The 57,671-nt window shown below is 66.5% G+C and carries 47 protein-coding genes and 1 rRNA gene (1 of these 48 running past the window's edge); 27 read left to right on the top strand and 21 right to left on the bottom strand.

The window, feature by feature from the left end:
- Nucleotides 1-62, bottom strand: a 16S ribosomal RNA gene (locus ATB98_RS19320); the annotation flags it as partial.
- A 650-nt stretch (nt 63-712) separates the two neighbouring features.
- Here ATB98_RS19320 and lhpI point away from each other — a divergent pair.
- From lhpI to actR, 7 genes are all read left to right on the top strand, one after another.
- Nucleotides 713-1,660, top strand: coding sequence for a bifunctional Delta(1)-pyrroline-2-carboxylate/Delta(1)-piperideine-2-carboxylate reductase (gene lhpI / locus ATB98_RS19325; RefSeq protein WP_066876406.1), 948 nt, complete (start codon nt 713-715; stop codon nt 1,658-1,660).
- A 116-nt stretch (nt 1,661-1,776) separates the two neighbouring features.
- The gene (locus ATB98_RS19330; protein ID WP_066876408.1) at nt 1,777-3,003 is read left to right on the top strand and encodes an ABC transporter substrate-binding protein; all 1,227 of its coding nucleotides are present in this window, start codon (nt 1,777-1,779) and stop codon (nt 3,001-3,003) included.
- A gap of 25 nt (nt 3,004-3,028) precedes the next feature.
- A complete protein-coding gene (locus ATB98_RS19335; RefSeq protein WP_066876645.1) occupies nt 3,029-4,708 on the top strand; it encodes an ABC transporter permease in 1,680 nt (559 codons plus the stop codon).
- Nucleotides 4,709-5,374 carry an ATP-binding cassette domain-containing protein gene (locus ATB98_RS19340; RefSeq protein WP_066876410.1) on the top strand — a complete coding sequence of 222 codons (666 nt, stop codon included), beginning with the start codon at nt 4,709-4,711 and terminating at the stop codon, nt 5,372-5,374. It begins immediately after the preceding gene.
- Nucleotides 5,374-7,833: an ATP-dependent helicase HrpB gene (gene hrpB, locus ATB98_RS19345; protein WP_066876412.1), complete on the top strand. Its 2,460-nt coding sequence runs from the start codon at nt 5,374-5,376 to the stop codon at nt 7,831-7,833. Before ATB98_RS19340 ends, hrpB begins: the two co-directional genes overlap by 1 nt.
- A gap of 380 nt (nt 7,834-8,213) precedes the next feature.
- Entirely contained in the window at nt 8,214-9,506 is a 1,293-nt protein-coding gene (locus ATB98_RS19350) for an ActS/PrrB/RegB family redox-sensitive histidine kinase (RefSeq protein WP_066876414.1), read from the top strand.
- An 88-nt stretch (nt 9,507-9,594) separates the two neighbouring features.
- Nucleotides 9,595-10,179, top strand: coding sequence for a global response regulator transcription factor ActR (gene actR, locus ATB98_RS19355; protein WP_066876416.1), 585 nt, complete (start codon nt 9,595-9,597; stop codon nt 10,177-10,179).
- Nucleotides 10,180-10,351: 172 nt separating this feature from the next.
- Here actR and ATB98_RS19360 read toward each other — a convergent pair whose 3' ends face one another.
- Nucleotides 10,352-10,876 carry an MmcB family DNA repair protein gene (locus ATB98_RS19360; RefSeq protein ID WP_066876418.1) on the bottom strand — a complete coding sequence of 175 codons (525 nt, stop codon included), beginning with the start codon at nt 10,874-10,876 and terminating at the stop codon, nt 10,352-10,354.
- A gap of 278 nt (nt 10,877-11,154) precedes the next feature.
- On the opposite strand from ATB98_RS19360, the gene ATB98_RS19365 reads away from it, so the two are divergent.
- On the top strand, nt 11,155-11,829 hold the full coding sequence (locus tag ATB98_RS19365; protein ID WP_066876420.1) for a L,D-transpeptidase: 675 nt from the start codon (nt 11,155-11,157) through the stop codon (nt 11,827-11,829).
- 187 nt (nt 11,830-12,016) lie between these two features.
- Here ATB98_RS19365 and ATB98_RS19370 read toward each other — a convergent pair whose 3' ends face one another.
- From ATB98_RS19370 to hslV, 7 genes are all read right to left on the bottom strand, one after another.
- Nucleotides 12,017-14,188 (bottom strand): malate synthase G, encoded by a 2,172-nt coding sequence (locus tag ATB98_RS19370; protein ID WP_066876422.1) that lies wholly within the window; start codon nt 14,186-14,188, stop codon nt 12,017-12,019.
- Nucleotides 14,189-14,421: 233 nt separating this feature from the next.
- Nucleotides 14,422-16,419: a hydantoinase/oxoprolinase N-terminal domain-containing protein gene (locus ATB98_RS19375; protein ID WP_066876424.1), complete on the bottom strand. Its 1,998-nt coding sequence runs from the start codon at nt 16,417-16,419 to the stop codon at nt 14,422-14,424.
- Between the two features lie 164 nt (nt 16,420-16,583).
- On the bottom strand, nt 16,584-17,978 hold the full coding sequence (locus tag ATB98_RS19380; RefSeq protein WP_066876426.1) for a cytochrome P450: 1,395 nt from the start codon (nt 17,976-17,978) through the stop codon (nt 16,584-16,586).
- Between the two features lie 115 nt (nt 17,979-18,093).
- Nucleotides 18,094-19,044, bottom strand: coding sequence for a DUF1402 family protein (locus ATB98_RS19385; protein WP_066876428.1), 951 nt, complete (start codon nt 19,042-19,044; stop codon nt 18,094-18,096).
- A gap of 185 nt (nt 19,045-19,229) precedes the next feature.
- Nucleotides 19,230-20,534 (bottom strand): ATP-dependent protease ATPase subunit HslU, encoded by a 1,305-nt coding sequence (gene hslU, locus ATB98_RS19390; RefSeq protein ID WP_066876430.1) that lies wholly within the window; start codon nt 20,532-20,534, stop codon nt 19,230-19,232.
- Nucleotides 20,534-21,049, bottom strand: a complete 516-nt coding sequence (locus tag ATB98_RS19395; RefSeq protein ID WP_066876432.1) for a GNAT family N-acetyltransferase — start codon at nt 21,047-21,049, stop codon at nt 20,534-20,536. Before ATB98_RS19395 ends, hslU begins: the two co-directional genes overlap by 1 nt.
- Nucleotides 21,039-21,596, bottom strand: coding sequence for an ATP-dependent protease subunit HslV (gene hslV, locus ATB98_RS19400; RefSeq protein WP_066876434.1), 558 nt, complete (start codon nt 21,594-21,596; stop codon nt 21,039-21,041). The genes ATB98_RS19395 and hslV overlap by 11 nt, the downstream gene beginning before the upstream one ends.
- A 267-nt stretch (nt 21,597-21,863) precedes the next feature.
- On the opposite strand from hslV, the gene hisB reads away from it, so the two are divergent.
- The 7 genes from hisB (at nt 21,864) to coaA (ending at nt 26,723) form a co-directional block, all read left to right on the top strand.
- Nucleotides 21,864-22,472: an imidazoleglycerol-phosphate dehydratase HisB gene (hisB, locus tag ATB98_RS19405; protein WP_066876436.1), complete on the top strand. Its 609-nt coding sequence runs from the start codon at nt 21,864-21,866 to the stop codon at nt 22,470-22,472.
- Between the two features lie 25 nt (nt 22,473-22,497).
- The gene (locus tag ATB98_RS19410; RefSeq protein ID WP_066876438.1) at nt 22,498-22,974 is read left to right on the top strand and encodes a DUF2628 domain-containing protein; all 477 of its coding nucleotides are present in this window, start codon (nt 22,498-22,500) and stop codon (nt 22,972-22,974) included.
- Nucleotides 22,974-23,624, top strand: a complete 651-nt coding sequence (gene hisH / locus ATB98_RS19415) for an imidazole glycerol phosphate synthase subunit HisH (RefSeq protein ID WP_066876440.1) — start codon at nt 22,974-22,976, stop codon at nt 23,622-23,624. The genes ATB98_RS19410 and hisH overlap by 1 nt, the downstream gene beginning before the upstream one ends.
- A 33-nt stretch (nt 23,625-23,657) precedes the next feature.
- A complete protein-coding gene (gene hisA / locus ATB98_RS19420) occupies nt 23,658-24,395 on the top strand; it encodes a 1-(5-phosphoribosyl)-5-[(5-phosphoribosylamino)methylideneamino]imidazole-4-carboxamide isomerase (RefSeq protein WP_066876443.1) in 738 nt (245 codons plus the stop codon).
- A 4-nt stretch (nt 24,396-24,399) separates the two neighbouring features.
- Nucleotides 24,400-25,176 carry an imidazole glycerol phosphate synthase subunit HisF gene (hisF, locus tag ATB98_RS19425; RefSeq protein ID WP_066876445.1) on the top strand — a complete coding sequence of 259 codons (777 nt, stop codon included), beginning with the start codon at nt 24,400-24,402 and terminating at the stop codon, nt 25,174-25,176.
- A gap of 231 nt (nt 25,177-25,407) precedes the next feature.
- On the top strand, nt 25,408-25,731 hold the full coding sequence (locus tag ATB98_RS19430) for a phosphoribosyl-ATP diphosphatase (RefSeq protein WP_066876448.1): 324 nt from the start codon (nt 25,408-25,410) through the stop codon (nt 25,729-25,731).
- Complete coding sequence (gene coaA / locus ATB98_RS19435; RefSeq protein ID WP_066876450.1) at nt 25,728-26,723, top strand: type I pantothenate kinase; 996 nt, start codon at nt 25,728-25,730, stop codon at nt 26,721-26,723. The genes ATB98_RS19430 and coaA overlap by 4 nt, the downstream gene beginning before the upstream one ends.
- Nucleotides 26,724-26,913: 190 nt before the next feature.
- Here coaA and ATB98_RS19440 read toward each other — a convergent pair whose 3' ends face one another.
- From ATB98_RS19440 to ATB98_RS19450, 3 genes are all read right to left on the bottom strand, one after another.
- Nucleotides 26,914-27,525, bottom strand: a complete 612-nt coding sequence (locus tag ATB98_RS19440; protein WP_066876452.1) for an alpha-ketoglutarate-dependent dioxygenase AlkB — start codon at nt 27,523-27,525, stop codon at nt 26,914-26,916.
- Nucleotides 27,526-27,816: 291 nt separating this feature from the next.
- A complete protein-coding gene (arfB, locus tag ATB98_RS19445) occupies nt 27,817-28,251 on the bottom strand; it encodes an alternative ribosome rescue aminoacyl-tRNA hydrolase ArfB (RefSeq protein WP_066876454.1) in 435 nt (144 codons plus the stop codon).
- Nucleotides 28,252-28,449: 198 nt separating this feature from the next.
- Nucleotides 28,450-30,060 carry a phosphoenolpyruvate carboxykinase gene (locus ATB98_RS19450; protein ID WP_066876456.1) on the bottom strand — a complete coding sequence of 537 codons (1,611 nt, stop codon included), beginning with the start codon at nt 30,058-30,060 and terminating at the stop codon, nt 28,450-28,452.
- 337 nt (nt 30,061-30,397) lie between these two features.
- Between ATB98_RS19450 and chvI the strand changes: the two genes are divergently transcribed.
- From chvI to trxA, 12 genes are all read left to right on the top strand, one after another.
- Nucleotides 30,398-31,120, top strand: coding sequence for a two-component system response regulator ChvI (gene chvI, locus ATB98_RS19455; protein WP_066876458.1), 723 nt, complete (start codon nt 30,398-30,400; stop codon nt 31,118-31,120).
- 357 nt (nt 31,121-31,477) lie between these two features.
- Entirely contained in the window at nt 31,478-33,211 is a 1,734-nt protein-coding gene (chvG, locus tag ATB98_RS19460) for a two-component system sensor histidine kinase ChvG (RefSeq protein ID WP_234781953.1), read from the top strand.
- Nucleotides 33,208-33,684 carry an HPr kinase/phosphorylase gene (locus ATB98_RS19465; RefSeq protein ID WP_066876460.1) on the top strand — a complete coding sequence of 159 codons (477 nt, stop codon included), beginning with the start codon at nt 33,208-33,210 and terminating at the stop codon, nt 33,682-33,684. The genes chvG and ATB98_RS19465 overlap by 4 nt, the downstream gene beginning before the upstream one ends.
- A 138-nt stretch (nt 33,685-33,822) precedes the next feature.
- Entirely contained in the window at nt 33,823-34,224 is a 402-nt protein-coding gene (locus tag ATB98_RS19470; RefSeq protein WP_066876462.1) for a PTS sugar transporter subunit IIA, read from the top strand.
- The gene (locus ATB98_RS19475) at nt 34,221-34,514 is read left to right on the top strand and encodes an HPr family phosphocarrier protein (protein ID WP_066876463.1); all 294 of its coding nucleotides are present in this window, start codon (nt 34,221-34,223) and stop codon (nt 34,512-34,514) included. Before ATB98_RS19470 ends, ATB98_RS19475 begins: the two co-directional genes overlap by 4 nt.
- Nucleotides 34,515-34,857: 343 nt before the next feature.
- Nucleotides 34,858-36,258 (top strand): adenosylhomocysteinase, encoded by a 1,401-nt coding sequence (ahcY, locus tag ATB98_RS19480; protein WP_066876465.1) that lies wholly within the window; start codon nt 34,858-34,860, stop codon nt 36,256-36,258.
- Nucleotides 36,259-36,556: 298 nt separating this feature from the next.
- A complete protein-coding gene (locus ATB98_RS19485; protein WP_066876649.1) occupies nt 36,557-39,040 on the top strand; it encodes a PAS domain-containing sensor histidine kinase in 2,484 nt (827 codons plus the stop codon).
- On the top strand, nt 39,041-40,555 hold the full coding sequence (tsaE, locus tag ATB98_RS19490; RefSeq protein WP_066876467.1) for a tRNA (adenosine(37)-N6)-threonylcarbamoyltransferase complex ATPase subunit type 1 TsaE: 1,515 nt from the start codon (nt 39,041-39,043) through the stop codon (nt 40,553-40,555).
- Between the two features lie 6 nt (nt 40,556-40,561).
- Nucleotides 40,562-41,293 carry a nucleotidyltransferase family protein gene (locus ATB98_RS19495; protein ID WP_066876469.1) on the top strand — a complete coding sequence of 244 codons (732 nt, stop codon included), beginning with the start codon at nt 40,562-40,564 and terminating at the stop codon, nt 41,291-41,293.
- Nucleotide 41,294: 1 nt separating this feature from the next.
- Nucleotides 41,295-44,474 (top strand): double-strand break repair protein AddB, encoded by a 3,180-nt coding sequence (gene addB / locus ATB98_RS19500; protein WP_066876471.1) that lies wholly within the window; start codon nt 41,295-41,297, stop codon nt 44,472-44,474.
- Complete coding sequence (addA, locus tag ATB98_RS19505) at nt 44,464-48,033, top strand: double-strand break repair helicase AddA (RefSeq protein WP_066876474.1); 3,570 nt, start codon at nt 44,464-44,466, stop codon at nt 48,031-48,033. Before addB ends, addA begins: the two co-directional genes overlap by 11 nt.
- A gap of 85 nt (nt 48,034-48,118) precedes the next feature.
- Entirely contained in the window at nt 48,119-48,442 is a 324-nt protein-coding gene (gene trxA / locus ATB98_RS19510; protein ID WP_066876651.1) for a thioredoxin, read from the top strand.
- A gap of 287 nt (nt 48,443-48,729) precedes the next feature.
- Here the strand turns inward: trxA and ATB98_RS19515 are convergent, their stop codons facing one another.
- From ATB98_RS19515 to ATB98_RS19555, 9 genes are all read right to left on the bottom strand, one after another.
- Nucleotides 48,730-50,073, bottom strand: coding sequence for a bifunctional folylpolyglutamate synthase/dihydrofolate synthase (locus tag ATB98_RS19515; RefSeq protein WP_066876476.1), 1,344 nt, complete (start codon nt 50,071-50,073; stop codon nt 48,730-48,732).
- A 303-nt stretch (nt 50,074-50,376) separates the two neighbouring features.
- Entirely contained in the window at nt 50,377-51,294 is a 918-nt protein-coding gene (gene accD / locus ATB98_RS19520) for an acetyl-CoA carboxylase, carboxyltransferase subunit beta (protein WP_066876478.1), read from the bottom strand.
- Between the two features lie 52 nt (nt 51,295-51,346).
- Nucleotides 51,347-52,186: a tryptophan synthase subunit alpha gene (gene trpA / locus ATB98_RS19525; RefSeq protein WP_066876481.1), complete on the bottom strand. Its 840-nt coding sequence runs from the start codon at nt 52,184-52,186 to the stop codon at nt 51,347-51,349.
- 3 nt (nt 52,187-52,189) lie between these two features.
- Nucleotides 52,190-53,410, bottom strand: coding sequence for a tryptophan synthase subunit beta (gene trpB / locus ATB98_RS19530; RefSeq protein ID WP_066876483.1), 1,221 nt, complete (start codon nt 53,408-53,410; stop codon nt 52,190-52,192).
- Entirely contained in the window at nt 53,407-54,081 is a 675-nt protein-coding gene (locus ATB98_RS19535; RefSeq protein WP_066876485.1) for a phosphoribosylanthranilate isomerase, read from the bottom strand. The genes trpB and ATB98_RS19535 overlap by 4 nt, the downstream gene beginning before the upstream one ends.
- A gap of 333 nt (nt 54,082-54,414) precedes the next feature.
- Nucleotides 54,415-55,170, bottom strand: a complete 756-nt coding sequence (locus ATB98_RS19540) for a M48 family metallopeptidase (protein WP_066876487.1) — start codon at nt 55,168-55,170, stop codon at nt 54,415-54,417.
- Between the two features lie 247 nt (nt 55,171-55,417).
- Entirely contained in the window at nt 55,418-55,846 is a 429-nt protein-coding gene (locus ATB98_RS19545; protein ID WP_066876489.1) for a DUF2852 domain-containing protein, read from the bottom strand.
- Between the two features lie 193 nt (nt 55,847-56,039).
- The gene (gene phaZ, locus ATB98_RS19550; protein ID WP_066876491.1) at nt 56,040-57,314 is read right to left on the bottom strand and encodes a polyhydroxyalkanoate depolymerase; all 1,275 of its coding nucleotides are present in this window, start codon (nt 57,312-57,314) and stop codon (nt 56,040-56,042) included.
- Nucleotides 57,315-57,624: 310 nt separating this feature from the next.
- Nucleotides 57,625-57,671: the 3' end of a zinc-binding alcohol dehydrogenase family protein gene (locus ATB98_RS19555; RefSeq protein ID WP_066876493.1), read on the bottom strand. It continues 976 nt past the right edge of the window; 47 of the gene's 1,023 nt are visible here — the last part of the coding sequence; the start codon falls outside the window, past its right edge — the gene reads right to left on this strand; its stop codon occupies nt 57,625-57,627.

Raw genomic sequence — 57,671 nt, forward strand, 5'->3', positions numbered from 1 at the left:
ACTTGCATGTGTTAAGCCTGCCGCCAGCGTTCGTTCTGAGCCAGGATCAAACTCTCAAGTTGAGAATTCAATCATTGGCATTACGTCACGTCTGAATCGACGAGAACTCACACCCTTCTTCAATCGGCACCGACCTAAGTCAGAACCAAGAAAAATGGTGTAGTCTCTTGTCAAAACGTGACCGCCAAAGTCTCTTTCCAAGAGGCCTGAGCCTCTCGCGAGCTCCGCCGCCCACGTTTCTCTTTCTCTATCTTCAATTGTCAAAAAACCAACGGAGAAAAACCCCGTCAACGTTCCCGCGAAAGCCAAAACTCAATCGTTCCAGCCCCGCTCAATCAGCATCCGCCAATCAGGAAACTCAAGAGCGAGAGACATCGTCGCCAGCAGCGCCGCCGCCCTCGTCAGTGATCGGGCTTATAGACCCGCTCCCTTTCCCCAGTCAACATCCATTTTCAAAAAAATCTGAGAAAATCGTAAGTCGCTGAAAATACGAGGGGAATTTCGAGAACGTTGCAGAACGCGGCAGGATTTCCACCGGAACGGGTCCGGTTCGCCTGCTTCCTGCGCTTCCGGGATGCCATCTCATATGGTTAACGACATTCTCCGCTTCAAGACCCCTTCTGGATGCGCTCTTCGGCCTCGAAGGCGCTTCTCCATCGTGGCCAAGGGCTGCTAAGGTCCGGCCGGTCTTTATTCGCGGGAGAACTCGAAAATGCTGGTACTCGATGCAGCCGAGACGCGCTCGGCCCTGCCCTGGGACGGGCTCGTCAAGGCGCTCGGCGACATGTTCGCCAAAGGGTGCGTCATGCCGGTGCGCCATCACCACGAGGTCGAGGTCCCCGGCGAGGCAGACGCGACGCTGCTCCTGATGCCGGCGTGGCAGCCCGGCGCCTATATCGGCGTCAAGATGGTGTCGGTGTTTCCCGGCAACCAGACACGCGGCCTGCCGGCGATCCATGGCAGCTACCTGCTCTCCTCCGGCAAGACCGGCGAACTGCTGGCGATCGTCGATGGCGGCGAGCTCACCGCCCGGCGCACCGCCGCCGCTTCCGCGCTCGCGGCGCGCTATCTCGCGCGGCCGGACGCGCGCTCGATGCTGATGGTCGGGACGGGAAGGCTTTCCGCCAACGTCATCGAGGCGCATGCCTCGGTGCGCCCGATCCGCGAAGTCGCGGTCTGGGGGCGCGATCCCAGGAAGGCGGAAGCGACCGCCAGGGAGCTCGACCTCAAGGGCGTTTCGGTTTCCGTCGCGACCGATCTCGAAACGGCCGCGCGCGAGGCGGACATCATCTCCTGCGCGACGCTTTCTTCCGAGCCGCTGATTTGCGGCGACTGGCTGAAGCCCGGCGCGCATCTCGACCTCATCGGCGCCTTCAAGCCGACCATGCGCGAATCGGACGACCGGGCCGTCGCCCGGGCGAGCCTCTTCGTCGACACGCGCGACGGTGCACTGAAAGAAGGCGGAGACATCGTCCAGCCGCTCCGCGCCGGCGTCATCACCGAGGCGTCGATCCGCGCCGACCTCTTCGAGCTTGCCCGCGGCACCCACCCCGGCCGCACGGCGCCCGACGAGATCACCCTGTTCAAATCGGTGGGGGCCGCGCTCGAAGACCTCGCCGGCGCGGTGCTCGCCTTCGAGGCAAGCGGAGGCAGAAGCTAAGCCGTTTCACCGAAACGTGACGGCGGCACAGGGCAGCCTGCATTGACGCCGCCAGGCCTTGCCTTACCCTTCGGCCACGACTGGACGGCCAGCGATCGGGGGAGTTAGCGGACATCATGATCAGGCAAGCAGCACGATGGATCGCGGCGACCATGCTGGTGCTCGGCCTTGCCGGACGCGCCGCCGCAACCGACGTCAACGACTGGGATTCGGTCGTCGCCGAAGCGAAGGGCCAGACGGTCTATTTCAACGCCTGGGGCGGCTCGGAGAACATCAACGCCTATATCCGCTGGGCCGGCGAAGAGATGAAGGCGCGCTACGGCGTCACCGTCGTCCATGTGAAGCTCGACGACACGGCGAAGGCGATCGCAACCGTGCTTGCCGAAAAATCGGCAGGACAGAACGAGGGCGGCTCGGTCGATCTCGTCTGGATCAACGGCGAGAACTTCGCCGCGATGAAGCGTGAAGGCCTGCTTTACGGGCCCGACTGGGCGACGAAGTTGCCGAACTGGCGCTATGTCGACCGCGAGAACATGCCGACGGTGCTCAAGGATTTCACCATTCCGACCGACGGGCTGGAGAGCCCCTGGGGCGGGGCAAAGCTGGTGTTCTTCTACGATTCGGCGCGCACCGAGGCGAGCGAGCTGCCCCGATCGGCGGCGGATCTCCTGAAATGGGCCGGGGCCCATCCGGGGCGCTTCTCCTATCCGCAGCCGCCCGATTTCACCGGCTCCTCCTTCCTGAAGCAGGTGCTGATCGAGCTCACGGCCGACAAGGCCAGGCTGCAACGGCCGGCCGACGACGCGACCTTCGAAGCCGCCGTCGCGCCGCTCATCGCCTATCTCGACAGGCTGACGCCCTTGCTCTGGCGCAAGGGCAAGGCCTATCCGCAGAACTATCCGGACATGAAGCAGAAGCTCGCCGACGGCGAGCTCGACATAATCTTCGCCTTCAATCCGGCGGAAGCCTCCTCCGCGATCGCCAATGGCGAGCTGCCGGACACGGTGCGCTCCTTCGTCTTTCCGGGCGGCACGCTCGGCAACACGCATTTCGTCGCCATCCCCTACAACGCCCAGGCCAAGGCCGGCGCGCTGCTTCTCGCCGATTTCCTTCTTTCGCCCGAGGCGCAATTGCGCAAACAGGATCCGAAAATCTGGGGCGACCCGACCGTGCTCTCGCTCGCCAAGCTCGCCGCCGCCGATCGCGATGCCTTCGCGCGCCTCGACCTCGGCGTCGCGACGCTTGCGCCCGAGGCGCTCGGGCCCATGCTCGACGAACCGCACCCGGACTGGATGACGCGGATCGAAACCGAATGGATCCGGCGCTATGGGGCTGCAAACTGAGAGCCCGGGCCCGGTGCCGTTCGGCATGCCGTTGCGGCGCCTCCTCAGCGGCAACGCGCTGCTCGTCGTCATTCTCGGGCTGCCGGTCCTTGCCGGCGTCGCCGGCGCCATCCTGCCGGCCTTCGGCTACCTGCCGGCGCTCGGCGGGCGCGACCTGACGCTCGTTCACCTTGTCGAGCTTGCCCGCCAGCCGCACGTTCTTCGCTCCGCGCTCACCGGTCTTGCGGCAGGGCTGATCACCACCTTCGCCGCCCTGGCGATCGTCGGCACTTTCGTCGCGGGCTTTGCCGGCACATGGGCCTTTACCCGGATTCAGCACCTCGTTTCTCCCCTGCTTGCCGTTCCGCATGCGGCGGCGGCCTTCGCCCTTGCCTTCCTCGTCGCCCCGTCGGGCTTTCTCCTGCGGCTCGCCTCGCCCGAACTCACGGGCTTCACGCGCCCGCCCGATTGGCTCGTGCCGAACGACCCCTACGCGCTTTCGATGATTGCCGGGCTCATCAGCAAGGAGGTTCCCTTCCTCTTCCTGGTGGCTCTCGCAGCCCTGCCGCAGCTCGCCGTTGCAAGGGCGGCACGACTGACGGCGGCGCTCGGCTACGGCCGGGTTCTCGGCTTCGGCGTCAGCCTCTGGCCGGCGCTCTACCGGCAGATCCGGCTGCCGGTCTTCGCCGTGCTCGCCTATTCCGTCTCGGTCGTCGACGTCGCCATCATCATCGGGCCGCAACTGCCGCCGACATTGCCGGTGCGCATCGCCCAATGGGCAGCCTATCCCGACCTCGATGCGCGCTTTCTCGCCTCGGCCGGCGCGCTGGTGCAGCTTGCCACCGTCCTCGCCGCAATGGCGATCTGGAACGTGGCCGAACGGTTCGGCAGGATCGCGCTCGCCCGGCTCACCTCTTCGGGGCGGCGCCTCGCCGAGGACGGCGCCCTCCGCGTTGCAGCCGCCCTTTTGATGACGGGCTGCGCCGTCACGATTTTCGCGGGGCTCGGGCTCCTCTCCCTCTGGTCGGCCGCCGGCCTCTGGCCCTTTCCGGACGCGCTGCCGGAAAGCCTGACGACGAGGACGTGGTTGCGAACGTTGCCGCAACTCCGGGTACCGCTCGGCACCACGATTGCCCTCGCGCTCTCTGCGGCATTGCTGGCGCTGCTCGTCGCGATCCTGCTTCTCTACCGCAACGGCGGAAGGAAGAACGGCGCCGGCTACCGGCTGCTCTATCTGCCCCTGCTGGTGCCCGAGATCAGCTTCGTCTTCGGCCTGCAGATCCTGTTGTTCTCGGCCGGGGTCTCGCCGGCCTTCGCGAGCGTGCTGGCGGTGCATTTCCTGTTCGTGCTTCCCTACGTGCTCCTGTCGCTCTCGGCCCCCTGGCGCGAGCTCGACCCGCGCTTCGAAAGGATCGCCGCCGGACTCGGCAAATCGCCGCTCGAAATCCTGTTCAAGGTCCGGTTGCCGCTGCTTTTCCGCGCCTGCCTGACGGCGCTTGCCGTCGGCTTCTCGGTCTCGGTCAGTCTATACCTGCCGACGCTGCTCGTCGGCTCGGGGCGGCTGACGACGATCACCACCGAGGCGGTCGCGCTCGCCTCGGGCGGCGACCGCCGGGTCATCGGCGTCCATGCGCTCGTCCAGTCGCTCCTGCCCTTCCTCGCATTTCTCGTTGCGTCGCTCGGGCCGCAGTTGCTATTCCGCAACCGGCGGGCAATGAGGACGTGAATGCAGGAAATCGCCGAGGCAAAATCCCTGACGCTGGCGGACGTTGCGATCCGGCTCACGGGCCGGACGCTGCTTGCCGTTTCGGCGACCATCCTGCCGGGCGAGGTGCTGACGATCATGGGACCGTCGGGCTCCGGCAAGTCGACGCTGCTCGCCTTTGCCGGCGGCTTTCTCGATCCGGCCTTCGAGGTGAGCGGGCGCATCCTGGTCGGCGCCGAGGACCTGACGCAAGTTCCGGCCAATCGGCGCCATGCCGGCATCCTGTTTCAGGACCCGATGCTCTTTCCCCACCTTTCGGTCGGCGGCAACATCGCCTTCGCCATACCGCCGGCCGTCAAGGGCCACAAGGCGCGCCGGGCGCTGGCCGAGGCAGCGCTCGAGGAGGTCGGCCTCGGCGGCTTCTTCGATCGCGACCCGGAGACGCTTTCAGGCGGCCAGAAGGCGCGTGTGGCGCTGCAGCGGCTGCTCGTATCGGCGCCGCGGTTCCTGCTCCTCGACGAACCCTTCTCGAAGCTCGATGCGGCGCTTCGGCAGCAGACGCGCGAGCTCGTCTTTTCAAAGGCGAAGGCGGCGGGCCTGCCGACCATTCTCGTCACCCACGACAGCGCCGACGCGCAGGCCGCCGGCGGCCGCGTGATCGAGGTCGGGAGCGAGGAGGAGGCCTGATGCGCGCGCTCCCGCCCCTGCCGGTCCGCGAGATCCTGCCCACGCTCGCCGAGGCGCTCGCCGCTTCGCGCTCCGTCGTGTTGTCGGCGCCGCCGGGCGCCGGCAAGACGACGCTCGTGCCGCTGTTCCTGCTCGATCAGCCCTGGCGCGGCGACGGCAAGATCATCCTGCTCGAACCGCGGCGGCTCGCCGCGCGCGCCGCGGCCTGGCGCATGGCCGAGCTGCTCGGCGAGAAGGCCGGCGAGACCGTCGGCTACCGCATGCGGCTCGACAACCGCATCTCGGCGAAGACGCGGATCGAGGTCGTGACCGAGGGCGTCTTTAGCCGGATGATCCTCGACGATCCCGAGCTCTCCGGCGTCTCTGCCGTCCTCTTCGACGAGTTCCACGAGCGCTCGCTCGATGCCGATTTCGGACTGGCGCTGGCGGTCGACGTGCAGTCGGCGCTGCGCGACGACCTGAAGATCATCGTCATGTCGGCGACGCTCGACGTCGAGCGCATCGCCAGGCTCCTCGACGATGCGCCGGTTTTGACGAGCGAGGGCCGCAGCTTCCCGGTCGACATCCGCCATGAGAACAGGAACGCCGGCGAAAGCGTCGAGGACGCCATGGTCCGGACGATCGCGGAGGCGCATCGATCCGAAGCGGGGTCGATCCTCGCCTTCCTGCCCGGCCAGGCCGAGATCGCCCGCACCGCCGAGCGCCTCGCCGGACGCTTGGGCGAGGCGACCGCGATCGTGCCGCTCTACGGCAATCTCGGCCAGAAGGAACAGGACGCGGCGATCCGCCCGGCAGCGAAAGGCACGCGCAAGATCGTGCTTGCGACCTCGATCGCCGAGACTTCGATCACCATCGACGGCGTCCGGATCGTCGTCGACAGCGGACTGCAGCGGCTGCCGGTGTTCGAGGCCTCGACCGGGATCACCCGGCTCGAAACCGTGCGCGTCTCGAGGGCCTCGGCCGACCAGCGCGCCGGCCGCGCCGGGCGAACCGAGCCCGGTATCGCGATCCGGCTCTGGCATGCGGGCCAGACGGCGGCGCTTGCCGCCTTCACGCCGCCGCAGATCCTTGCAAGCGACCTTTCCGGCCTGCTGCTCGACCTCGCCCATTGGGGCGTTTCCGACCCGTCATCGCTGAAGTTCCTCGATCAGCCGCCGGAGGCGACGCTGCGCGAGGCCCGCAACCTGCTCGTCGACCTCGGGGCGCTCGATGCCGTTGGGGCGCTGACCGCGAGAGGCCGCCAGATCCGCGACCTGGCGCTGCCGGTGCGGCTCGCCGCAATGGCGGTTTCGGCTGCCGAAGAGGGGCAGGCGCGGGAGGCCTGCCTCATCGCGGTGCTGCTCACCGAGCAAGGGCTCGGCGGCAACGCTATCGACATCGAGGAACGGCTGCGCCGGTTCCGCAGCGACCGGGGCGACCGGGCGGAAGCGGCACGCGGACTTGCCAGGCGCATGGCCGCAGATCTCGGCGCGCCAAAGACGGATGGCGAGCGCTCGTCGCCCGGACCGCTGCTGATGCACGCCTTTCCGGATCGCATCGCCCTGCAGCGCGGCGGGCGCGGCCGCTTCGTGATGGCGAACGGACGCGGCGCGGAAGTGCCGGAGACCGAGCGGCTGGCCGCGGCCGAGATGCTGGTCATCGCCGACCTGACCGGACGCGCCGGCGCGCAGCGGGTCCTGGCGGCGGCGGAAATCACCAGGGGCGACGTCGAGGCGCATATGCCGGAGGCGATCGTTACCGAGGAGCAGAGCTTCTTCGACCGGGCAAGCCGGCAGGTGCGTGCCCGCCGGGTGACGCGGCTCGGAGCGATCACCTTCGAGGAAAAACCGCTCCCCCGCCCGAGCGGCGAGGCGGCGGCGCGGGCGCTCGCCGATGGCGTTCGCCAGCTCAGCCTCGCCGCCGTGCCCTTTCCGAAGGACGTGGCGCAACTGCGCGACCGCATCGGCTTCCTGCACCGCTCGATCGGCGCGCCCTGGCCCGACATGGCGGATGACGCCTTGCTCTGCCGCCTCGACGAATGGTTCGTTCCTTTCCAGCACGAGGCCGGCGGCCTCGACGGGATAAAGGGGCGCGATCTGGCCGAGGGGCTCCTGTCGCTCGTTCCCTACGGCCTCCAGCGCGATCTCGCCAGGCTGGCGCCAACCCATTTCGAGGCGCCGACGGGCCAGCGCCACCCGATCCACTACGATGGCGACGAGCCGCTCCTGTCGATCCGCGTGCAGGAGCTGTTCGGCCTGAAGGCGCATCCGACCATCGGCGACGGCCGGCTGCCGCTGCTGCTCGAACTGGTCTCGCCCGGCCACCGCCCGATCCAGACCACCCGCGACCTGCCGGGCTTCTGGGCCGGCTCGTGGAAGGATGTGCGGGCCGACATGCGCGGCCGCTATCCGAAGCATCCCTGGCCGGAAGACCCGGCCAATGCCGTGCCGACGACACGGGCGAAACCGCGCGGGAGCTAGACGTTGAGCCGGATTCCGATCCGCAGGCAAGACCCTCCCGAAAGACCCCTCCCCAACCCCTCCCGAAAGAACCCCTCCCCAACCCCTCCCCACAAGGGGGAGGGGCTTTTTGGGGCGCAGCGGCTCCGCCTTGATTTCGGCGTTGAGGCCAGACGCAAGGGCCGAAAATGGCACGGCGATCGCAGCGGGCTCTGAAGCCCCTCCCCCTTGTGGGGAGTGGTCTTTTCCAAGCAGCACAATCGCGCCGGTCGCAGTTGCTGGCCCGCACCAGCGCATCCAAGCTGCATAAACGGTGCTTTGCGGCGGGCACTGGATCGGACTAGACTCCTCTGAATACACCCGCTCTCCCGAAGAGGGCACAGGCGGACACGGAAGGCAACATGGCGGCGGCGGCACTTCACAACGACCTCAACAGCAATCGCAGCCTCAGGCTGCAAACGCTCGTGCGCCTGCGCTGGCTGGCGGTCGGCGGGCAGTCGATCGCCGTCGTCATCACGGCCCTGTGGCTGCAGTTCCCGCTGCCGCTCATCTCCTGTTCGGTGCTGATCGCGAGCCTCGCGCTCCTCAACGTCATCCTCACCGTCCGCTACCCGCCGACGCAGCGGCTGACGCCGCCGGCGGCCTTCGTGCTGCTCGGCCTCGACCTCGCACAGCTGACCGCGCTGCTCTTCATCACCGGCGGGCTTTCCAACCCCTTTGCGCCGCTGCTTTGCGTGCCGGTCATCATCTCGTCGGCGTCGCAGCCGAAGCCGCACAGCATCGTGCTTGCCGGTCTCGCCGTGATCGGCATCACCGCACTCGCCTTCTCGCCCTTTCCGCTGCCCTGGTATCCCGGCACGGTCCTGTTGATTCCACGAGTGCTGACGGTCGGCATATGGTTCGCGATCGTCTCGATGACGGCCTTTGCCGCCTTCTACACCTATCGGGTCTCGCTCGAGGCGAGCGAGCTTTCCGAGGCGCTGACAGCGACGGAACTGGTGCTCCAGCGCGAAAAGCACCTGTCGCAGCTCGACGGCCTCGCCGCCGCCGCGGCCCACGAGCTCGGCACGCCGCTCGCGACGATCAGCGTCGTCGCCAAGGAGATGGAGCGGGAGCTCGGTGACGACCCGCGCTTCGGCGAGGATGTTCACCTCCTGCGCAGCCAGAGCGAGCGCTGCCGCGATATCCTGAAGCGGCTGACGACGCTCTCGTCCGAAAGCGAGGAGCACATGCGGCTGCTGCCGCTCTCGTCGCTGATCGAGGAGGTGATGGCGCCGCATCGCGAATTCGGGATCGAGATCGAGCTCAGGGAGAAAGGCGGCCGCGCCTCCGAGCCCGTCGGCATCCGCAATGCCGGCATCCTCTACGGGCTCGGCAACCTTCTCGAAAACGCTGTCGACTATGCCCGCAGGAAGGTGACGGTCACCACCGAGCACACGGCCGAGCGCGTCCGGGTGACGATCGAGGACGACGGCGACGGATTTGCGCCGGACATCCTCGCGAGAATCGGCGAACCCTACGTCACGCGGCGGCAGAAGGACGACAGCGCCGGCGGGCTCGGCCTCGGCCTCTTCATTGCCAAGACGCTGCTCGAGCGCTCCGGCGCGCGGCTCCGATTCGAAAACGGCAATCCCGGCGCCCGGGTCAGCGTCGAATGGCCGCGCGCGCTGATGGATGCCAAGCTGGCGAAATGACTTTTGGCAGATTATTGAAGACAGGCGTGAGGAAACTCAGATAGTTTTCAGTAGAACCGTCGGGTTTTTGCTGAGGGATTGAAGAAAAATGATCGAAAAATCGACGGCTGCACCAAGCGCCCACTCCGCGGATGCCGACCTGATCGGGCCCGACAAGAGCCTGCTGATCGTCGACGATGACGGGCCGTTCCTGCGCCGCCTGGCGCGGGCCATGGAGGCGCGCGGTTTTGCGGTCGAGATCGCCGAGTCCGTCGCCGAAGGGATCGCCAAGGCGAAGACCCGCCCGCCGAAGCATGCGGTCGTCGATCTCCGGCTCGGCGACGGCAGCGGCCTCGACGTGATCGAGGCGATCCGCGGGCGCCGCGACGACACGCGGATCATCGTGCTGACCGGCTACGGCAACATCGCCACCGCCGTCAACGCGGTGAAGCTCGGCGCGGTCGACTACCTCGCCAAACCCGCCGATGCCGACGACATTCTTGCGGCGCTCATCCAGCGTCCGGGCGAGCGGGTGGAGCCGCCGGAAAATCCGATGTCGGCCGACCGGGTGCGCTGGGAACACATCCAGCGCGTCTATGAGATGTGCGACCGGAACGTTTCCGAAACCGCACGTCGCCTCAACATGCACCGCCGCACGCTGCAGCGCATCCTGGCAAAGCGCGCGCCGAAATAGGCGGCGGGTTACAGACTTCTGCCCGCTGGCTCGCCCCCGGCCTGCCGGCCACCTTCTCCCCGCAGGCGGGGCGAAGGGGACTCGCGGCACTTGCCCAAGTCCCCTCTCGCCGTCAAAACGGGGCTAGGGTGAGGGGCAAGCCCGAGGAGAGGGGCAAACCTCGCCTAGCTCCCTAATCCCGCACGCCGCCCAGGATATCGCGAATCGATTCGCCGAGTTCGCCGTTGCGCTCGGCGGCCCATTCGGCGAGCATCAGGCGCTGTGCCGCGGCGCGGGCGAAGGCCTGTGTCACCGATTTCCGCGTGGCCGGGGGCAGGCGATGCTCGGGGGCTTCGCGCAGCATATGCGCCTCGTAGCCGTCGGAGAGCATGAGGCCGCATTCCTCCGGAAAGATGTCGAGCGGCAGCTCCGCATGGGTCGCGAAGAACAGGCGGTCGCAGTGGAGCCGGTACTCCGGCCATTTGCGGTCGACTCGGAAGTCCTCGATCGAGGTCTTGATCTCCACGATCCAGATCTCGCCCTTGGCCGAAAGCGAGATCAGATCCGCCCGCCTGCCGCTTGCAAGCGTCAGCTCCGGCAGCACGGCGTGGCGCAGCTCGGCGAGCAGCCGCTGCACGCCGCGGCGCACCTTCAGCGCCCGTTCGGACTGACGCCCGTCGACGAGCGGGTTGTCGCCATGGATCGATAGTATCGTCATTCCCGGGCTCCGGCTGGCATCGTTCTCGGTGTCAAAGTCTCGGTCCGCTCCTGTTCCCGAAATCGGCAGCGGCCGCCGCCACGCTCGAGCGCCTGGAAGAGCGCGGCGCTCCCCGCCCCCTTGTTGCAAAAAAGCAATCGTCGCGGAATTTACACTTTTTAGCCACATTGCGGCGGCGCGGTCCCTTGCGCGGCGCAGTGCAATCGAAAATAAGCTTCTGTCGCTGACGGCCGGACACCCTCCCCCGTATCCTCCTGACTTTCTATTACGAGACCCCCATGCGCTTCCGCAACGCTCTCCTTTTGTGCAGCCTGGCGGCCACGATCGCCCTTGCCGGCTGCTCGCAAACCACGACCACGGCCGGCCCCGCTCCCCAAGGCGAAAAAGTCGCGACGAATCAGATCTTCTCCGGCAATTATGGCCCTGTTGAGGACCATGGATATGCGCTGCCGGCCATCCCGATCAACCGCGTCGACCAGCGATTCCATCGCCAGATCGTCGACTATCCGACGAAGGAACGCCCCGGCACCATCGTCGTCAACACGCCGAGCCGCTTCCTCTACTACGTGCTGCCGGGCGGCAAGGCCGTGCGCTACGGCATCGGCGTCGGCAAGCAGGGTTTCGCCTGGGAAGGTGAGGCCTATGTCGCCTGGAAGCAGGAATGGCCGACCTGGCATCCGCCAAAGGAAATGGCCGAGCGCAAGCCGGAAGTCGCCAAATACGTCGAAGAAGGCATGGGCCCGGGCATCAACAATCCGCTCGGCGCGCGCGCCCTCTATCTCTTCAACAAGGAAGGCAAGGACACGCTCTTCCGCCTGCACGGCACGCCGGAATGGTCCTCGATCGGCACCGCCGCCTCGTCCGGCTGCATCCGGCTGATGAACCAGGACATCATCGACCTCTATTCGCGCGTCCGCCCCGGCCGCAACACCCGCGTCGTCGTGCAGCAGTAGTTGTCTGCAGCTTGAAATGCGAAGGGCCGCCGGTCGAATGCCGGCGGCCCTTTCGTTTGCCATCAACAGTGCGCCTTCGGCTGCCCCTTACCCTAGCCCTCTCCCCGCAGGCGGGGAGAGGGGACTTGGGCGGCGGTCGCGGCAGCGGGATGAGGGGCCGATGCCGGCGGCGACCGCCGTCACTTTCTCAAACCACCTGCTTCGCCTTCAACTCCCGCCGGCGGCGGTGCAGCACCGGCTCGGTGTAGCCGTTCGGCTGCTCGCGGCCCTTGAGCACCAGATCGAGGGCCGCCTGGAAGGCAATCGATTCGTCGAAGCGGCCGGCCATGGGCGTGTAGTTCGGATCGCCGGCATTCTGCCGGTCGACGATCGCCGCCATCTTCTTCATCGTCTCGACGATCTGCCGTTCGCTGACGATGCCGTGGTGCAGCCAGTTCGCCATGTGCTGCGAGGAGATGCGCAGCGTCGCGCGGTCCTCCATCAGCCCGACATCGTTGATGTCGGGAACCTTCGAGCAGCCGACGCCGTGATCGACCCAGCGCACGACATAGCCGAGAATCCCCTGCGCATTGTTGTCGAGCTCGCGCTGGATGTCCTCCTCCGTCCAGTTCGGCCGCGGCACGACCGGGACTGACAGGATGTCGGCGAGCCTGGCGCGGCCCCTGCTCTTCAGGCGCGCCTGGACCTCGGCGACATTGACGCGGTGGTAGTGCGTGGCGTGCAGGGTCGCGGCGGTCGGCGAGGGAACCCAGGCGGTGTTGGCGCCCGCCTTCGGATGGGCGATCTTCTGCTCCAGCATCGCCGCCATCAGGTCCGGCATCGCCCACATGCCCTTGCCGATCTGGGCATGGCCGGCAAGCCCGCATTCGAGGCCGATATCGACGTTCCAGGTCTCGTAGGCCGAGATCCAGGCCGCCTGCTTCATGTCGCCCTTGCGGATCATCGGGCCGGCTTCCATCGAGGTGTGGATCTCGTCGCCGGTGCGGTCGAGGAAGCCGGTATTGATGAAGACGACGCGTTCGCGGGCGGCGCGGATGCATTCCTTGAGGTTGACGGTCGTGCGCCGCTCCTCGTCCATGATGCCCATCTTCACGGTGTTCGGCGCCATGCCGAGCGCCGCCTCGACACGGGCGAAGATCTCGCAGGCGAAGGCGACCTCCTCCGGACCATGCATCTTCGGCTTGACGACATACATCGAACCGGCGCGCGAATTCGCCCGGCGTCCGTTCGGGCCGATGTCGTGCAGTGCGATCAGCGCCGTCACCATGGCGTCCATGATGCCTTCCGGAACCTCGTTCCCTTGTCCGTCGAGGATCGCCGGATTGGTCATCAGGTGGCCGACATTGCGCACCAGCATCAGCGACCGGCCGGGAAGCGTCAGCGTGGTGCCGCCCGCGGCCGAATAGACGCGGTCGGTATTGAGCCGGCGCGTGAACGTCCTGCCGCCCTTCGCCACCGTTTCCTCGAGATCGCCCTTCATGAGCCCGAGCCAGTTGCGATAGACGACCACCTTGTCCTCGGCATCGACGGCGGCGACAGAATCCTCGCAATCCATGATCGTCGTGACCGCCGATTCGAGGATGACGTCGGAAATGCCGGCCGCGTCGGCCATGCCGATCGGCGTCGTCGCGTCGCGGACGATGACGATGTGGAGGCCGTTCCGGCGAAGAACGATCTCGGACGGCGCCGTGGCGTCGCCGGCATAGCCGGCGAAATCAGCGGGATTGCCGGGAGCGACCTTCGCGCCGTTTGCGAGCGTGACGGAGAGCGCCGAGCCTTCGACCGCAAAGGATTTTGCGTCGCTCCAGCGGGCGCCCTCGAGCGGCACGGTCGCATCGAGGAAATCGCGCGCCCAGGCGATGACCCGCGCTCCGCGCACCGGGTTGTAGGCCTTGCCGCGCTCGGCGCCGTCGGCCTCGGCAATCGCGTCGGTGCCGTAGAGCGCGTCGTAGAGCGAGCCCCAGCGCGCATTGGCGGCGTTCAAGGCATAGCGTGCGTTCATGACCGGTACGACCAGCTGCGGCCCGGCGATCGTCGCGATCTCCGGATCGACATTCGCGGTCGAGACGGAGAAAGCGGGGCCTTCCGGCAGGAGATAGCCGATCTCCCTCAGGAAGGCTTCGTAGGCCGCGATATCGACCGGTTGCCCGTGCTCGCGATACCAGGCATCGAGCTTCTCCTGGAGCTCGTCGCGCCTGGCGAGAAGGGCCCGGTTCTTCGGTGCGAGATCGTGGACGATCTGCGAGAGGGCGGCAAGGAAGTGCTCGGGATCGACGCCCGTGCCCGGCATCGCCTCTTCGACCAGGAAGCGGTGGAGCCCCGCATCGATCTTCAAATCATATTTCTCAACGCGGTCCATGCGGCAGCTCCTGAAATCTCGGTTTTCGGTATTCCAATAGGTAGGAGCGGGACGCCCGCGGAAAAGCGCTTCGCACTCTTCCGCGGGCGTCCCGCCTCGTGCGGCAGTTTCTCACCAATTCATTGCCTGTCAATTCCGCAAGGATGCGAAGAATTGTTTCCGAAATGGAAAAGATTGCGGCCATATGAGACGTGGGGTGCAGGCGAATACCGCACCCCCTTTCGCTCACCCCTCTATTGGGCGATCCGCGGCCTGCCGCTCGCCGCGGCGATGAAGCGGGCCTCGATCAGCTTGCGGCGGCCTTCCACCTCCGGCGCATCGACTTCCTCCCGCATCGTTGCGGCCGGCTCCTCGGCGCCGTTCGCGCGCGCGGTCTCGAGCGCCATCGTCTCGGCGCGCCGGCGGGCGACCTCGAAGGCTTCGCCCTCATCCAGAAAGCGCTCGCTCACCCCGGCGCCGTTGACGATGAAGATGCCCTCCTCCGGCGTCGTCACGAAGACGGTGACGGACGCCCGCACCTGGCCGACCACGGCGCCGACGGCGTTGGCGACGTCCGCCTCCGCCGGAATGGCCGCCTCGGTGGCGAGCATCGTCGCGATCGCCGGGTAATAGACCGGTGCCGAGGCGCCGAGGCCGACAAGGGGCCGGTCGAGGCCGATCGAAAAGCGGACGATGCCGGGTTCGCGCTTCAGCGCCCGGTCGACGGCGTGCGAGGCGGCGGGATCGATGGCTGCGCCATCCTCGTTGAGGCAGGCCTGCAGGATCACTTCCGAGGACTGTCGCGTCACCCGGTCGACGATCATCTGCGCCAGGGCTTTGGCCGACGGCGCGATCGGCTGGCCGGAACCGTCCCTTGTGCGGGCGGCGATCTCGAGCCCGAGGCGCGCCGCCGCGGCATTCCACTGCGCCTGGCCGCCCAAGACGTGCATCGCGTCGGAAGGGGTGAGGCCGCAGATGTGCACGAGCCCCCTTCCCACGAGCCGGTCGAGCGTCGCGCGCTGCGGCGTGCTGACAAGCAACTCGGCGAGCGCCACGGGCACCATGCCGATGCGGTCGTAAAGCGCCTGCTCCTGCGGCTGGAGGCCGCTTGCGAGATGGTCGGGCAGGCCGGTGCGGACGGCAAAGCGGCCGTCGTGGCGGCCGGCATGGGTCGCGCGCAGCTGCTTCTCGAGCACCGAGAGCACGGCGTCGCCGTGGAGCGCCGCCGCGAGGCTCAGGGGCAGGAAGCGGCGCGGACCGAGGTCGAGCCTGGCCTTGAGGCCGCGGTCATTGATCTTCACCTCCGAATCGCCGCCGAGGCCATAGGTGCGCATGGCGACCGCCTCGACCATGGTGCGGAAGCCGCCGACGACCGCCCCTTCCGCATCGAGCCGCGGGCGCCCCGCTTCGAGCACGGCGACATCCGTGGTCGTGCCGCCGATGTCCGAGACGACGGCGTTTTCGAGGCCCGTCAGATAACGGGCGCCGACGAGGCTCGCCGCCGGGCCGGACAGGATGGTCTCGATCGGCCTCAGCCGCGCCTCGGCCGCCGAGATCAGCGCGCCGTCGCCGCGCACCACCATCATCGGCACGTCGATGCCGCGCGCTTTGAGGAAATCCTCGCAGGAGCCGATCAGCCGGTCGATCATCGACACCAGCCGGGCGTTCAGAAGCGTCGTCAGCGCCCGGCGCGGGCCCCCGAGCCTGGTGGAAAGCTCGTGGCTGCAGGTCACCGGCAGGTGCGAGATCTCGCGGATGCGCTCGCGCACGCGCTTCTCGTGGTCCGCATTGCGCACGGCGAAATAGCCGGCGATGGCGAAGGAGGAGACTTCCTCTGCGAGCCTCGGCAGCGCCTCGTCGAGCGCGCTCATGTCGAGCGGCGTCTCGCCGCCATGGACGTTGTGGCCGCCGGGCAGGAAGAGCACCGGATCGGACCCCAGCGCCTCCTGAAGCCCGTCCCGCTTCAGGTCCTGCGGACCGAAGCCGATCATCACCAGACCGGCGCGGCCGCCCTGCCCTTCGACAAGCGCGTTGGTGGCAAGCGTCGTCGAGAGCGAGACGAGGCTGATCGCCGAGACCGGAATCCCGGCCTTCTCCAGGACGGCTTCGACAGCGCCCGAGATGCCTTCGGCAAGGTCGTGACGGGTGGTCAGCGCCTTGGCCTTGGCAACGACGCCGGTCGCTTCGCTGAAGAGGACGGCATCGGTGTAGGTGCCGCCGGTGTCGATGCCGAGAAGAAGATGCGAGGTCAATTTCTGCTTAGGTCCGTAGTGAGGATCGGGAGAAGGGGATCGTCCCGGTGATAGGGCATATTTTCGGGAAAAACCATCGCGTGGGAGCGACCTTTGCGCGCGCAAATGCAGCGAACCGGCGGGTGCGGCGTAGAGGCCTGCCGCACCCGGAGAGCGCGACAACGCTACCGCAGCGACACCCGCATCGGCAAGCCACCCCGGGGCTGCGTCGTCAGCCTTTGCACCGGCCAGGGATGGGTCTCGTCCGTCAGGTCGAAGCGGTAGCGGTGCATGAGAACGGCGAGGGCGATCACCGCCTCCTGGAGCGCGAAGGTCGCGCCGATGCAGACGCGCGGGCCGGCGCCGAAGGGCAGATACTGGAAGCGGTTGATCTTCTCGCGGTTTTCCGGAAGGAAGCGTTTCGGCATGAATGCCCTGGGCTTCTGCCAGTAGAGGGCGTGGCGGTGCAGCGTCCACGGCATGATCAGCACCGAAATGCCCTTGCGGATCGGCACCCGCTCGCCCTCGGGCGACGTCCATTCGTCCGCCTCGATCGCCGCGCGATTGATCGACGGCGCCGGCGGATAGAGCCGCAGCGCCTCCTCGAAGGCGGCGAGCACGTGCGGCATGCGGCCGAGCCAGTCGACGGGATCGGCGCCGGTCGAGAGAACTTCGTCGATCTCGCGCTCCATGACTTCACGATAGGCGGGCGTATTGGCGACGCAGTAGAGACACCAGGCAAGGGCGCGCGCCGTCGTCTCGTGGCCGGCGCCGATGAAGGTCAGGATATTGTCCTCGATCTCGGAGGTCGAAAGCCCTTCCGGCCCCTCGAGCTGGAGGAGCAGGGTGAGGAAGTCGTTCGGGACTTTGGCGGGCTCTGCCGCCATCCGCCGCCGACGCTCGGCCATCGTTTCGGAGACGACCCCGCGGAAGCGGTCGAGCACCTTGCGGCCGCCGATGCGGGTGAGCCGCGGCACCCAGCGCGGCGCCACGAGCAGGTCCATCGGATCGACGCGGCCCATGCGCTGCAGCAATTCTTCGACATTGGCGGCGAAACCCTGCTTCTCGACGGCGATCTCGCCGGAAAACAGCGTCTCCGCCAGGATTTCGAAGGTGAGCTCCGTCATGTCGACGGCGATATTGGCGACGGAGGGCCCGGAGGCGGCGCGTGCGTAGCGCCCCGCGAACGCCTCGGAGACGCGGAGCATCTGGCCGGCGAAGCCTCTCGAATGGCGGGGCGTGAAGACCGGCGCCATCGCCTTGCGCGATCGCTTCCAGACCTCGCCCTCCGCCGTCAATAGGCCATCCCGAAGAATCGGCCGCAGGATCAGCCGCCGCACGTTCAACATCTCGTAGTTGGCGGCGTTCTCGACGAGAATATGGCGGATCAAGCCCGGATCGTTGACGATGAGCGTGCGCTGGTTGATGAACTTCGTCTCGATCCAGGGGAGCGTATAGGAGGGCTCGCCCCAGAGCTCGAGCGGATTGCGCAGCACGGTGCGAATGATCTCGAGCCGCGTCGGAATGTGGGTGCGCGGGACGGGCGCGGGCGGCTCGAACGGCTCCGGTCGCGTGTCCATGGTGGTGCCTTTCCTGACCCCCTACCGTTTCAGTTTTTCAGGGCGCAATCAAGAAAATGCTTCACAGGAATGACGAGGCAAGGCCGGAACGATGACGGCCTCCCCGTAAGAGCGCTCACAGCAGGGCTTCGAGCTCGGCGAGCTTGTTGTTGACGAGCCAGCCGTAGTAGTTCTCCTCCGGCCAGTGAACCTCGCCGCCCTGGTTCTTCGCCGCGAGGGCGGCGGCGCGCGCCTCCGGATTGCCGACATTGTAGAGGGTCGCGGTCAAGCCCGGATTGTTGGCGATGTCCATGCCGGCAATCGAGCGGTAGGCGTCGATCGAATGGCGGATCGAGGCCGCCATATAGGCGAGCGACACGTCCGGATCCATGATCGCCTCGTAGACGCTCGCGGCATCGTTCGCGTCGAGGCGCGGATACCCGGAGACGCGCGACACCTTGTCCGTCAGCATCAGCGCGGTCAGCGGATTGATCTGGCCGAGCCCGAAGGTCTGGCCGGCAAAGAACGGCTGGAAGAAGACGGCGCTGAAGCGGTTGTTCGGGAAGGTCCTGCCGCCGAGCGTGCGGCCGCGGAACTCGCTGTCCCACACCCGCTCGCGGCAGCTCCAGAGCGCGTAGGAGCCCTTCTTGCCGGCGCAAGCGGCAAATTGCGGCCGCTCGACGAATTCGGCGACGGTCTCCCCGTCATAGCCGAACTGGAAACTGTTGCCGGCATAGGCGGCGGCCTTGACGTAATAGGCCTGGAGCCGGTCATAGGCGTCGACATTATAGGTATGCTCGCCGACGATCGCGCCGATCATGTGGATGGGTGCGATGCCGTAGGCGCTGGCGATCGCCTTGATCTTGCCGACGAGCGCGCGGTCGCTGGCGAGGAGATCGCGCACCTTCTCGTATTTCGCGTCGAACGAGGTCCGGCCCGCCTTGGTGCGGCGGACGGAAGCGCCGGGGATGCCCGGCTGCTCGGCATGGCGGTTGCCCGGCGGGACGACCTGGAGTCCGGTCGCGGCCGAGGGGCCGGCGGAGAGGCAAAGCGTGACGATCACGAGCAGGCAGGCGGTGAGACGCAAGTTCTGTTTTCCTGTGAAATTCTTCGGATCGAATCCGTTCGGGCGCGGCCCCTACGGCAGAATCATGTCGGAATCATGCCTTATTTCTTAACGGCCCGCTCATCGATCTACAAAAAAATGGGGGCGCCTGTCGAGTGACAGGCGCCCCCACGTTTCCGTGATCATCGATCCGCCGAGCGCGGGTGTCACAGGATATAGCGCGACAGGTCGGTATTGGCGGCAAGGTCGCCGACATGCTTGCGGACATAGGCCGCATCGATCGTCACGGCCTGGCCGCCGCTGTCGGGGGCGGTGAAGGAAATTTCGTCGAGGACCCGTTCCATCACCGTCTGCAGCCGGCGTGCGCCGATGTTCTCGACATTGGCGTTGAGCTGGACGGCGACCTCGGCCAGCGCATCGATGGCATCCTCGGTGAAATCGAGCGCCACGCCCTCGGTTTCGAGCAGCGCCCTGTACTGGCGGATGAGGCTCGCCTCCGTCTCTGTCAGGATGCGGCGGAAATCCTCCTTGGTCAGCGCGCGCAGCTCGACCCGGATCGGCAGGCGGCCCTGCAGCTCGGGCAGAAGGTCCGACGGTTTCGACACATGGAACGCGCCCGAGGCGATGAAGAGGATGTGGTCGGTCTTCACCGGCCCGTATTTCGTCGCCACCGTCGTGCCCTCGACGAGCGGCAGGAGGTCGCGCTGGACGCCCTCGCGCGAAACGCCGGCACCGATGCCGCCGTCGCGAGCGGCGATCTTGTCGATCTCGTCGAGGAAGACGATGCCGTCGTTCTCGGCCGCCGCGACCGCCTCGCGCTGGATCTGCTCGTTGTCGAGCAGCTTGTCGGACTCGTCGTTGACCAGGAGCTCATAGGAATCCTTGACGGTCGTCTTGACCTTCCTGGTCCTGCCGCCGAGCGCCTTGCCGAACATTTCGGAGAGGTTCAGCACGCCGATATTGGCGCCCGGCATACCCGGAATCTCGAAGGTGCCCGGCGTGCCGGTTTCGGCGATATCAATCTCGATTTCCTTTTCGTCGAGCTCGTTGGCGCGCAACTTCTTGCGAAAAGAATCGCGCGTCGCCGGCGAAGCGGTCGTGCCGACCAGCGCGTCGAGCACCCGCTCCTCCGCATTCTGATGGGCCTTGGCCTTCACCTCGCTGCGCTTCTTCTCACGCACGAGCGTGATTCCGACCTCGACGAGGTCGCGCACGATCTGCTCGACGTCGCGGCCGACATAGCCGACCTCGGTGAACTTGGTGGCCTCGACCTTGACGAAGGGCGCGCCGGCGAGCTTGGCGAGGCGGCGGGAAATCTCGGTCTTGCCGACACCGGTCGGGCCGATCATCAGGATGTTTTTCGGCATGACCTCGTCGCGCAGCTCGTCATCGAGCTGCTTGCGCCGCCAGCGGTTGCGCAGCGCGATCGCCACGGCACGCTTCGCGTCCTTCTGGCCGATGATGTAACGGTCGAGCTCCGACACGATTTCCCGGGGTGAAAAGTTGGTCATCAAGTCCTCTCAAATTCCGTCCGCGTCAGCTCCATGAGCAGGGTTCGACCGGACTCGTCTATCCATTCGCCGAAGGGCACGAAGCCAGCCTTCGCATAGGCCCTGACCGCCCGGCGGTTGCCCGCGTCGGGGTCGATGACGATGCGGGCGGCGCCGTCGTCAAACAGCCTGCCGGCAAAGGCCCTGAGCGCGAGCGCCGCAACGCCCCTGCCGGTCATTTCGGGCGGGCCGATGAAGATGTCGACGCCCGGTGTGTCGGAGGGCAGGTCCCGGGCCCAGGGCTCGTCGTAGCGCGACGGCGTCCAGGACTGGATGTAGCCGGCCGGCTCGCCCTTCACGTGGAAGACGAAGCCGTCGACCTCGCCATTCGCACAACCGTCGACGATCTCGCCGAGTTCCACGTCCGGATCGCCCCACCATTGCCGGACATGCGGCTCGGAAAGCCAGGCAAGGAGCATCGGCCGGTGGCGCTCGGCCACGCGCTCGAAGCTCACATCCGCCGGCTCAATCCGCATCCAGCGTCTCCATGACGACATTATGGTTGGTGTAGACGCAGATATCCCCGGCGATCTCGAGCGCGCGCCGGGCGATTTCCTCGGCCGACTTGTCGCTGTCCATGAGCGCCCGCGCCGCGGCGAGCGCGTAGTTGCCGCCGGAACCGATGGCGATCGTGCCATGTTCCGGCTCGAGCACGTCGCCATTGCCGGTGATCGCGAGCGTCACCGACCGGTCGGCGACCAGCATCATGGCCTCGAGGTTGCGCAGATATTTATTGGTGCGCCAATCCTTGGCAAGCTCGACGGCCGCGCGCATCAGTTGCTCGGGATATTGCTCCAGCTTCGCCTCGAGCCTTTCGAGCAGGGTGAAGGCGTCGGCGGTCGCGCCGGCGAAGCCGGCGATGACGTCGCCCTTCGACAGGCGCCGGACCTTGCGGGCATTGCTCTTCATCACCGTCTGGCCAAGGCTCACCTGGCCGTCGCCGGCCATCACCACCTTGCCGCCCTTGCGCACCGTGATGATGGTCGTCGCGTGCATCGTTCCGTAGGGATTGTGTTCGCTCATGAAAATACCTGTCGGCCCCGGCAGCGGGACGTTGCGGCTCACGGAGCCTGGTTGCTTGAGGCCTATGTAAGTCTCGGCGGCGCGATTGCAAATATCCGGGGTCGCCCCGGCGCGCCTTTCCGCTTCAACCCGCCGGCGTGACCGAATCTCTTCTGCGGTTCTGGATATTTCACGCCTCCCCTGATATGGAGCGGCTCTGTGGCGAAGTCCGGAAAGGAAAGGCGGCGCGGCGCCCCTTCCGACCGCTTGAATTGGTAGGAGAGCCTGATGGCAGATGTGACGCAGAACCGCACCGGCCAAGTTTCGCGCAAGACGAATGAAACCGCCGTCAGCGTCTCCGTCAATATCGACGGGACCGGCGCGTCGAAGATCTCGACCGGCGTCGGCTTCTTCGACCATATGCTCGACCAGCTCTCCCGCCATTCGCTGATCGACATGGACATCAAGGCGGAGGGCGACCTCCATGTCGACGACCACCACACCGTCGAGGACACCGGCATTGCGATCGGCCAGGCGATCGCCCGGGCGCTCGGCGACCGCCGCGGCATCACCCGCTACGCCTCGATCGATCTCGCCATGGACGAGACGATGACGCGCGCCGCCGTCGATGTCTCGGGCCGGCCCTTCCTCGTCTGGAACGTCGCCTTCACCTCGCCGAAGATCGGCACCTTCGATACCGAGCTCGTGCGCGAATTCTTCCAGGCGCTTGCCCAGCATGCCGGCATCACGCTGCATGTGCAGAATATCTACGGCGCCAACAACCATCATATCGCCGAGACCTGCTTCAAGTCCGTCGCCCGCGTGCTGCGCACCGCAACCGAAATCGACCCGCGCCAGGCTGGACGCGTTCCCTCGACCAAGGGGACGCTCGCCTGAGCCGGCCCATATCTGGCTGAAGACCATGGCCTCCTATCTGATCATGACCCCGCCCGGCGCACCGGCAGACGACGAGAGGGCGCAGTTCATCGCCGACGGCTTTTCCTGGGCCGCGTTCTTCTTCCCCGCGCTCTGGCTCATGGCCAAGCGCGCCTGGCTCCTCGGGCTCCTCATTGCCGTTCTGCAGATTTCGTTGATCCTTCTGTCGACGGTCCCCGGCGGCTTCACAGCCGCACTGGTGATGCAGGTGGCGCTCAGCCTTCTCGTATCGCTCGAAGGGCCGCTTCTCGTCGCCCATCGTCTCTCAGCACGGGACTGGACCCTTCGTTCGATCATTCCGGCGGACGATCTCGAAACGGCCGAGGTGATCTACTTCGCGAACACGAAGACGGCGGCGCATGACGGCAAAGCGGCTCCGTTGGCGTCGATCGAATGGTCGAAGACGAAACGGCCGGGCGGCACGGCCGGACTCGGCTTCTTTGAACCCTATGGAGAGCGCTGATGCGGGTCGCCATCATTGACTACGGATCGGGCAACCTGCGCTCGGCCACCAAGGCCTTCGAGCGGGCGGCGCGCGAGGCGGGCATTGCTGCCGAAATCGAGCTCACGGACGAGCCGGACCGCGTGGCCTCGGCCGACCGGATCGTGCTGCCGGGCGTCGGCGCCTATGCCGATTGCCGGCGGGGCCTCGCCGCCGTCAGCGGCATGGAGGAGGCGCTGGCGGAGGCCGTCGAGACGGCCGGCCGGCCGTTCCTCGGCATCTGCGTCGGCATGCAGCTCATGTCGTCCCGCGGGCTCGAAAAGACCGTGACCAGGGGATTCGGCTGGATTCCGGGCGATGTCGTCGAGATGAAGCCCGGCGACCGGTCGCTCAAGATCCCGCAGATCGGCTGGAACACGCTGCGGCTCAGTCGCCCGCATGCGCTCTTCGAAGGCATTTCGACCGGCGCGAACGGGCTGCACGCCTATTTCGTCCATTCCTACCACCTCGCGGCGGCGAATGCCGGGGACGTGGTCGCCGAGACGGACTACGGCGGACCGGTGACCGCCTTCGTCGCGCGCGACAACAAGGCGGGCGCGCAGTTCCACCCGGAAAAGAGCCAGACGCTCGGCCTCGCTCTCATCTCGAATTTCCTGCGGTGGAAGCCGTGAGGCTTCCCGCACCCTGTTGATCGGACGAACCAGATGATCCTCTTTCCCGCAATCGACCTCAAGGACGGGCAATGCGTGCGCCTGAAGCTCGGCGACATGGAGCAGGCGACCGTCTACAATCCCGATCCGGCCGCCCAGGCCCGGGCCTTCGAGGAACAGGGCTTCGAGTGGCTGCATGTCGTCGACCTCAACGGCGCCTTCGCCGGCGAGACGGTGAACGGTGCGGCGGTCGACGCCATCCTCAAGGCGACGAAGAACCCCGTGCAGCTCGGCGGCGGCATCCGCACGCTCGAGCATATCGAGAACTGGCTTTCGCGCGGGCTCGCGCGCGTCATCCTCGGCACCGTCGCCGTGCGCGATCCGGCGCTGGTGATCGAGGCCTGCCGCAAATTCCCGGGCCGGGTCGCGGTCGGCATCGACGCCAAGGGCGGCAAGGTGGCGGTCGAGGGCTGGGCGGAGGCCTCGGAGCTCGGCGTGATCGAGCTTGCGAAGAAATTCGAGGGTGCCGGCGTCGCGGCGATCATCTATACGGATATCGACCGCGACGGCATCCTGACCGGGATCAACTGGGCCTCGACGCTGGAGCTCGCCGATGCGGTGACGATCCCGGTGATCGCCTCGGGCGGGCTCGCCTCGATCGACGATATCCGGCGGATGACGGAACCGGATGCAGCGAAGCTCGAAGGAGCGATTTCCGGCCGGGCGCTCTATGACGGACGGATCGATCCGAGGCAGGCCCTGGCGCTGCTCAACGCAGCGAGAAAGCGATAGACCGATGACGCTCAAAGCCCGCGTGATCCCCTGCCTCGACGTCAAGGACGGCCGTGTCGTCAAGGGCGTCAATTTCGTCGACCTGATCGATGCCGGCGACCCGGTGGAGGCGGCGCGCGCCTATGACGCCGCCGGCGCCGACGAGCTGTGCTTCCTCGACATCACCGCCTCCTCCGACAACCGCGAGACGATCTTCGACGTCGTCGCCCGCACCGCCGAGCAATGCTTCATGCCGCTCACCGTCGGCGGCGGCGTGCGGCAGGTATCGGACATCCGCAAGCTGCTGCTGGCCGGCGCCGACAAGGTGTCGATCAACACCGCGGCGGTGAAGAACCCGGACTTCGTGGCGGAGGCCGCCGACAAGTTCGGCGACCAGTGCATCGTCGTCGCCATCGACGCCAAGAAGGTCTCGGGCGACGGCGAGGCCGAGCGCTGGGAGATCTTCACCCATGGCGGCCGCCAGCCGACGGGGATCGATGCCGTCGAATTCGCGGGCAAGGTCGTCGATCTCGGCGCCGGCGAGATCCTGCTCACCTCTATGGACCGCGACGGCACGAAGAGCGGCTACGACATCGCGCTGACGCGGGCGATCGCCGATGCGGTGCGCGCGCCGGTCATCGCTTCCGGCGGCGTCGGCACGCTCGACCACCTGGTGGAAGGCGTCCGCGACGGCCATGCCAACGCGGTGCTCGCGGCCTCGATATTCCACTTCGGGACTTACAGCATCGGCGAGGCGAAGCGCTACATGGCCGAGCGCGGCATCCCGATGCGGCTCGACTGAGGCAGAGACAATGCGGGCGCGGTGCTACCCCCTCTGGCCTGTCGGCCATCTCCCCCACAAGGGGGGAGAATATGTGCGGCACGCTCAGCACGTCCGCCTGTGCGCTCCGCTTGCGGCAGCGTATCGTTCGGACGGGGGCAGCCGCTTGTCTTCTCCCCCCTTGTGGGGGAGATGGCCGGCAGGCCGGAGGGGGTCGACCGGGATACCGCACAAGACCCAAGGGAGCCAAACGTGACCGAGTTTACTCTTTCCGACCTCGAACAGATCGTCGCGACCCGCGCCAAGGCAGCGCCGGAGGACTCCTGGACAGCCAAGCTGGTTGCGGCCGGTCAGCCGAAGGCAGCCAAGAAACTCGGCGAGGAAGCGGTCGAAACGGTGATCGCGGCGGTCAGTGGCGACCGCAAGAATCTGGTCGATGAGAGTGCCGATCTCCTCTATCATCTTATGGTCGTATTGAACATCGCCGCCGTCCCGTTGCAGGATGTCATGAGCGAACTGGCCAGGCGGACCAGCCAGTCCGGCCTGCAGGAAAAGGCAAACCGGCAGAATCCATGAGCATCGCCGCGGAAGACATCGAACCGGCCGACATTCCCGGCAATCTCACGGGGGGCGAATATTCGCCCTACCACGTCTTCTCCGCCGAGGAATGGTCGCGCTTTCGCGCCGACACGCCGCTGACCTTGACGGCCGACGAGGTGCAGCGGCTGCGCTCGCTCAACGACCCGGTCGACCTCGACGAGGTGCGGCGGATCTATCTCTCGCTGTCGCGGCTCCTGTCGGCCCATGTCGAGGCGTCGCAGATCCTCTTCCAGCAGCGCAAGCGATTCCTCAGCATGTCGGACGAGACGAAGACCCCGTTCGTCATCGGCATCGCCGGTTCGGTCGCCGTCGGCAAGTCGACGACGGCGCGCATTCTTGCCGAGCTGCTCGCGCGCTGGCCGTCGAGCCCGAAGGTCGACCTCGTCACCACCGACGGTTTCCTCTACCCGAACGCGATCCTGCAGCGGGAAAACCTGATGGACCGCAAGGGCTTCCCCGAGAGCTACGACATCGGCGCGCTCCTGCGCTTCCTCTCGGCGATCAAGGCGGGCCGGCCGAACGTCAAGGCGCCGACCTATTCGCACCTGACCTATGACGTCATCCCCGACCATTTCCAGGTGATCGACCGGCCGGACATCCTGATCTTCGAGGGGATCAACGTCCTGCAGTCACGCGATCTGCCCGCCCACGGCAAGATCGTGCCGATGGTTTCCGATTTCTTCGACTTCTCGATCTATATCGACGCCGAGGAAAGCCTCATCCATAGCTGGTACGTCAGCCGCTTCATGCGGCTGCGCGAAACGGCGTTCCAGAACCCGCAATCCTTCTTCCATCGCTATTCGACGATCAGCGAGGACGCGGCGCGGGCGATCGCCGAGGGCCTCTGGCACAACATCAACCTGAAAAACCTGCACCAGAACATCCTGCCGACGCGACCGCGCGCCGACCTCATCCTGCAGAAGGGTCAGAACCACCTGACCGAGACGGTGGCGCTGAGAAAGCTTTGAAGGTTAGGGTTCTCTTTTGGAAAAAAGCCCCTCCCCACAGGTGGGAGGGGCTCGCGATGACGCGCCTGCTCCTTCTTTTTTCAGCCATTCCGAAAGCTCAGACCGTTAAAACTGGCAACTGCGCCCGCCGCGGTCGCAGAGGCCCCTCCCACCTGTGGCGACGGGTTGGGGAGGAGTCTTTTGGAAAGCCTCAAAGATTGACCCGCCTCAGCGTCAGATTGAGCCGCCCGCCGTTCTTCAGGAGCGTCGAGGTGTTCGGGTAGATGCGGTCGACGCCGTGGAAGGCGAGACGGCCCTCGCCGCCGAGCACCACCACGTCGCCGCTTTCGAGCCTGAACGACACGGTCTGCGCGCCGCGGCTGCGGCCGCCGACGCGGAAGAGGCAGCTGTCGCCGAGCGAGATCGAGACGACGGCCGTTTCGAGGTCGCGCTCGTCCCGGTCCTGGTGCAGTCCCATGCGGGCCTCGGCGGAGTAGAAATTGATGAGACAGGCCTCGGGCGTCTTGTCGCTGCCGGAGACGGCGCGCCAGATATCGATGAGTATGTCCGGCATCGGCGGCCAGGGCCTGCCGCTAACCGGATGCTCCGGCTGGTAGCGATAACCAAGCTCGCGGTCGGTCACCCAGCCGAGCGCGCCGCAATTCGTCATACGCACCGACATCGGCTTGCCGGTCTTCGGCATCTCCGGCACGTAGAGCGGCGCTTCGGCGACGACATGGCGGACGGCCTCGACGAGCGCCTCCTGTCGCGAGCGGTCGAGGAAACCGGGAATATGTCTCACCCCTTTCGGCAGCACCAGCATGGACGTCGTCCCGTCATTCACTATCGATCGAAAGGGATGTAGCGCTTGCCGCGGCCGCCGGCGACCCGGAAATCGTCTTGGCGGGAACGGGGGACTCGCCCGTCATCCGGCTGCCGGCCACCTTCTCCCCGCAAGCGACCGCAAGCGGGGCGAAGGGGACAAGCGGCTTGCTCCGAGCGCCCTCGGCCGGCTGGCCGCTATCAAGGCGGCGTGGCCGGCGTTGAATGGAAGGCGCGGCCGGGCGGCAAGTCCCTTCTCCCCGCGGGCAGATACAATGGGCTTGCCTGGACTTCACTCGCCCTCAGGCCGCCCGCGCAGCTTCTTGATCTCGCCCCGGCCGGATTTCTCCTTCAGCCGCCGCTCGATGGAACCGCGGGTCGGCTTCGTTTTCCGGCGCGGCGGGGGTGGCGGCTCTGCGGCCTTCAGGATCAGCTCCTTCAGCCGCTCGCGGGCGTCCTCGCGGTTGCGCTCCTGGCTGCGGAAGCGGCTGGCCTCGATCATCAGCACGCCGTCCTTGGAGGCGCGGCGACCTGCCAGTTTCAGCGCATTGGCCTTGACCCGCTCCGGCAGCGCCGGCGACGCCTGGATATTGAAGAAGAGCTGGACCGCGGTCGAGACCTTGTTGACGTTCTGCCCGCCCGGACCGCCGGCCAGCACGAATTGCTCCGTCAGCTCCCAGCCGGCGATCACGATGCCGTCGTTGATGTAAAGCGGTTCGCTCGCCATGATTCACTCCTACTGCATGTCTCCTTAAATCGATCTCGATTCAGGGACAAAGACATGCAGCATTTCACGCGCCTGATAAGACGCGCGGCGCCACAGGGACGTTCTATCGCACAGCGCCGCGCAGTTGGAAACGGCCCGGCTAGAACGCAGAAACCCGGCCGCAGGCGACCGGGTTTCACGTGAATCATGTCTTGGCGATTATTCGGCGGCGACCTTGGCGCCCGGGGCGGCGTCGCGCACGCTGCCGTCGACATGGCTCTCGAACTTGGCGAAGTTGGCGATGAACATGTCGACGAGGCGCCGGGCCTGGACGTCATAGGCTGCACCATCCGCCCAGGTCGAGCGCGGGTCGAGGATGCGATCCTCGACGCCCGGCACCGACACCGGCACCGCGAAGCCGAAATTCGCGTCGGTGCGGAAGGAGGCACTGTTCAGCGAGCCGTCGAGCGCCGCCGAAAGCAGGGCGCGCGTCACCTTGATCGGCATGCGGCTTCCCGTGCCGTAGGCGCCGCCGGTCCAGCCGGTGTTGACGAGCCAGCAGGTGACGCCGTTGCGGGCGATCAGATCCTTGAGCAGGTTGCCGTATTCCGACGGATGGCGCGGCATGAACGGGGCGCCGAAGCAGGTCGAGAAGGTCGCTTCCGGTTCCGTCACGCCCTTTTCCGTGCCGGCGACCTTGGCGGTGTAGCCGGAGAGGAAGTGGTACATCGCCTGTTCCGGCGTCAGCTTGGCGATCGGCGGCATCACGCCGAAGGCGTCCGCCGTCAGCATGATGATGGTGCGCGGCTGCGGCGCCGTGCCGGTCTTGCTGGCGTTCGGAATGAAGTGCAGCGGGTAGGCGACACGGGTGTTTTCGGTGAGCGAACCGTCGTCGAAATCGGGGACGCGGCGGGCGTCGAGCACGACGTTTTCCATGACGGTGCCGAAACGGCGCGTCGTCGCGAAAATCTCGGGCTCCGCCGTTTCCGACAAGCGGATCGCCTTGGCGTAGCAGCCGCCCTCGAAGTTGAAGACGCCCTTGTCGCTCCAGCCATGCTCGTCGTCACCGATCAGCGTGCGGTTCGGATCGGCCGAAAGCGTCGTCTTGCCGGTGCCGGAGAGACCGAAGAAGATCGCCGTATCGCCCGCGGGGCCGACGTTCGACGAGCAGTGCATCGGCATAACGCCCTTCTGCGGCAGGAGGTAGTTGAGCACGGTGAAGACCGATTTCTTCATCTCGCCGGCATAGGAGGTGCCGCCGATCAGCACGAGGCCGCGGGTCAGGTCGCAGGCGATGATCGTCTCGCTGCGGCATCCGTGGCGCTCGGGGTTCGCCTTGAAGCTCGGCAGGTCGATGATCGTCAGCCTGGGCGCGAACGTCGCCAGCGCATCGCGCTCCGGACGGATGAGGAGATTGCGGATGAACAGCGAATGCCAGGCGAATTCGGTGACGACGCGCGTCGGCAGCGCGTTCTCGGGCTCGGCGCCGCCGATCAGGTCCTGGACATAGAGCGACATGCCCTTGGCATGCGCCAGCATGTCCTGGCGAAGGCGTTCGAAATTTTCCGGCGAGATCGCGCTGTTGTTGTCCCACCAGATCTGATCGGCGGTGGCGGCGTCGCGCACGACATACTTGTCCTTGGGCGACCGGCCGGTGTGCTGGCCGGTGCGGGCGCAAAGGGCGCCATGGGCGGTCAACTCAGCCTCGCCGCGGCGAAGGGCTTCCTCATAAAGCTCCGCTGCCTCGAAGTTATAGCGGACGACCGAAAGGCCGGAAAAACCGATCGTTTCCAGTTCGTTCGAGGGGTTGCGGCTGCCAAGCTGCTCCATGGTCAAGCTTCCTTCGTGTTTGGCCATTGGCGTTGAATTTCGTCGGAACATACCGGCTAGGCCAACGCAAGACAAGACTCCGACTTAAAAAACGATAATGATATCAGTATATTAATCGATTTAAAGAAAATTATGCTTTTTTTAATCGGTTGAATTACGCATCCCACAAGCCTACTTGCGACATGACTGGCGGGGAAAGAGAACCGGGTGCTTTTGCGCTTCGCCACAATTTGTTCCACCTTTATACTCAAGTAACGCAGCCGTGACTTGCGGCTGCCGCCGTTTCCTTCGAGAGCGGATGCCGGCGCCGGACCCTAAAAGATGGAGTTGAAAAACGATGCAGACCATCGCGCTTGTCGATGACGACCGCAACATCCTGACATCGGTGTCCATTGCGCTGGAAGCCGAGGGCTACAAGGTCGAAACCTATACCGACGGCGCCTCCGCGCTCGAGGGCCTTTTGGCGCGTCCGCCGCACCTGGCGATCTTCGACATCAAGATGCCGCGCATGGACGGCATGGAACTGTTGCGCCGGCTGAGGCAGAAATCCGACCTGCCGGTGATCTTCCTGACCTCCAAGGACGAGGAGATCGACGAGCTCTTCGGCCTCAAGATGGGCGCGGACGATTTCATCACCAAGCCGTTCTCGCAGCGGCTGCTGGTCGAGCGCGTCAAGGCGATCCTGCGGCGCGCGCCGAACCGCGACGCCGCCGCAGCCGTGGTCGGCTCGCCCAAGAACGGCGAGACGCCGTCGCGCTCGCTGGAGCGCGGCCAGCTCGTGATGGACCAGGAGCGCCATACCTGCACCTGGAAGAGCGAGCCGGTCACGCTGACGGTGACGGAGTTCCTCATCCTGCATTCGCTGGCGCAGCGCCCCGGCGTCGTGAAGAGCCGCGATGCGCTGATGGACGCCGCCTATGACGAGCAGGTCTACGTCGACGACCGGACGATCGACAGCCACATCAAGCGGCTTCGCAAGAAGTTCAAGATGGTCGACAGCGACTTCGACATGATCGAGACGCTCTACGGCGTCGGCTACCGCTTCCGCGAGACGGCCTGAGGCGAACGGCTGGGGCGCGGCTCCCCGGACTTGCCTTCGCGACTTGCCTTCGCGTCGATTGTGGCTCATTGAGAACCGGTGCGGAGGCTGAACGGGAAGGCGCGAGGCGCGATCGCCTGCGACCGGCCGAACCCTCGGGGTGGGCCGGTTCCGGCGGGTGGCGCGACCGGAAGGCCCGAGCGCGTGCCTGATGGCGGGACGGAGCGCCGGCGCATAGCGCCGCGCCGACGGACCGGCGACGGGCCGGGCCCCGCGCCAGTGAATGAGGAAGGCGGCGAGCGTTTCGCCGTGGGAGCGGAAGACTTGGTAGAAGTCTTGCAGGGCGATATCGAAGATTCTGACGGGCGGCTGACCGGGTTGCGGGGGCAGCGCCGATGGGCGCATCCCTTCACGCTCATCCGGCGCCTGTTCGGCAATGCCGTGTTCTCGAGTCTCACGCGGCGCATCGTCTTCTTCAACCTCGTGGCGCTCGTGGTCCTGGTCGGCGGGATCATGTATCTGAACCAGTTCCGCGAGGGCCTGATCGACGCCCGGGTGGAGAGCCTGCTGACGCAGGGCGAGATCATCGCCGGCGCCATTTCCGCCTCCGCATCGGTCGACACCAACTCGATCACCATCGATCCCGAAAAGCTGCTCGAGCTGCAGGCGGGCGAGAGCATCACGCCGCTGCCGAGCGACGAGGACCTGGAATTCCCGATCATCCAGGAGCGCGTCGCGCCGGTGCTGAGACGGCTGATCTCGCCGACGCGCACTCGCGCGCGCCTGTTCGATGCGGACGCCGACCTGCTGCTCGACTCCCGGCATCTCTATAGCGGCGGTCAGGTGCTTCGTTTCGACCTGCCGCCCGTCGATCCGGAAACGCCGAGCTTCGCGGAGCGGCTCAGCACCTGGTTCAACCGGCTCCTGCAGCCGGGCGACCTGCCGCTCTACAAGGAGCCGCCGGGGGGCAACGGGTCGATCTATCCGGAAGTGATGAATGCGCTGACCGGCGTGCGCGGCGCCGTCGTGCGCGTCACCGAGAAGGGCGAGCTCATCGTCTCGGTGGCGGTGCCGGTGCAGCGTTTCCGCGCCGTGCTCGGCGTGCTGTTGCTGTCGACGCAGGCGGGCGACATCGACAAGATCGTCCATGCCGAAAGGCTGGCGATCATCCGCGTCTTCGGCGTGGCGGCGCTCGTCAACGTCATCCTGTCCCTGCTTCTGTCGTCGACGATCGCCAATCCGCTGCGCCGGCTGGCGGCGGCCGCCATCCGCGTGCGCCGCGGCGGCGCGAAGGAGCGCGAGGAAATTCCCGACTTCTCCTCCCGCCAGGACGAGATCGGCAACCTCTCGGTCGCCCTCAGGGAGATGACGACCGCGCTCTACGACCGCATCGCGGCGATCGAGAATTTCGCCGCCGACGTCAGCCACGAGCTCAAGAACCCGCTGACGTCGCTCAGAAGCGCCGTCGAGACCCTGCCGCTCGCGCGGACCGAGGAGTCGAAGAAGCGGCTGCTCGACGTCATTCAGCACGACGTCCGGCGCCTCGACCGGCTGATCAGCGATATTTCCGACGCATCCCGGCTCGATGCCGAGCTTGCCCGCAGCGACGCCAAGAAGGTCGACCTCGAAAAGCTGCTCGGCGACCTCGTCGACATTTCGCGCCAGGTTCGCGGCAAGAAGAAGCAGGTGCTGCTCGACTTCGTCGTCGACCGCAAGGACAATCCGCGGGCAAGCTTCGTCGTCAGCGGCTACGAGCTGCGCATCGGCCAGATCATCACCAACCTGATCGAGAACGCCCGCTCCTTCGTGCCGGAGCCGAACGGCCGCATCATCGTCCGGCTGGCCCGCTCGCGCTCGCGCTGCCTCGTCTATGTCGAGGACAACGGCCCGGGCATCCAGGCGGAAGACATCGACCGCATCTTCGAGCGCTTCTACACGGACCGGCCGGAGGGCGAGGATTTTGGCCAGAACTCCGGGCTCGGCCTGTCGATCTCGCGCCAGATCGCCGAGGCGCATGGCGGAACGCTCAAGGCCGAGAACATCATCGACAAGGGCGGCAAGATTGCCGGCGCCCGCTTCGTCCTGTCGCTGCCGGCCGAGCCGCACCCGTGAGCGCCCGCCCGGCGAACGTCCATGGCACAGCCATCGTCCTCGGCACGACCGGGTTCCTGGTCACAGGGCCGTCCGGCTCCGGCAAGTCGGCGCTGGCGCTCGCCTGCATTTCGCAGGTGCGGCGCCGCGGCCGCTTTGCCGCGCTCGTCGCCGACGACCGGGTGGATCTTTCGCTCGAGAACGGGCGGATCATCGCGCGCTGCCCGCCGTCCATCCGCGGCCTGATCGAGGTTCGCGGCGGCGGCATCGCCGCAGTCGAAACCATCCCGGCCTGCGTGCTCGACTGGGCGATCATGCCGGTCAGGGCCCCTTTCGATCCCCGCCTGCCGCCGGAACAGGAGGAATTGCTCCTGGAAATCGGCCGGAACCTGCCACTGTTGCGCGTTCCGACCGAAGGACTGCTATCACCGGTAGATGCGCTTGCCGTTTTGCTGCCCGGGAAACCAGGAGTTTGGCCTCATTCGCAGGCATGAAGACTTGTTTTTTGGCATTTTTGGCTTGCACTTCGCCTTTTCCTTGCCAAGATGGCCGCCCCAACAGGTGGACGAAATTGCTGCATTGCGATATCTCCCCATCGACGAGTTGCAAATGCAGTTGGAGCAAGATTACCCATGATCGGACTTGTGCTTGTCACCCATGGCAAGCTGGCGGATGAGTTTCGGCATGCATTGGAGCACGTCGTCGGTCCGCAGAAATTCATCGAGACCGTCTGCATCGGCCCCGAAGACGACATGGATCAGCGGCGCCAGGATATCCTCGATGCCGTGGACAAGGCCAATGAAGGCAATGGCGTCATCATCCTGACCGACATGTTCGGCGGCACGCCCTCCAACCTCGCCATCTCGGTCATGCGCAGCGGCAGCGTCGAGGTGATCGCCGGCGTCAACCTGCCGATGCTGATCAAGCTCGCCGGCGTGCGCGGCGAAAGCGACATGGACAAGGCGCTCGTCGAGGCGTCCGAAGCCGGGCGCAAATACATCAACGTCGCCAGCCGCGTGCTGAGTGGAAAATGATGGATCATCGCCCCGACACGGCACTGACGCGCGAGCTGCTCATCATCAACAAGCGCGGCCTGCATGCGCGCGCCTCGGCGAAATTCGTGCAGACGGTCGAGGCCTATGACGCCGAGATCACCGTCTCCAAGGACGGCATGACCGTCGGCGGAACCTCGATCATGGGGCTGATGATGCTCGCCGCCAGCACCGGCTGCACGGTCTGCGTCACCGCCAGCGGCGTCCAGGCCGAGGAAGCCCTCAACGCCCTCGACGCGCTGGTGCGCGACAAGTTCGGCGAAGAGATGTGAAATCCTTTCGGCGTTGTCGCTGCACGAGATTGCCCCTCACCCTAGCCCTCTCCCCGCACGCGGGGAGAGGGGACCGGCGGCTCCCGGTTGAGAGACTAAGGCGGCGCGGCATGGCCCTTCTCCCCGCCTGCGGGGAGAAGGTGGCGGCAGCCGGATGAGGGGCCCCGGCCCGTCATCCAGCTCGATATAAACATATAAAGACCTCTTTATATGCCGGTTGCCCTCACCGGCGATTCCTGATAGACCGGACCCACTCTCCCCGCGAGCTTCAAGCGCGGGAGGCATCGTCATGCCGCCAAATCGCCACGGGCCGGCGGCCCCAAGGATCAGCCTGGAGAAATTCATGACCGCAACTCAGGACTACATTGTCGCCGACATCGGGCTTGCCGATTTCGGCCGCAAGGAAATCGCCATCGCCGAAACGGAAATGCCGGGCCTGATGGCCTGCCGTGAGGAGTTCGGCGCCGCACAGCCGCTGAAGGGCGCCCGCATCACCGGCTCGCTGCACATGACGATCCAGACCGCCGTGCTGATCGAGACGCTGGTCGCGCTCGGCGCCGAGGTCCGCTGGGCCTCGTGCAACATCTTCTCGACGCAGGACCACGCCGCCGCCGCGATCGCCCAGCGCGGCATCCCGGTCTTCGCCGTCAAGGGCGAGACGCTCGAGGAATACTGGTCCTACACCGACAAGATCTTCCAATGGGCCGATGGCGGCTTGTCGAACATGATCCTCGACGACGGCGGCGACGCCACCATGTACATCCTGCTCGGCGCGCGCGCCGAAGCCGGCGAGAACGTGTTGTCCAATCCCGGCTCGGAAGAGGAGGAAATCCTCTTCGCGCAGATCAAGAAGCGCCTTGCCGCGACGCCCGGCTGGTTCACCAGGCAGCGCGACGCCATCAAGGGCGTGACGGAGGAAACCACCACCGGCGTCAACCGCCTCTACCAGCTCCAGGCCAAGGGCCTCCTGCCCTTCCCGGCGATCAACGTCAACGACAGCGTCACCAAGTCGAAGTTCGACAACAAGTACGGCTGCAAGGAATCGCTCGTCGACGGCATCCGCCGCGGCACCGACGTGATGATGGCCGGCAAGGTCGCCGTGGTCTGCGGCTACGGCGACGTCGGCAAGGGCTCGGCCGCTTCGCTTCGCGGCGCCGGCGCCCGCGTCAAGGTCACCGAGGTCGACCCGATCTGCGCGCTGCAGGCGGCCATGGACGGCTATGAAGTGGTCCAGCTCGAGGACGTCGTCTCGACCGCCGACATCTTCATCACCACGACCGGCAACAAGGACGTCATCCGCATCGAGCACATGCGGGAGATGAAGGACATGGCGATCGTCGGCAATATCGGCCACTTCGACAACGAAATTCAGGTCTCGGCGCTCCGGAACCTGAAATGGACCAACGTCAAGCCGCAAGTCGATCTCATCGAGTTCCCGAAGGGCCACCGCATCATCCTGCTTTCGGAGGGCCGCCTCCTGAACCTCGGCAACGCCACCGGCCATCCGTCCTTCGTGATGTCTGCCTCGTTCTCCAACCAGGTCCTGGCGCAGATCGAGCTCTTTACCAAGGGCGAGACCTACAAGAACGAGGTCTACGTGCTGCCGAAGCAGCTCGACGAGAAGGTGGCGCGCCTGCATCTCGCCAAGCTCGGCGCCAGGCTCACCGAGCTGTCGGAGGAACAGGCCGCCTATATCGGCGTCAAGCCGCAGGGCCCGTTCAAGGCCGAACACTACCGGTACTAATCCTTACCCGGGCAATCCACAACATCTTGTGGCCGCGACCTTGACAAGAGGTCGCGGCCGCTTTTTTGGGCCGCGCCCTTCCGGCCGAATCGTCAAAGAAGTATGCTTAAGTCATTGATTCGTGACGCTGGTGCGGACCTTTGAGCGTCGCGGATGCGGATGTCTTGTCGGAAAGCGGCAAACAGACGGAGACAGACCGGGGATGCAATCGGAACCGACGCAAACCCTTCCGGGGGTTTTCGGTGCATGGCGACGCGAGGTCGGCGGCAATTTCCGGACGAACGGGGACAGCGGCGCCATGAAAGCACAACGATCGATTTTCTTTCGCAAAGGACGAGCGGCCGCGACGCTGTTGCGGCGCCTCCTCGCCGGCACGGTGATCTTCGCGGCCACCGACGCCGCCGCGCAAGCGACCGCACCGGTCGCCAGGGCCATATTCGGCTCCTCCGAGGTCGTGACCTTCTCGGTCCTGATCGGCGTCATTTCCGCCGCCATGATCTCGGCGATCTGGCTCATCCGGCAGCGCGGCAACATCGAAGCGGAGAACCGCGAGCTGCGCACCGAACTGGCGGATGCGAACCAGCGGATTTCCCGCTTCCAGGCGCTCATCGCCGACAAGAACCGCCGTATCGTCATCTGGGACGGGCTGGCGGAACGCCCGGAATTTCTCGGCCAGCTCCCCATCGAAACCGGCGCGCCGCAGAACGACCGCGACTTTCTCGCCTTCGGCCGCTGGATCAAGGCGCAATCGGCAGGCGAGCTCGAAAAGGCGATCGAGATGCTGCGGGCGCAGGCGCAGAGCTTCGACCTGGTGCTCGAAACCCAGCGCAACGAGGTGCTGGAGGCCCAGGGCCGGGTTTCCGGCGGCCGGGCCTTCGTGCGCTTCATCGCCCTCAACAATCTGAGGGCCGAGCTTGCGGAGCTGAAGCTCGGGCGCGATCGGCTGCACGCATCGCTCTCGACGTTGCGCACGCTTCTCGACGAGATCGATCTGCCCGTCTGGCAGCGCGGCACCGACGGCAGGCTCGAATGGGTCAACGCGGCCTATGCCGATGCCGTTGAGGCGCAGAGCGCCAATGCGAGCGTCGCCGAGGGGCGCGAGCTCCTGTCCACCGCCGCGCGCGAAAAGATCCGCGCCGTCTCGACCTTCGAGGCGCCCTACCGCGACAAGGTCTCGACCGTGGTCAAGGGCAACCGGACGTTCTTCGATGTCGTCGACGCCCGCGGTCCGGCCGGTTCCGCCGGCATCGCCATCGACGTTTCCGGCATCGAGGCCGTGCGCGAGGAACTGGTGCGGACGCTGAAGAGCCACGCCGAAACGCTCGAGCACCTGGCGACGCCGGTGGCGATCTTCGACGGCGACCAGCGGCTGCAGTTCTACAACCAGGCCTTCCAGCGGCTCTGGGACCTCGACATGGGCTTCCTGGAACGCAAGCCCGGCAACGGCGAGGTGCTCGATCGCCTGCGCGCCGGCGGCAAGCTGCCGGAGCAGCTCAACTGGAAGCAATGGAAGGCGAACGCGCTTTCCGTCTACCAGGCGCTCGACACCCAATCCGACCTCTGGCACCTGCCGAACGGCCAGACGCTGCGCGTCTTCGCCACGGCGCGGCCGCAGGGCGGCGCGACCTGGGTCTTCGAGAACCTGACCGAGAAGGTCGATCTCGAAACCCGCTACAACACCCTCGTCCAGGTCCAGGGCGAGACCATCGATCACCTCGCCGAAGGCGTCGCCGTCTTCGGGCCCGACGGCCGCATCCGGCTGTCGAACCCGGCCTTCCGGGCGATCTGGGGCATCAGCGAGGCGGAGGCGAAGCCCGGCACCCATATCCGCGCGGTCGAGCAGGCGTGCCTCGCCTCCTATGACCAGCCGGACGGCTGGAAGCGCTTCGCCCACATCATCACCAGCTTCGACGACGAGCGGCCGTCGAGCCGCGGCATCCTGGAGCTGCGCACCGGCCTGATCCTCGATTATGCGGTGATCCCGCTGCCCAACGCCCAGACGATGCTGACCTTCGTCAACATCACCGACAGCGTGCGCGTCGAGCGGGCGCTGACCGAGAAGAACGAGGCGCTGCGCAAGGCCGATGCACTGAAGAACGATTTCGTCCATCATGTTTCCTACGAGCTGCGCTCGCCGCTGACGAACATCATCGGCTTCGCCGATCTCTTGAAGACGCCGGCCTTCGGCGAGCTCAACGCCCGCCAGGCGGAATATGTCGACCACATCGCCACCTCTTCCTCGCTGCTCCTGACGATCGTCAACGACATCCTCGATCTCGCGACGGTCGACGCCGGCATCGTCGAGCTCGACATGGCGGAGGTGAACCTCATCGACCTCCTCGACGACGTGGCGCAGCAGATGGCCGAGCGGCTGATCGAGAGCGGCGCGACGCTGCGGATCGACGCTCCCGACAATCTCGGCCGCATCGTCGCGGACCAGCAGCGGCTCAAGCAGATCTTCATTAAGCTTCTGACCAACGCCGCCAATTTCGCGCCGGACGGCAGCACGATCGACCTCAAGTGCCGGCGCGAGGGCGGCGATTTCCTCTTCTCCGTCACCGATACCGGCCCGGGCATCCCGCAGGACGTGCTGAACACCGTGTTCAACCGCTTCGAAAGCTACGGCCAGAGCGGCGGCGCCGGCCTCGGCCTGTCGATCGTCGAGAGCTTCGTCAGCCTGCACCACGGCACCGTCTCGATCCGCAGCAAGGAGGGCGAGGGCACGGAGGTCACCTGCCGCATCCCCTCCGCCGAAATGCCGAAGATCATTGCGGCGGAATAGATGAAATCCCTTGAGCTCCTCCTTGAAGACGAGGCCGCCACCATCGCGCTTGGCGAGGACCTGGCGCTGGCGCTGAAAGCCGGCGACTGCGTCGCGCTTTCGGGCGATCTCGGCGCCGGCAAGTCGACCTTCGCCCGCGCCTTCTTGAGGGCGATGGCCGACGACGAGACGCTCGAAGTGCCGAGCCCCACCTTCACGCTGGTGCAAAGCTACGAATTGCGCATTCCGGTCGCGCATTTCGATCTCTATCGGCTCGCGGACGCATCGGAGCTCTACGAGCTCGGCTTCGACGAGGCGCTCTCGGACGGCATCTGCCTCGTCGAATGGCCGGAGAAGGCGGAGGAGGCGCTGCCCGCCGACCGCATCACGCTCACCTTCACGCACGTGGGAGAAGGGCGCCGGCTCATGATCACCGCCCCCGACGCGGCCTTCGGGCGGATCAGCCGATCACTCGCCATCCGCAGCTTCCTCGCGCAGGCCGGACTTGCCGGCGCCCGCCGCCGGCACTTGAGCGGCGACGCCTCGATCCGGGCCTATGAGCGCATCCGCGCGGGCGAAGGCGAGCCGGCGAAGATCCTGATGGATGCGCCGAAGCACACGCCGGGCCCGATCCTTCAGGACGGCAAATACTACCAGCAGCTCGCCCATATCGCCGAGGACGTGATCCCGTTCGTCGCCGTCTCGGAACTCCTGCGCAAGCGCGGCTTCGCCGCACCGGCGATCTACGCCCGCGACCTCGACCAGGGCCTGCTCATGATCGAGGACCTGGGTTCGGAAGGCATCCTCGATCCGCAGGGCCGGCCGATCGCGGAGCGCTATGTCGAGAGCGCGCGGCTGCTCGCCCGCCTCCACAGCGAACCGGCGGAGCGCGACATCCCGGTCGCCGAAGGCCTCGTCCACCACATCCCCGATTTCGACCGGACGGCGATCAAGATCGAAACGAGCCTGCTCATCGACTGGTACCTGCCGTGGAAACGCGGGCGGCCCGCCTCGGACGCGGAGCGGGACGCCTATTTCGCCATTTGGGACCGGCTCGTCGATATTCTCGCAGCGGCGGAGAAGAACCTGGTGCTGCGCGACTACCATTCCCCGAACATCCTGTGGCGGGCCGACCGCTCCGGCCTCGACCGGATCGGCATCATCGATTTCCAGGATGCGATGATCGGCCCGGCGGCCTACGACCTTGCCGCGCTCGTGCAGGACGCACGCGCGACCATCGAGCCGGATCTCGCCCGGCGGATGATGGAGGCCTACATTGCCGAGCGCAGGGCCGTCCGCCCCTTCGACGAGGCGGCTTTCTCACGCGACTGGCACATCATGGCGGCGCAGCGCAACTGCAAGCTCGCCGGCATCTGGGTGCGGCTCAAGGAGCGCGACGGCAAGCCGGGCTATATGAAGCACATGCCGCGCACTTTCGCCTATCTGGAGCGCGCGCTTTCCCATGACGTGCTGACACCCTTGCGCGATTGGTGCATTAAGGCTGGAATCCTTGCCAGCGAATCAGCAACCTCATAGGAAATCATGCCCATCACCAATGCCATGGTGCTTGCGGCCGGACTGGGCACCCGCCTGCGGCCGATCACCAACACGCTGCCGAAGCCGCTCGTGAGCATCGCCGGCAAGCCGATGATCGACTATGTGCTGGATCTGCTTGCCGCCGCCGGCGTGACGAAGGCCGCTGTGAACGTGCACCATTTCGCCGACCAGATGGAGGCCTATCTCAGCCGCCGCGAGGCGCCGCGCATCGTCTTTTCCGACGAACGGGACGCGCTGATGAATTCCGGCGGCGGGCTGGCAAAGGGATTGAAACTGCTCGATGACGGGCCGGTACTCGTCATGAACGCCGATCTCTTCTGGGTCGGCGAGAAGGCGGAAGAGCCGAGCAACCTGCAGAGGCTCGCCGATTATTTCGACCCGGAGCGCATGGACATGGCGCTGCTCTGCGTCCGGCTCGAGGATACGACCGGCCACAACGGCAAGAAGGATTTTTCGCTCTCCGAAGACGGCCGGTTGAGGCGCTATGAGGAAGGCATGGACAATCCCATCGTCTATGCCGGCGCCACCGCGCTTCACTCGCGGCTCTTTGCCGATGCGCCCGGCGACGCGTTCAACCTCAACATCTATTTCGATCGGGCGATCGCCAGGGGACGCCTGTTCGGCCTGATGCTCGACGGCCACTGGATGACGGTCGGCACGCCCGAAGCGATCCCCGAGGCCGAGGCCGTCATCCGGCGATTCTGCCCGGGAGGATGACGTGACCCGACGAAGCGCGAACGTCTTTACGGTTCCCGCTGGCCTGCCCTTCCTGAAGACGCTGGCCGAGAGCCTCCTGAGCGGCGCGCTGACGTCGAAATTCCGCTATGACCCGGCCGATCCCCTGGCGCTCGCCGGGGTGACGATCTTCGTGCCGACGCGCCGCTCGGCGCGCGTGCTGCGCTCGGAATTCGTCGACCTGCTCGGCGGTCGCTCCGCCATCCTGCCGATGATCCGCGCGCTCGGCGAGACCGATGACGACAGCGGGTTCTTCGACGCGGAAGTGCCGGCGATCCTCGATCTCGCGCCGCCCCTTTCCGGCACCGCCCGCCTCATCGAGCTCGGCCGCCTCATCCTCGCCTGGCGCAATCGCCTGCCGCAGGTGGTTCTCGACATCCATGCCGAAAGCCCGCTGATCGCACCGGCGAGCCCCGCCGACGCCATCTGGCTGGCGCGCAATCTCGCCGAGCTCATCGACGCGATCGAGACCGAGGAACTCGCCTGGGATCAGCTCGACGGGCTCGACGGCGGCGAGCATGCGCTGTGGTGGCAGCTGACGCTCGCCTTCCTGAAGATCGCCCGGACCTATTGGCCGGAGCGGCTCGCCGAACTGAAGCGCTCCTCGCCGGCACGCCACCGCAATGCGGTGCTCAAGGCCGAAACCCAGCGCATTGCCGCCGGCAAGGTCGAGGGGCCGATCATCATCGCCGGCTCGACCGGCTCCATTCCGGCGACCGCGGCGCTGATCGCGGCGGTCAAGGCGCTGCCGAACGGCACCATCGTGCTCCCCGGCCTCGACCAGGCGATGAGCGAGGCCGAATGGCAGCTGATCGTCGGCGACACGGCGCCGGGCTCGACCGCGAGGGATCCGGCCAGCCGAACGCATCCGCAATATGGCTTCCATCGCCTCATGAAGCGCATGGGCATCGACCGCAGCGACGTGCCGGTGCTCGGCCGCGTCGACGACGACCTCGACTATCGCAGCGCCGTGCTCTCGCGGGCGCTGCTGCCGGCGAAGGCGACGGACAGCTGGACGCAGGCGCGCGCTGAGTTCGACCCGGAGAAGCTCGCTTCCGCCTTCGCCGACGTGGCGCTGATCGAGGCAGCGAACGAGCGTGAGGAGGCAACGGCGGTCGCCATTGCGCTTCGGCTGGCCCTCGAGGGCGACGAGGAAAGCCAGGCGGCGCTGATCACGCCGGATCGCGGCCTTGCGCGCCGCGTCGGGGCCGAGCTCGCCCGCTTCGGCATCGAGGCCGACGATTCGGCCGGCATCCCGCTCTCGGCGACCCCCGCCGGCGCCCTCACCCGCCTGCTTCTGGAAGCCGCCTTGCGGCCGAACGACCCGGTGCCCCTGGTCGCCCTTCTCAAGCATCCGCTCGCGCGCTTCGGGGCGGCGCCCGAGGATGCGCGTCACGCCGCGGATGCGCTCGAACTCGTGGCGCTGCGCGGCGGCACCGACGTCGCCGACATTGCCGCGCTCGAAACCGTGCTCGACAAGGCGCTTGCCAAGCGGAACACCGACCGGCATCCGCCGCCATGGCTGAGCGCCGTCGGCATCGACGACATTGCGCTCGCGCGGTCGCTTGCCCGGCGCATCTCGGCCGCCATGGAGCCTTTGACCGGCGCGCTCGTGCCGGGCGCCGTAAGCGGCCATGATCGCTCGCTGGTGCTGACGCTCGCCGATTGGGCCGAGCGAACGGGCAGGGCGCTGGAGGCGGTCGCCGTCGACGAGCGCGGCAGCCTCGGCGAGCTCTGGGCTTCGGAAGCCGGCGAAACACTGGCGACGCTGCTGACCGGCATCATCGAGACCGAAGGGCAGATGGAGGCAGACGGGCCGCAATGGTGCGACATCGTCGAGGCGCTTGCCGCGAGCGAGGCGGTCAAGCCGCGATCGATGCGCCATCCCCGCGTCTTCATCTTCGGGGCGCTCGAATCGCGCCTGCAAAGCGTCGACCTCGTCGTGCTCGGCGGCATGAACGAAGGCACCTGGCCGGGCCAGACCTCGAACGATCCGCTCCTGTCGCGGACGATGAAGGCGGGGGTCGGCCTCGAGCCGCCGGAGCGGCGCATCGGCCAGCTCGCGCACGACTTCCAGATGGCCTGCGGCACGCGCCGGCTGATCTTTTCGCGCTCGATGCGCCAGGGATCGGCACCGACCGTCGCGTCCCGATGGCTGCAGCGCCTGCAGGCGCTCGGTGGCGAGAAGCTCAACGAGCAGCTCAAGGCGAATGGCGCCAGCTATCTCCATTGGATGCGCATGCTCGACGAAGGCGACCGCCAGCCGCTCGCCGAGCGGCCGGAGCCGAGGCCGCCGGCCGAGCTGCAGCCGCGCAAATATTCCTTCAGCGAGGTGACGCGGCTCCGGCGCGACCCCTATGCCATCTATGCGCGGCGGATCCTCCGGCTTCAACCGCTCGAGCCGTTCAACCGCGACCCGGATGCGGCCGAGCGCGGCCTGCTCTACCACCGGATCGTCGATCGCTTCGTGAAGGGCGGCTTCGATCCCGCCACGCGCGAGGGCGAAGCCGCGATGATGCGGCTCACCGACGAGGCCTTCGACGAGGAGAAGCTGCCCGCCCATATCGACACCATCTGGCGCCCTCGCTTCCACGCGGTCGGCAGGGCCTTCCTCGAATGGGAACGTGATCGCCGCCACGGCATCGCCAGGTCGTTCACCGAGGTCCCGGCGGCGATGGAGCTCGGCCTTGCCGACATCCGGCTGACCGGCATCGCCGATCGGCTCGACCGGCTCACGGACGGCACAGTCGACATCATCGACTACAAGACCGGATCGAGCCCCTCGCCCAAGGAGGCCCGCGCGCTGCTCGACCCGCAGCTCGCCCTCGAGGCGGCCGCACTCAAGGCCGGCGCCTTCCGCGCCGTCGGCCCCGCCAGGCCGCACTCGCTGCGCTACGTCCGGCTGAAGCCCGGCAGCCGTTTCGCCGTCGACACGGTCGACAACGAGGGCGGCCGCGCCAGGGACACGAAATCCACCGATCAGCTGGCGGAGGCATCGCTCAGCGAACTCAGGAAACTGCTCGCCGCCCTGATGAGCGGCCGGCACGGCTTCGCCTCGCGCCTGATCGTCCAGAAGGAACGGGACTACGGAGGGGAATACGACCATCTGGCGCGCGTCGCCGAATGGGCGACCGCCGACAGCGAGGACGACGATGAGGAGTGATGCATCCGGGCCGGAGCAGCGGACGCCGCAGGCGTGGCTCGACTGGACGACCGAGCGGCAGGCGCTCGCCTCCGACCCGGCGCGTTCCGCCTGGGTTTCCGCCAATGCCGGGTCCGGCAAGACGCATGTGCTCACCCAACGCGTCATCCGCCTCCTGCTCGCCGGCTGCCGGCCCTCCGCCATCCTCTGCCTGACCTATACGAAGGCGGCCGCTTCGGAAATGTCGAACCGGGTGTTCGAGCGGCTTGCCGAATGGGCCACGCTCGACGACGCGGCACTCGAAAGGCGCATCGAGGCGATCGAGGGCAAGCGCCCGTCGCTCGCAAAGATAAAGGAGGCGCGGCGGCTGTTCGCACGCGCCCTCGAAACGCCGGGCGGGCTGAAGATCCAGACGATCCACGCCTTCTGCGAGGCACTGCTGCACCAGTTCCCGCTGGAGGCCAACGTCGCCGGGCACTTCTCCGTCCTCGACGACCGGGCCGCCGCGGTGCTGCTCGCCGACGCGCGCCGCGCGCTCCTGACGGCGACGGCCGCGGCCGACGACCGGGAACTTGCCGGCGCCTTCGCCACCGTCCTCGACCTTGCCGACGATACCGGCCTCGAAAAGCTGCTTGCGGCGATCGTCGCCGAGCGGGCGCCGATCCAGGCTTTCCTCGACCGGGTCGCAGGACGCGGCGGCCTCGAGCGGCATCTCGGCGCGGCCCTCGGCCTGAAGCCCGGCGAGACGGCGGACACCGTGATGGCGGGCGCCTGGCCGCTCGCCGGCCTCAACGGAGCGGCGCTCGATCGCTATATCGACATTGCCCTGCGCCTCGGCGGCGCCAAGGCCTCCGCCTTTGCCGAGGGCCTGCGAAAGCTCCGGGCGATCGAGGACACGGCGGAGCGCTACCGCGGATTGGTCGAGCTCTTCTACAACGGCGGCGGCAAGCCGAAAGCGGAATCCACCTTTCTCAACGCGGCGATGCGGCGCGAGGCGCCGGAGCTCGCGATCCTCGTCGAAGAGGCGCGCGACCACATGGTCGCCTGCGCCGATCGCCTCAGCATCGTGCGGATGTATGACGCGACCCGTGCCGCCCTCATCCTCGCCGAGCGGCTCAATCGCGACTACGAGGCGCTCAAGAAGGCCCGCAGCCAGCTCGACTTCGAGGACCTGATCACCCGCACGGCGGCGCTGCTCTCGCGCAGCGACGTCGGCGCCTGGGTGCATTACAAGCTCGACCAGGGGATCGATCACATCCTCGTCGACGAGGCGCAGGATACGAGCCCCGCGCAGTGGACGATCATCCAGTCGCTGGCGGCCGATTTCTTCGCCGGCGAAACGGCGCGGGCGGACGACCGGACGATCTTTGCCGTCGGCGACGAGAAGCAGTCGATCTATTCCTTTCAAGGGGCGCGGCCGGAGCGTTTCGCCCGGGAGAGCGTGGTGACGGAGCGGCGGGTGATTGCCGGCCAGAAGCATTTCAGTTCCATCCGCCTGCAGCTTTCCTTCCGCTCGACCGTCGACGTGCTTTCCGCCGTCGACACCGTCTTTGCCAATCCGGGCAATGCGAGGGGCCTCAGCGCCGCGAACGAGGCGATCGTGCATGCCTCGAACCGGATCGGCCACCCGGGCGCCGTCGACCTGTGGGATGTGATCGCGCCCGAGCCGACGGTTTCGGAAGAAGAGTGGACGGCGCCCTTCGACGCGACACCCGAGCGCGCGCCGGTCAACGTCCTCGCCCGGCGCATCGCCGCGGTTCTCGAAGACTGGATCGGCCGCGAAACGGTGATCGAAAAGGGCGTCCGCCGCCCGATGCGTCCGGGCGACGTGATCGTGCTCGTGCGCAAGCGCGACGCCTTCGTCAACGCGCTGACGCGCGCGCTGAAGCGCCGCGGCAATATCCCGGTCGCCGGCGCCGACCGGCTGGTGCTGACGAGCCACATCGCCGTGCAGGACCTGATGGCGCTCGGCCGTTTCGTGCTTCTGCCCGAGGACGACCTGTCGCTTGCCGCACTCCTGAAGAGCCCGCTCTTCAATCTTGGCGAAGACGACGTCTTCGAGCTTGCCGCGCGACGGGCGGAGGGCGAAAGCCTCTGGCGGCGCCTGCAGCAGGCGGGCGCGGAGGAGATGAGCCGCCATCACGGGGTGGTGCAACGGCTTCGCGCCTATTCGACGCTCGCCCATGACCTGCTGCCGCATGATTTCTATGCCCGCATCCTCGGCGCCCACGGGGGCCGGCGCGCCTTCCTCGCACGGCTCGGCAGCGAGGTCAGCGACATCCTCGACGAATTCCTGACTTTCGCGCTCGACCACGAGAGAAGCGGCCTGCCGGGCCTGCAGGCCTTCGTTTCGACGCTGGAGATCGAGGCTCCGACGGTCAAGCGCGAACAGGACAAGGAGCGCGACGAGGTGCGCGTCATGACGGTGCATGCGGCCAAGGGCCTCGAGGCGCCGGTCGTCTTCCTCGTCGATGGCGGCGGCGAGGCATTCGTCCGCCAGCAGGTCTCGGACCTGCGCTTTCTGGAAAGGCAGCAGCCGGATCGCTCCGTCGTCTCCGTTCCGGTCTGGCGCGCACCGGGCTCGGCCCCGAACTCGCTGATCGATGCCGACAATGCGCGGCTGAAGCGACTGGCCGAGGAGGAATATCGCCGGCTCCTCTATGTCGGCATGACCCGCGCGGCCGACCGCCTGATCGTCTGCGGCTATCGCGGCCAGCGGCAGAACGTCGACACCTGGCACGCCATGGTTCAGGGCACCCTTGCGCAGGACCTCAAGGGCCGCGGCGCGCCGACGACCTTCCGTGCCGGCGGCGAGGAATGGGCAGGGCTTGCATGGCGGGAAACGCCGGTGGCGCGCGACCTGCCGGCACGGGAAGGCGGCCTCGCCGGTCCGCGAGCGGCACCGGCCGGCCTGCCGCGGGCGCTCTTCACCCCCCTGCCGGCGCCGCGGCGGCTGCCGCGGCCGCTGACGCCATCCGGCACCACTGTCGCGATCGACGACCCGGACGGCGAATCGATCATCGGATCGGCTCTTTTTGCGGAGAAGGCGGCGCCCAAATTCTCGATGCTGCGCGGCGCGATCCTCCACCGCCTGCTGCAAGTGCTGCCGGCGCTGGAAAGCGCCGAGCGCCAGGCCGCGGCCGAGCGCTACCTGGAGCGTTCGGTGCCGCGCTGGCCGGCGGCGGAGCGCCGGGCGCTTTCGGATGCGGTCCTCAATGTGCTCGACCACCCGGAGCTTACGGCGCTCTTCGGCGAGCAAAGCCGGGCGGAAGTCTCGGTGATGGGCACGCTCAAGCTCGGCGGCCGCGAATTCGCGGTCTCGGGCCGGATCGACCGGCTGGCCGTCTCCGGCAACACCGTGACGATCGCCGACTACAAGACCAACCGCCAGGTGCCCGCCTCGTCCGACGAGATCGCGCCGGTCTATCGGAACCAGCTCGCCATCTATCGCGAATTGTTGAAACCACTCTATCCCGGCAAGCGTTTCCGCTGCGTGCTGATCTTCACCGAGGGCCCGGCCATCCGGGTGCTGCCCGAGCCCATGCTCGACAGGAGCCTTGAAGAGCTCTCGACAAAGTGAGATACACGATATTGAAAATCCGGTGGCAATGCCTCACATGAGGCACAACATCTGGACACGCCATTCCGAACGCAAGGAGCAGCCGATGGCTACTGTGAAAGTCGATACGTCCAATTTTCAGAAGGAAGTGCTGAACTCGGCCGAACCGGTGGTCGTCGACTTCTGGGCCGAATGGTGCGGCCCGTGCAAGATGATCGCGCCGAGCCTCGAGGAAATCGCCACCGAGCTCGCCGGCAAGGTCAAGGTTGCCAAGCTCAACATCGATGAAAACCCGGAACTCGCCGCCCAGTACGGCGTCCGCTCGATCCCGACGCTCGCCCTGTTCAAGGCCGGCGAAGTCGCCGACATCAAGGTCGGTGCCGCGCCGAAGACCGCGCTCAGCTCCTGGATCGCGAACGCCGCCGCCTGAGGCGTCGGTTCACGCAGGATCGAAAGCCCGGGCTCGCCCGGGCTTTTTCTTGTCGGGGAAGCGGAAATGCAAGGGGGATGGCGTTTGCCCCTCACCCTTGGACTTGCATGTGTTCGGGCCGAGCGAGGCGCCGCCCCTCATCCGCCTGCCGGCACCTTCTCACCATGCTGATGGGGAGAAGGGACAAGCGGCGTGGCCGCGAGCCCCCTTCGCCCCGCTTGCGGGGAGAAGGTGGCCGGCAGGCCGGATGAGGGGCAGAGGCTAGGCAAACCCTGCTGTTGCGAGCCTCACCGCGGCGGCGTGCCGTTCTCCGCGAGCACATCGCCGACGAGGTACAGCGAGCCGCCAATCAGGATGCGCGGCGGCACCGGGTCCTCCTCGGTGAGTTCGGCGATCTGGCCGAGCGCCTCGGCGACCGAGGAGGCCGCATTGGTCTCCAGCCCGGCAAAGGTGGCGTCGGCGGCCAGCGCCACCGGATCAAGGCCCGCGTCGGAGCCCTGGATCGGCACCGTGAAGACCTGTTCGGCGATGTCGAGAAAGGCCCTGAAATAGCCGACCGGATCCTTGGTGTTGATCATGCCGATGATCAGGAACAGCGGCCGCGGCTCGCGCTCCTCGAAGGTCGCCATCGCCTCGGCGATGACCTGGCCTGCGCCCGGATTATGGCCGCCGTCGACCCAGATCTCGGCGCCCGGCGGCCCGTGATGCGAAAGCCTGCCGCCGGCGAGGCGCTGCAGCCGGCCCGGCCATTCGACGCCGGCCAGGCCCTTTTCGATCGCCGTCTCGGAAACATCGAAGCCGGCGGCCCGGACCGCGCGGATCGCGGCGGCGGCATTGGCATATTGATGCCGGCCCGGCAGCCGCGGCAGCGGCAGGTCCGCAAGGCCGTTTTCGTCCTGGAAGATCAGCCGGCCGAATTCCTCGTGCGCCATGAAATCCTGGCCGTAGACGGAGATCGGGCAGCCGAGCCGCTCGGCGGTCGCGACCAGCACGTCGCGTGCGCCGTCTTCCTCCTGGTGGCCAATCACCACCGGGCAGCCGCGCTTCATGATCCCGGCCTTCTCGGCGGCGATCAATTCGACCCGATCGCCGAGATAGGACTGGTGATCGAGCGAGATCGGCATGATGACCGAAACCGCGGGCCGGGCGATGACGTTCGTCGCGTCATAGCGGCCGCCGAGGCCGACCTCGATGATCGCCACGTCCGCCGGATGCTCGGCGAAAAGCAGGAAGGTGACCGCCGTCAGGAGTTCGAAGACGGTGATCTTCTCGCCGCCATTGGCGTCCGCCACGCGCCGCACGGCATCGGCAAGAACCTGGTCGCCGACCAGCGCTCCCCGGCCGCCCTTGACACCGAGGCGGTAGCGCTCATGCCAGTTCACGAGATGCGGCGAGGTATGCACATGGACGCTCAGTCCCTCGGCCTCGAGGATCGAGCGGCAAAAGGCGGTGACCGAGCCCTTGCCGTTGGTGCCGGCAACATGGATGACCGGCGGCAGCCGCCGCTCGGGATTGCCGAGCGCCGCAAGCAGGCGGGTGATCCGGTCCAGGGACAGGTCGAACCCCTTGGGATGGAGGGCGAGAAGCTTGTCGATCTCCCGCGCCGCTTCGCTGACCCGCGTCGCCGTCATGGTTGTAGCTCCGAGAACTGATCCATTCTAACAAATCGAGGCGCGGAAGGCGGGCGGAAACCCCACTTCCCGCATGATTCCCCGGATCGACATAGGAGAAAATCATGCGGCAAGTCAAAATGCTACAGCGACTTCCGAGCGTCTGATTTGGACACGCGGCCGAACGGGCGGAAAAAGCAATCGCGCGTCGCTCGCTCAAGCCGGCGGAACACGCGGGGCAGCGCGCGTTCCATCCGGATCGGGATCACGATGGCATCATTCTCATAGGCGCCGGATCCCGGTGGAAACGACGCACACCCGTCCTCATCCCGCGCTCGCCGCGAGCGGCAACGCGGCGACCTGCGAGCCGCCTTCGCGCTTGGCCGCCTCGGCCGGCTTCTTCATCAGGATCTTGAGCACCCGCGCGAGCGTCGCCGGGATGTCGTGGCGCTTGACCACCATGTCGACCATGCCGTGCTCGAGAAGATATTCGGACGTCTGGAAGCCCTCGGGCAGCTTTTCGCGCAAGGTCTGCTCGATCACGCGCTTGCCGGCAAAGCCGATCTCCGCCCCGGGTTCGGCGAGGTGGATGTCGCCGAGCATCGCATAGGATGCGGTCACGCCGCCGGTCGTCGGGTTGGTGAGGACGACGACATAGGGCAGTCCCGCTTCCTTCAGCATGTTGACCGCCACGGTCGTGCGCGGAAGCTGCATCAGCGAGAGGATGCCTTCCTGCATGCGGGCGCCGCCCGAGGCCGGGAACATCACCAGCGGGCATTTCTCGGCGATCGCCCGCTCGAAGGCCTTCACGATCGCCTCTCCGGCCGCAAGCCCGAGCGAGCCGCCGATGAAGTTGAACTCATGGGCGACCGCCACGAGCTTGACGCCCTGGACGTGACCGAGGCCGGCGACGATCGTGTCCTCGAGCTCGGTCTTGGCGCGGCTGTCGCGCAGGCGGTCGGTATACTTCTTCGAATCGCGGAACTTGAGCGGGTCCTGCGCCACCTTCGGCTGCGGCAGCGCCTCGTAGATTCCGCCGTCGAAGAGGTCCCTCAGCCGGGCCCTCGCCGGCATCTTCATGTGGTAGCCGGATTGCGGGATGACCCACTTGTTCTCTTCGAGATCGCGGTGGAACACCATCTCGCCGGTTTCAGGGCACTTGATCCAGAGGTTCTCCGGAACTTCCCTGCGGCCGAGCATCGAATTGATCTTCGGCCGAACGTAGTTTGTGATCCAGTTCACTTAGGTAAACTCCTGAAGATTTCCTTCGGGTTCTGCGCGTCAATATAGGCGATTATTCGGCTGCTGCGAGCCTTGCCGCCCTGACGCCGGCCGAAAGCCCCCTGACGAGCGCTTCGACACCGGGGACCGTTGCTTCCGTGGCGTGGCCCTCTTCCGTCAGGCTCGACGCGATCTGGTTGACGATAGCCGTGCCGACGACGACGCCATCGGCCGAGGCGCCGATGGCACGGGCATGCTCCGGCGTCTTCACGCCGAAACCGACGCAGACGGGCAGCCGCGTATGCGCCTTGATGCGCTGAACCGCGCCGGCGATCAGCGACGGATCCGGCAGCGCCGAGCCGGTGATGCCGGTCATCGACACGTAGTACACGAAGCCGGAGGTGTTTTCGAGGACCTTGGGCAGACGGCGGTCGTCCGTCGTCGGCGTCGCCAGGCGGATGAAATTGATGCCTTTGTCGAGCGCCGGGATACAGAGTTCGTCGTCCATTTCCGGCGGCAGGTCGACGACGATCAGGCCGTCGACGCCGGCGTCGAGCGCGTCGGCGAGGAAGCGGTCGACACCATAGACGTAGATCGGATTGTAGTAGCCCATCAGCACGATCGGCGTGCGCTGGTCGTCCTGCCGGAAGCGGCGGGCAAGCTCGAGCGTCTTGGCAAGCGTCTGGCCGGCTTTCAGCGCCCGCTGGCCGGCAAGCTGGATCGCCGGGCCGTCGGCCATGGGGTCGGAGAAGGGCACGCCGAGTTCGATGACGTCGGCGCCGGCCTTGGGCAGCGCCTTCATGATCGCCAGCGACGTGTCGAAATCCGGGTCGCCGCCCATGAAATAGGTGACGAGGACCGGACGACCTTGCGCCGCGACATCGGCGAATCTTTGCTCCATGCGTGCGGTCATTCGTTACTGCCCCATACCCAGAATTTTGCCGACGGTGAAGATGTCCTTGTCGCCGCGGCCGGAGAGATTCATCAGGATGATCTCGTCCTTGCCCATCTTCGGCGCCCGCTTGATGACCTCGGCCAGCGCATGCGACGGCTCCAGCGCCGGAATGATGCCTTCGAGCCGCGTCAGCGTCTGGAACGCCTCGAGCGCCTCGTGGTCCATGATCGGCACATATTCGACGCGGCCGATATCGTTGAGCCAGGCATGTTCCGGACCGATGCCGGGATAGTCGAGCCCGGCGGAGATCGAATGGCCTTCCTTGATCTGGCCGTCGCCGTCCTGGAGCAGGTAGGTGCGGTTGCCGTGCAGGACGCCGGGCGAGCCGGCGGTGATCGAGGCGCAATGCTCGTCGCCGTCGAGGCCCTTGCCGCCCGCTTCGACGCCGACGATCTTCACGCTCTCGTCATCGAGGAAGGGATGGAAGATGCCGATCGCGTTGGAGCCGCCGCCGACCGCGGCAATGACGAGGTCCGGCAGGCGGCCTTCGGCTTCGAGGATCTGCTGCCTGGCTTCCTGGCCGATGACGGCCTGGAAGTCGCGCACCATCTCCGGATAGGGATGCGGCCCGGCGGCCGTGCCGATCAGGTAATAGGTGGTGTCGACATTCGTCACCCAGTCGCGCAGCGCCTCGTTCATGGCGTCCTTGAGCGTGCCGTGGCCGGCCGTCACCGGCTTGACCTCCGCACCCAGCAGCTTCATGCGGAAGACGTTCGGCGCCTGGCGCTCGACGTCGGTCGCGCCCATGTAGACGACGCAGGGCAGGCCGAAGCGCGCGGCAACCGTCGCGGACGCGACGCCATGCTGGCCGGCACCGGTCTCGGCGATGATCCGGGTCTTGCCCATGCGTTTCGCGAGCAGAATCTGGCCGATGCAATTGTTGATCTTGTGCGAGCCGGTGTGGTTCAGCTCCTCGCGCTTGAAATAGATCTTGGCGCCGCCGAGCTCGGCGGTCAGGCGCTCGGCGAAATAGAGAGGGCTCGGCCGGCCGATATAGTGGGCGCCGAGCTTTTCGAGTTCCGCCTTGAAGGCCGGGTCGTCCTTGGCCCTGGTCCATTCGTCCTGCAGGTCGAGGATCAGCGGCATCAGCGTTTCGGCGACGAAACGGCCGCCGAAGATGCCGAAGCGGCCGTCCTCGTCGGGTCCGGCCCTGAAGGAGTTCGGTTTATGAACCTGATTCACGTCTTGCTCCCTGATCGTGGCCGTTGCGCTTCCGCCCGGCGAACAGCCTCGAAAAACGCGTCCATGAGCTTCAAATCCTTGACACCCGGCGCGCGCTCGACCCCGGAGAATATATCGACGGCACTTGCGCCGGTCAGCGAAAGCGCCTCGCCGATATTGTCTGCATTCAATCCACCGGAAAGCATGTAATCGACGCTTCCGTCAAGCGCGTCGAGCAGCTTCCAATCGAAAGAGACGCCGTTGCCGCCCGGCAGTTCCGAGCCGGCCGGCGGCTTGGCGTCGAAGAGAAAGCGGTCGGCGATACCGACATAGGGACCGATCCGCTCGAGGTCGGAAGCCTCGCGCACCGACAGGGCCTTCATCACCGGCAGGCCGTAGAGCGCCTTGACGGTCAGTACCCGGTCCGGGCTCTCGCTGCCGTGGAGCTGCAGGATATCCGGACGGAGCGCCGACACGATCTCGTCGAGATCGTCATTGTCCGCATCGACCGTGACGGCCACGATCTTCGCCCGGCCGCGCACGCGATCCCCGAGGCGGCCGGCATCGTCCGGCTCGATGTTGCGGGGGCTCTTCGGGAAGAAGATGAAGCCGGTATGCGAAGCGCCGAGCGCCACGGCGTGCTCGATAGCCTCCGCGGTCTTCAATCCGCAAATCTTTATTTCGGTTTTCATGGGAAGCGACCTTGCACGAAATGCCGCCCGAGTCGAGCAAAACCGTTGCTCGCCGCCGGCATTATAGTGAGGCGCCGTAACCGGCTGCCGCATTCTATCACGATCGAGTCTTACGGCTCGCATCCGCGGCGAGTTTCCCCGGGGGCGCCCCTCATCCGGCCTGCCGGCCACCTTCTCCCCGCAGGCGGGGCGAAGGGGACTCGCGGCGGCGCCTCAGTCCCCTCTGCCCGCCTGCGGAAGATCACACGGGCGTCTCTCCCTGCATGCGGGGCATGCGGGGAGAGGACCCTACCTACAGCACGCTCAGCTTGACCAGCACGCTCAGCTTGAGAGCTAGCCGAAATCGATCGCGTGCAGCATGGTGCCGTTGCGCTTCAGCCAGTGCTTGGCATCGCTCGTTTCCGGGCACAATCTTTCGCAGAGCGCCCAGAATGAGGGGCCGTGGTTCATCTCCTGGAGATGGGCGACCTCGTGGGCGGCGAGATAGGCGATCACCTTCGGCGGCGCCATGGCGATCCGCCAGGAGAAGCTCAAGTCGCCCTCGGCGGAACAGGAGCCCCAGCGGCTGCGGGTATCCTTGAGGCTGAGCGAGCGCGCCCGGCGTCCGATCCGCCCGGCATAGACGGCGACGAGGCGCTCGAGTTCCCCGCGCGCCTCCTTCTTCAGATAGTCGGCGATGCGCCGGCGCAGGTGCTCCTCGGCACCGCCGACCCGCAAAATTGCCTCGTCCCCGATCATCACGGCCTCGGTCAGCCCGCGAAGCCGGCCGGTCCTTTCGATGCGATGGGCAACGCCGCGGATGAGGATGGAGCCACCGTGCTCGAGCTCGCTTTCGCCGGAGAAGCGGGCAAGCCTGGTCATCAGCCAGCCCTGATGGCGGGTGAGGAATGCGCTGACCTCGCGCTCCGGCAGCCCCTTCGGCACGGTCAGCTTCAGCGCCCGCCCACCCGGCTCGATGCGAAGCGTCATCCGCGTCGCGCGCTCGTTCTGCCGGATGGTCAGGGGAAGGACCTTGCCGGCGACTTCGATATCGCGCGTGACATCGGGGACCGTTCCATTGCCACGGCGCCGCTGGAGAGAAGGAAACATTGGGCCTTTCTAGCCGATTCGCGGCGCCTTCAGGTAGAGCGGAATGCGAGCGGACGCCGGCGCCTTCTCCCCGGGGAAAAGAGGCTGGCGGCGCCGACTTTGTCCCCTCTCATCCGCGCGCAAAGGGCGGGAGCCAAGCGGCTTGTCCCTTCTCCCCGTCAAAACGGGGAGAAGGTCGCGGCAGCGGGACGAGGGGCAACCGCGCCTCCGGCGTTTCATGTGAAACACCGGAGACCGTTCCGTCCAATCAGTGCGCCTCGAAGCCCGGCGCCGACCCTTCGCGGCCGTTCTTGCGCTCGCGCATGAAGCGGTCGAACTCCTCCTGGTCCTTGGCGCGGCGGAGCTCGCGCACATAGGCATCGAATTCCTCGCGCATCTCGTCGAGCTTGCGGCGCTCTTCGTCGAGACGGCGAAGCTCCGCCTCGCGCCAGTCGTCGAAGGCGACATTGCCGGTGCGATGGTGCGCCCAGTGAGCGCGATGCTGGTGGCGTCTGAAGCCGGCACACATGCGATCCACTCCTTCATTGGCGTCCTTCTTGAAGGCCCTCAGCTTGTCGCCGAACAGGATATAGGCAAGCATTGCCAGACCGAGCGGCCAGAACACAATGAAACCCAGCACCATCAGCGCAATGGTCGCAGGCGTCCAGTCCGGACGGATCAGTGCAGATTGGTTCATCTTCAGGATTCCTTGCAATCAACGCGCCGCCCATCGCGGCCCGATGAAAACGATGTGGGAAACCTGTGCCCGGTCCGCAAGACGTCGCGTCCCGGAATCGGCCAAGACCTTGACTCTCAATCGGCAAATCGCGAGGTCAAGCCTTGACGGATCGCGTTGCCGGAAAGCCGCCGGACGCCTCCGGCGGCGGGTCTCAGGCCGACTTCCCGCCCTTGATGATCTGCTTGACCGGCTTCAGATGGCGCGAGTGCTCGCGCTGGAAGGCGACGATGCGCGGCGCGATCTCGCGGCGGAAGCGCGAGCCGTTGAAGACGCCGTAGTGGCCGACATCCGGCTGCATGTAATGCATGCGCATGTGTTCAGGGATGTTGGTGCAGATGGTCTGCGCCGCCTTGGTCTGCCCCACGCCGGAAATGTCGTCGTTCTCGCCCTCGACGGTCAGCAGCGCCACCCGGCGGATCGCGGAGGGGTCGACCCGCTTGCCGCGGTGCATCATCTCGCCCTTCGGCAGCGCATGCTGGACGAACACCACCTGCACGGTCTGCAGGTAGAACTCCGCCGTCAGGTCCATGACCGCGAGGTATTCGTCGTAGAAGTCGCGATGCTTGTCGGCGGCGTCGCCGTCGTTCTTGACGAGATGGGCGAAGAACTCCTTGTGGGCGATCAGGTGACGGTCGAGGTTCATCGACATGAAGCCCGAGAGCTGCAGGAAACCCGGATAGACCATGCGCATGAAGCCCGGCTGCGGCCAGGGCACCGGCATGATGACATTGTCCCGGAACCACTCGATCGGCCGCTGCTCGGCGAGCTGGTTCACCGCGGTCGGATTGATGCGGGTGTCGATCGGGCCGCCCATCAGCGTCATCGACGACGGCGCCAGCGGGTCGCCCTCCGCCTCCATCAGCGAAACCGCCGCCAGAACCGGCACCGCCGGCTGGCAGACGCCGATCACATGGGTATCCGGCCCGAGATGGTGGAGCATCTGGATGACGTAGTCGATATAGTCGTCGAGATCGAAGGTTCCCTCGGAGAGCGGAACCATGCGGGCGTCGATCCAGTCGGTGATGTAGATGTCGGAATGGGGCAGCAGCGCCTCGACCGTTCCGCGCAGGAGCGTCGCATAGTGGCCGGACATCGGCGCGACCACCAGGACTTTCGGATCCGCGGCCCGGCCCTTGGGCAGGGAGCGGGCGAAATGGATGAGATTGCAGAAGGGCGCGCGCCAGACGATCTTCTCCTTGACCGGCACCGGCTGCCCGTCGACAACCGTCTCGGCGAGGCCGAATTCCGGCTTGCCATAGCGGCGGGTGGCGCGCTCGAAAACCTCGAGCCCCGCGGCCGCGGCACGGCCGAAATAGGTGTGCGATACCGGGTTCATCGGGTTGCTGAAGGCCAGCCGCATGGCGTCCGCCGCTGTCCGCCACGGTGCCATCATTGCATGGTTCATTTCGTAAAGCTGGTAGAACATGGGACGCGTACCCCTTGTTTCAATCAGTGACAATGCCGCTCCCAATCGGACGAAAGCCTGCGATTGCTGGTCCTGGTGTCCGCACTGGCCGGCAGACTACCATGTTTTTTGTGCAGTGCAACATAAGACCCCCTCACGTTTTAGGGAATCATATTACTAATATACGGAGATAGCATTGCGCGGCCGGTCGCGCCATGACGTTCGTACCTCACGAACCGGAAATCGCGATAAACGGCCGCTCGTCCCCAGGAAACAGCGGTTTGAGCCGGCGGCCGGTCGGCCCCATCGCGGCCGACCGGATCGGCGGAGCTTATGCGGACGCGACCCGGATGACGGCCTTGACGAGGCCCCTCTTGT

It is taken from the genome of Sinorhizobium saheli, from assembly GCF_001651875.1.
GTDB lineage: Bacteria > Pseudomonadota > Alphaproteobacteria > Rhizobiales > Rhizobiaceae > Sinorhizobium > Sinorhizobium saheli.

Bases quoted from the DNA above. Each gene is read 5' to 3' on its own strand.
- ATB98_RS19340 (WP_066876410.1), top strand. From the start codon at position 4,709: ATGCAGGAAATCGCCGAGGCAAAATCCCTGACGCTGGCGGACGTTGCG.
- ATB98_RS19380 (WP_066876426.1), bottom strand. From the start codon at position 17,978: ATGGACACGCGACCGGAGCCGTTCGAGCCGCCCGCGCCCGTCCCGCGC.
- ATB98_RS19545 (WP_066876489.1), bottom strand. From the start codon at position 55,846: ATGAACCAATCTGCACTGATCCGTCCGGACTGGACGCCTGCGACCATT.
- tsaE (WP_066876467.1), top strand. From the start codon at position 39,041: ATGAAATCCCTTGAGCTCCTCCTTGAAGACGAGGCCGCCACCATCGCG.
- ATB98_RS19335 (WP_066876645.1), top strand. From the start codon at position 3,029: ATGCCGTTGCGGCGCCTCCTCAGCGGCAACGCGCTGCTCGTCGTCATT.
- ATB98_RS19485 (WP_066876649.1), top strand. From the start codon at position 36,557: ATGAAAGCACAACGATCGATTTTCTTTCGCAAAGGACGAGCGGCCGCG.
- hisA (WP_066876443.1), top strand. From the start codon at position 23,658: ATGATCCTCTTTCCCGCAATCGACCTCAAGGACGGGCAATGCGTGCGC.
- chvI (WP_066876458.1), top strand. From the start codon at position 30,398: ATGCAGACCATCGCGCTTGTCGATGACGACCGCAACATCCTGACATCG.
- ATB98_RS19360 (WP_066876418.1), bottom strand. From the start codon at position 10,876: ATGACGATACTATCGATCCATGGCGACAACCCGCTCGTCGACGGGCGT.
- ATB98_RS19475 (WP_066876463.1), top strand. From the start codon at position 34,221: ATGATGGATCATCGCCCCGACACGGCACTGACGCGCGAGCTGCTCATC.
- lhpI (WP_066876406.1), top strand. From the start codon at position 713: ATGCTGGTACTCGATGCAGCCGAGACGCGCTCGGCCCTGCCCTGGGAC.
- ahcY (WP_066876465.1), top strand. From the start codon at position 34,858: ATGACCGCAACTCAGGACTACATTGTCGCCGACATCGGGCTTGCCGAT.
- coaA (WP_066876450.1), top strand. From the start codon at position 25,728: ATGAGCATCGCCGCGGAAGACATCGAACCGGCCGACATTCCCGGCAAT.
- actR (WP_066876416.1), top strand. From the start codon at position 9,595: ATGATCGAAAAATCGACGGCTGCACCAAGCGCCCACTCCGCGGATGCC.
- ATB98_RS19350 (WP_066876414.1), top strand. From the start codon at position 8,214: ATGGCGGCGGCGGCACTTCACAACGACCTCAACAGCAATCGCAGCCTC.
- ATB98_RS19365 (WP_066876420.1), top strand. From the start codon at position 11,155: ATGCGCTTCCGCAACGCTCTCCTTTTGTGCAGCCTGGCGGCCACGATC.
- phaZ (WP_066876491.1), bottom strand. From the start codon at position 57,314: ATGTTCTACCAGCTTTACGAAATGAACCATGCAATGATGGCACCGTGG.
- ATB98_RS19470 (WP_066876462.1), top strand. From the start codon at position 33,823: ATGATCGGACTTGTGCTTGTCACCCATGGCAAGCTGGCGGATGAGTTT.
- ATB98_RS19440 (WP_066876452.1), bottom strand. From the start codon at position 27,525: ATGCTGGTGCTGCCGAAAGGGGTGAGACATATTCCCGGTTTCCTCGAC.
- ATB98_RS19370 (WP_066876422.1), bottom strand. From the start codon at position 14,188: ATGGACCGCGTTGAGAAATATGATTTGAAGATCGATGCGGGGCTCCAC.
- hisF (WP_066876445.1), top strand. From the start codon at position 24,400: ATGACGCTCAAAGCCCGCGTGATCCCCTGCCTCGACGTCAAGGACGGC.
- hisB (WP_066876436.1), top strand. From the start codon at position 21,864: ATGGCAGATGTGACGCAGAACCGCACCGGCCAAGTTTCGCGCAAGACG.
- ATB98_RS19540 (WP_066876487.1), bottom strand. From the start codon at position 55,170: ATGTTTCCTTCTCTCCAGCGGCGCCGTGGCAATGGAACGGTCCCCGAT.
- ATB98_RS19450 (WP_066876456.1), bottom strand. From the start codon at position 30,060: ATGGAGCAGCTTGGCAGCCGCAACCCCTCGAACGAACTGGAAACGATC.
- hrpB (WP_066876412.1), top strand. From the start codon at position 5,374: ATGCGCGCGCTCCCGCCCCTGCCGGTCCGCGAGATCCTGCCCACGCTC.
- hslV (WP_066876434.1), bottom strand. From the start codon at position 21,596: ATGAGCGAACACAATCCCTACGGAACGATGCACGCGACGACCATCATC.
- arfB (WP_066876454.1), bottom strand. From the start codon at position 28,251: ATGGCGAGCGAACCGCTTTACATCAACGACGGCATCGTGATCGCCGGC.
- ATB98_RS19515 (WP_066876476.1), bottom strand. From the start codon at position 50,073: ATGACGGCGACGCGGGTCAGCGAAGCGGCGCGGGAGATCGACAAGCTT.
- hslU (WP_066876430.1), bottom strand. From the start codon at position 20,534: ATGACCAACTTTTCACCCCGGGAAATCGTGTCGGAGCTCGACCGTTAC.
- hisH (WP_066876440.1), top strand. From the start codon at position 22,974: ATGCGGGTCGCCATCATTGACTACGGATCGGGCAACCTGCGCTCGGCC.
- ATB98_RS19330 (WP_066876408.1), top strand. From the start codon at position 1,777: ATGATCAGGCAAGCAGCACGATGGATCGCGGCGACCATGCTGGTGCTC.
- trxA (WP_066876651.1), top strand. From the start codon at position 48,119: ATGGCTACTGTGAAAGTCGATACGTCCAATTTTCAGAAGGAAGTGCTG.
- ATB98_RS19495 (WP_066876469.1), top strand. From the start codon at position 40,562: ATGCCCATCACCAATGCCATGGTGCTTGCGGCCGGACTGGGCACCCGC.
- trpA (WP_066876481.1), bottom strand. From the start codon at position 52,186: ATGACCGCACGCATGGAGCAAAGATTCGCCGATGTCGCGGCGCAAGGT.
- ATB98_RS19395 (WP_066876432.1), bottom strand. From the start codon at position 21,049: ATGCGGATTGAGCCGGCGGATGTGAGCTTCGAGCGCGTGGCCGAGCGC.
- ATB98_RS19535 (WP_066876485.1), bottom strand. From the start codon at position 54,081: ATGAAAACCGAAATAAAGATTTGCGGATTGAAGACCGCGGAGGCTATC.
- addA (WP_066876474.1), top strand. From the start codon at position 44,464: ATGAGGAGTGATGCATCCGGGCCGGAGCAGCGGACGCCGCAGGCGTGG.
- ATB98_RS19410 (WP_066876438.1), top strand. From the start codon at position 22,498: ATGGCCTCCTATCTGATCATGACCCCGCCCGGCGCACCGGCAGACGAC.